General features: G+C 46.1%; 60 protein-coding genes (2 of these 60 cut by a window edge). 1 reads left to right on the top strand and 59 read right to left on the bottom strand.

What is annotated here, in order from left to right; translation table 11 throughout:
- The 39 genes from MKY75_RS09600 to MKY75_RS09410 form a co-directional block, all read right to left on the bottom strand.
- Positions 1-30, bottom strand: partial view of a chemotaxis protein CheD gene (locus tag MKY75_RS09600; protein ID WP_010346358.1) — the 5' end (the start) only. It extends 468 nt beyond the left edge of the window; only the first 30 of its 498 coding nucleotides appear in the window; the start codon lies at positions 28-30; its stop codon lies off the left edge, out of view.
- Positions 23-649: a chemotaxis protein CheC gene (locus tag MKY75_RS09595; protein WP_029517007.1), complete on the bottom strand. Its 627-nt coding sequence runs from the start codon at positions 647-649 to the stop codon at positions 23-25. The genes MKY75_RS09600 and MKY75_RS09595 overlap by 8 nt, the downstream gene beginning before the upstream one ends.
- Positions 650-652: 3 nt before the next feature.
- A complete protein-coding gene (locus tag MKY75_RS09590; RefSeq protein WP_007430046.1) occupies positions 653-1,114 on the bottom strand; it encodes a chemotaxis protein CheW in 462 nt (153 codons plus the stop codon).
- Positions 1,115-1,176: 62 nt separating this feature from the next.
- Positions 1,177-3,273: a chemotaxis protein CheA gene (locus MKY75_RS09585; protein WP_340885088.1), complete on the bottom strand. Its 2,097-nt coding sequence runs from the start codon at positions 3,271-3,273 to the stop codon at positions 1,177-1,179.
- 33 nt (positions 3,274-3,306) lie between these two features.
- On the bottom strand, positions 3,307-4,857 hold the full coding sequence (locus MKY75_RS09580) for a chemotaxis protein CheB (protein WP_340887082.1): 1,551 nt from the start codon (positions 4,855-4,857) through the stop codon (positions 3,307-3,309).
- A 30-nt stretch (positions 4,858-4,887) separates the two neighbouring features.
- Complete coding sequence (locus MKY75_RS09575) at positions 4,888-5,775, bottom strand: MinD/ParA family protein (RefSeq protein WP_069011400.1); 888 nt, start codon at positions 5,773-5,775, stop codon at positions 4,888-4,890.
- Positions 5,772-7,214, bottom strand: coding sequence for a flagellar biosynthesis protein FlhF (gene flhF, locus MKY75_RS09570; RefSeq protein ID WP_340885086.1), 1,443 nt, complete (start codon positions 7,212-7,214; stop codon positions 5,772-5,774). Before flhF ends, MKY75_RS09575 begins: the two co-directional genes overlap by 4 nt.
- Positions 7,211-9,244: a flagellar biosynthesis protein FlhA gene (gene flhA, locus MKY75_RS09565; RefSeq protein WP_016820963.1), complete on the bottom strand. Its 2,034-nt coding sequence runs from the start codon at positions 9,242-9,244 to the stop codon at positions 7,211-7,213. The genes flhF and flhA overlap by 4 nt, the downstream gene beginning before the upstream one ends.
- A gap of 23 nt (positions 9,245-9,267) precedes the next feature.
- The gene (flhB, locus tag MKY75_RS09560) at positions 9,268-10,380 is read right to left on the bottom strand and encodes a flagellar biosynthesis protein FlhB (RefSeq protein ID WP_165147583.1); all 1,113 of its coding nucleotides are present in this window, start codon (positions 10,378-10,380) and stop codon (positions 9,268-9,270) included.
- The gene (fliR, locus tag MKY75_RS09555) at positions 10,380-11,165 is read right to left on the bottom strand and encodes a flagellar biosynthetic protein FliR (protein ID WP_165147586.1); all 786 of its coding nucleotides are present in this window, start codon (positions 11,163-11,165) and stop codon (positions 10,380-10,382) included. The genes flhB and fliR overlap by 1 nt, the downstream gene beginning before the upstream one ends.
- 10 nt (positions 11,166-11,175) lie before the next feature.
- Positions 11,176-11,445, bottom strand: a complete 270-nt coding sequence (gene fliQ / locus MKY75_RS09550; protein ID WP_165147589.1) for a flagellar biosynthesis protein FliQ — start codon at positions 11,443-11,445, stop codon at positions 11,176-11,178.
- A 37-nt stretch (positions 11,446-11,482) separates the two neighbouring features.
- Positions 11,483-12,238, bottom strand: a complete 756-nt coding sequence (gene fliP / locus MKY75_RS09545) for a flagellar type III secretion system pore protein FliP (protein WP_016820959.1) — start codon at positions 12,236-12,238, stop codon at positions 11,483-11,485.
- Positions 12,235-12,768, bottom strand: a complete 534-nt coding sequence (locus MKY75_RS09540; protein WP_029517000.1) for a flagellar biosynthetic protein FliO — start codon at positions 12,766-12,768, stop codon at positions 12,235-12,237. Before MKY75_RS09540 ends, fliP begins: the two co-directional genes overlap by 4 nt.
- A 12-nt stretch (positions 12,769-12,780) precedes the next feature.
- A complete protein-coding gene (locus MKY75_RS09535; RefSeq protein WP_010346372.1) occupies positions 12,781-13,146 on the bottom strand; it encodes a response regulator in 366 nt (121 codons plus the stop codon).
- Between the two features lie 29 nt (positions 13,147-13,175).
- The gene (fliY, locus tag MKY75_RS09530; RefSeq protein WP_165147592.1) at positions 13,176-14,486 is read right to left on the bottom strand and encodes a flagellar motor switch phosphatase FliY; all 1,311 of its coding nucleotides are present in this window, start codon (positions 14,484-14,486) and stop codon (positions 13,176-13,178) included.
- Positions 14,476-15,474, bottom strand: a complete 999-nt coding sequence (gene fliM / locus MKY75_RS09525; RefSeq protein ID WP_029516998.1) for a flagellar motor switch protein FliM — start codon at positions 15,472-15,474, stop codon at positions 14,476-14,478. Before fliM ends, fliY begins: the two co-directional genes overlap by 11 nt.
- A 43-nt stretch (positions 15,475-15,517) precedes the next feature.
- Positions 15,518-15,991, bottom strand: coding sequence for a flagellar basal body-associated FliL family protein (locus MKY75_RS09520; RefSeq protein WP_023988194.1), 474 nt, complete (start codon positions 15,989-15,991; stop codon positions 15,518-15,520).
- Positions 15,988-16,212, bottom strand: coding sequence for a flagellar FlbD family protein (locus MKY75_RS09515; protein WP_013309896.1), 225 nt, complete (start codon positions 16,210-16,212; stop codon positions 15,988-15,990). The genes MKY75_RS09520 and MKY75_RS09515 overlap by 4 nt, the downstream gene beginning before the upstream one ends.
- Positions 16,213-16,272: 60 nt before the next feature.
- Positions 16,273-17,091 carry a flagellar hook-basal body complex protein gene (locus MKY75_RS09510; protein WP_029516997.1) on the bottom strand — a complete coding sequence of 273 codons (819 nt, stop codon included), beginning with the start codon at positions 17,089-17,091 and terminating at the stop codon, positions 16,273-16,275.
- A gap of 103 nt (positions 17,092-17,194) precedes the next feature.
- Positions 17,195-17,575 carry a TIGR02530 family flagellar biosynthesis protein gene (locus tag MKY75_RS09505; protein ID WP_165147595.1) on the bottom strand — a complete coding sequence of 127 codons (381 nt, stop codon included), beginning with the start codon at positions 17,573-17,575 and terminating at the stop codon, positions 17,195-17,197.
- Complete coding sequence (locus tag MKY75_RS09500; RefSeq protein WP_165147598.1) at positions 17,572-18,105, bottom strand: flagellar hook capping FlgD N-terminal domain-containing protein; 534 nt, start codon at positions 18,103-18,105, stop codon at positions 17,572-17,574. The genes MKY75_RS09505 and MKY75_RS09500 overlap by 4 nt, the downstream gene beginning before the upstream one ends.
- Positions 18,106-18,124: 19 nt before the next feature.
- Positions 18,125-19,582, bottom strand: coding sequence for a flagellar hook-length control protein FliK (locus tag MKY75_RS09495; protein ID WP_165147601.1), 1,458 nt, complete (start codon positions 19,580-19,582; stop codon positions 18,125-18,127).
- 26 nt (positions 19,583-19,608) lie between these two features.
- Positions 19,609-20,592 (bottom strand): magnesium transporter MgtE N-terminal domain-containing protein, encoded by a 984-nt coding sequence (locus tag MKY75_RS09490; protein WP_023988189.1) that lies wholly within the window; start codon positions 20,590-20,592, stop codon positions 19,609-19,611.
- Positions 20,593-20,639: 47 nt separating this feature from the next.
- Positions 20,640-21,083 carry a flagellar export protein FliJ gene (fliJ, locus tag MKY75_RS09485; RefSeq protein WP_029516992.1) on the bottom strand — a complete coding sequence of 148 codons (444 nt, stop codon included), beginning with the start codon at positions 21,081-21,083 and terminating at the stop codon, positions 20,640-20,642.
- A 10-nt stretch (positions 21,084-21,093) separates the two neighbouring features.
- Positions 21,094-22,413, bottom strand: a complete 1,320-nt coding sequence (fliI, locus tag MKY75_RS09480; protein WP_029516991.1) for a flagellar protein export ATPase FliI — start codon at positions 22,411-22,413, stop codon at positions 21,094-21,096.
- On the bottom strand, positions 22,400-23,236 hold the full coding sequence (locus MKY75_RS09475) for a FliH/SctL family protein (protein WP_165147604.1): 837 nt from the start codon (positions 23,234-23,236) through the stop codon (positions 22,400-22,402). The genes fliI and MKY75_RS09475 overlap by 14 nt, the downstream gene beginning before the upstream one ends.
- Positions 23,229-24,245: a flagellar motor switch protein FliG gene (gene fliG / locus MKY75_RS09470; RefSeq protein ID WP_013309887.1), complete on the bottom strand. Its 1,017-nt coding sequence runs from the start codon at positions 24,243-24,245 to the stop codon at positions 23,229-23,231. Before fliG ends, MKY75_RS09475 begins: the two co-directional genes overlap by 8 nt.
- 11 nt (positions 24,246-24,256) lie before the next feature.
- The gene (fliF, locus tag MKY75_RS09465) at positions 24,257-25,840 is read right to left on the bottom strand and encodes a flagellar basal-body MS-ring/collar protein FliF (protein ID WP_013309886.1); all 1,584 of its coding nucleotides are present in this window, start codon (positions 25,838-25,840) and stop codon (positions 24,257-24,259) included.
- A gap of 35 nt (positions 25,841-25,875) precedes the next feature.
- Positions 25,876-26,190, bottom strand: coding sequence for a flagellar hook-basal body complex protein FliE (fliE, locus tag MKY75_RS09460; RefSeq protein WP_029516989.1), 315 nt, complete (start codon positions 26,188-26,190; stop codon positions 25,876-25,878).
- A gap of 39 nt (positions 26,191-26,229) precedes the next feature.
- On the bottom strand, positions 26,230-26,682 hold the full coding sequence (flgC, locus tag MKY75_RS09455; RefSeq protein WP_029516988.1) for a flagellar basal body rod protein FlgC: 453 nt from the start codon (positions 26,680-26,682) through the stop codon (positions 26,230-26,232).
- Between the two features lie 6 nt (positions 26,683-26,688).
- Complete coding sequence (flgB, locus tag MKY75_RS09450; RefSeq protein ID WP_013309883.1) at positions 26,689-27,096, bottom strand: flagellar basal body rod protein FlgB; 408 nt, start codon at positions 27,094-27,096, stop codon at positions 26,689-26,691.
- Between the two features lie 409 nt (positions 27,097-27,505).
- Positions 27,506-28,906, bottom strand: coding sequence for an ATP-dependent protease ATPase subunit HslU (gene hslU / locus MKY75_RS09445; RefSeq protein WP_029516987.1), 1,401 nt, complete (start codon positions 28,904-28,906; stop codon positions 27,506-27,508).
- A 36-nt stretch (positions 28,907-28,942) separates the two neighbouring features.
- The gene (gene hslV / locus MKY75_RS09440) at positions 28,943-29,485 is read right to left on the bottom strand and encodes an ATP-dependent protease subunit HslV (protein WP_013309881.1); all 543 of its coding nucleotides are present in this window, start codon (positions 29,483-29,485) and stop codon (positions 28,943-28,945) included.
- A gap of 26 nt (positions 29,486-29,511) precedes the next feature.
- The gene (gene trmFO, locus MKY75_RS09435; protein ID WP_039274718.1) at positions 29,512-30,852 is read right to left on the bottom strand and encodes an FADH(2)-oxidizing methylenetetrahydrofolate--tRNA-(uracil(54)-C(5))-methyltransferase TrmFO; all 1,341 of its coding nucleotides are present in this window, start codon (positions 30,850-30,852) and stop codon (positions 29,512-29,514) included.
- A 27-nt stretch (positions 30,853-30,879) separates the two neighbouring features.
- Positions 30,880-32,982, bottom strand: a complete 2,103-nt coding sequence (topA, locus tag MKY75_RS09430; protein ID WP_029516985.1) for a type I DNA topoisomerase — start codon at positions 32,980-32,982, stop codon at positions 30,880-30,882.
- 352 nt (positions 32,983-33,334) lie between these two features.
- Positions 33,335-34,453 carry a DNA-processing protein DprA gene (gene dprA, locus MKY75_RS09425; protein WP_029516984.1) on the bottom strand — a complete coding sequence of 373 codons (1,119 nt, stop codon included), beginning with the start codon at positions 34,451-34,453 and terminating at the stop codon, positions 33,335-33,337.
- A gap of 226 nt (positions 34,454-34,679) precedes the next feature.
- A complete protein-coding gene (gene sucD, locus MKY75_RS09420) occupies positions 34,680-35,609 on the bottom strand; it encodes a succinate--CoA ligase subunit alpha (protein WP_029516983.1) in 930 nt (309 codons plus the stop codon).
- A 49-nt stretch (positions 35,610-35,658) separates the two neighbouring features.
- Positions 35,659-36,819, bottom strand: coding sequence for an ADP-forming succinate--CoA ligase subunit beta (gene sucC / locus MKY75_RS09415; RefSeq protein ID WP_029516982.1), 1,161 nt, complete (start codon positions 36,817-36,819; stop codon positions 35,659-35,661).
- Positions 36,820-37,154: 335 nt separating this feature from the next.
- Entirely contained in the window at positions 37,155-37,625 is a 471-nt protein-coding gene (locus tag MKY75_RS09410; RefSeq protein WP_029516981.1) for a MarR family winged helix-turn-helix transcriptional regulator, read from the bottom strand.
- Positions 37,626-37,772: 147 nt separating this feature from the next.
- Here MKY75_RS09410 and MKY75_RS09405 point away from each other — a divergent pair, with 147 nt between their 5' ends.
- A complete protein-coding gene (locus tag MKY75_RS09405; RefSeq protein ID WP_013309874.1) occupies positions 37,773-38,201 on the top strand; it encodes an organic hydroperoxide resistance protein in 429 nt (142 codons plus the stop codon).
- Between the two features lie 280 nt (positions 38,202-38,481).
- Here MKY75_RS09405 and MKY75_RS09400 read toward each other — a convergent pair whose 3' ends face one another.
- The 20 genes from MKY75_RS09400 to fabF all read right to left on the bottom strand — a co-directional run.
- Complete coding sequence (locus MKY75_RS09400) at positions 38,482-40,101, bottom strand: YifB family Mg chelatase-like AAA ATPase (RefSeq protein WP_029516980.1); 1,620 nt, start codon at positions 40,099-40,101, stop codon at positions 38,482-38,484.
- A gap of 162 nt (positions 40,102-40,263) precedes the next feature.
- Positions 40,264-40,815, bottom strand: a complete 552-nt coding sequence (locus MKY75_RS09395) for a nitroreductase family protein (protein WP_340885084.1) — start codon at positions 40,813-40,815, stop codon at positions 40,264-40,266.
- Between the two features lie 155 nt (positions 40,816-40,970).
- Positions 40,971-41,354, bottom strand: a complete 384-nt coding sequence (locus MKY75_RS09390; protein ID WP_029516978.1) for a YraN family protein — start codon at positions 41,352-41,354, stop codon at positions 40,971-40,973.
- Positions 41,354-41,653 carry an EscU/YscU/HrcU family type III secretion system export apparatus switch protein gene (locus MKY75_RS09385; RefSeq protein ID WP_023988176.1) on the bottom strand — a complete coding sequence of 100 codons (300 nt, stop codon included), beginning with the start codon at positions 41,651-41,653 and terminating at the stop codon, positions 41,354-41,356. The genes MKY75_RS09390 and MKY75_RS09385 overlap by 1 nt, the downstream gene beginning before the upstream one ends.
- The gene (locus MKY75_RS09380; protein ID WP_340885083.1) at positions 41,650-43,776 is read right to left on the bottom strand and encodes a DNA ligase; all 2,127 of its coding nucleotides are present in this window, start codon (positions 43,774-43,776) and stop codon (positions 41,650-41,652) included. Before MKY75_RS09380 ends, MKY75_RS09385 begins: the two co-directional genes overlap by 4 nt.
- 90 nt (positions 43,777-43,866) lie before the next feature.
- The gene (locus tag MKY75_RS09375) at positions 43,867-44,514 is read right to left on the bottom strand and encodes a ribonuclease HII (protein ID WP_318626675.1); all 648 of its coding nucleotides are present in this window, start codon (positions 44,512-44,514) and stop codon (positions 43,867-43,869) included.
- Positions 44,515-44,724: 210 nt separating this feature from the next.
- The gene (gene ylqF, locus MKY75_RS09370) at positions 44,725-45,585 is read right to left on the bottom strand and encodes a ribosome biogenesis GTPase YlqF (RefSeq protein WP_029514994.1); all 861 of its coding nucleotides are present in this window, start codon (positions 45,583-45,585) and stop codon (positions 44,725-44,727) included.
- 86 nt (positions 45,586-45,671) lie between these two features.
- Positions 45,672-46,298 carry a signal peptidase I gene (gene lepB, locus MKY75_RS09365; RefSeq protein WP_029514995.1) on the bottom strand — a complete coding sequence of 209 codons (627 nt, stop codon included), beginning with the start codon at positions 46,296-46,298 and terminating at the stop codon, positions 45,672-45,674.
- A 101-nt stretch (positions 46,299-46,399) separates the two neighbouring features.
- Positions 46,400-46,744 (bottom strand): 50S ribosomal protein L19, encoded by a 345-nt coding sequence (rplS, locus tag MKY75_RS09360; RefSeq protein WP_010346403.1) that lies wholly within the window; start codon positions 46,742-46,744, stop codon positions 46,400-46,402.
- Positions 46,745-46,968: 224 nt separating this feature from the next.
- A complete protein-coding gene (gene trmD, locus MKY75_RS09355; protein WP_209948026.1) occupies positions 46,969-47,787 on the bottom strand; it encodes a tRNA (guanosine(37)-N1)-methyltransferase TrmD in 819 nt (272 codons plus the stop codon).
- Positions 47,787-48,302 carry a ribosome maturation factor RimM gene (rimM, locus tag MKY75_RS09350; protein WP_013309864.1) on the bottom strand — a complete coding sequence of 172 codons (516 nt, stop codon included), beginning with the start codon at positions 48,300-48,302 and terminating at the stop codon, positions 47,787-47,789. Before rimM ends, trmD begins: the two co-directional genes overlap by 1 nt.
- 97 nt (positions 48,303-48,399) lie before the next feature.
- Positions 48,400-48,630 carry a KH domain-containing protein gene (locus MKY75_RS09345; protein WP_013309863.1) on the bottom strand — a complete coding sequence of 77 codons (231 nt, stop codon included), beginning with the start codon at positions 48,628-48,630 and terminating at the stop codon, positions 48,400-48,402.
- Between the two features lie 23 nt (positions 48,631-48,653).
- Positions 48,654-48,926 (bottom strand): 30S ribosomal protein S16, encoded by a 273-nt coding sequence (rpsP, locus tag MKY75_RS09340; protein WP_013309862.1) that lies wholly within the window; start codon positions 48,924-48,926, stop codon positions 48,654-48,656.
- A gap of 66 nt (positions 48,927-48,992) precedes the next feature.
- Positions 48,993-50,369, bottom strand: a complete 1,377-nt coding sequence (gene ffh / locus MKY75_RS09335) for a signal recognition particle protein (RefSeq protein WP_069011393.1) — start codon at positions 50,367-50,369, stop codon at positions 48,993-48,995.
- Positions 50,370-50,420: 51 nt separating this feature from the next.
- Positions 50,421-50,789 (bottom strand): putative DNA-binding protein, encoded by a 369-nt coding sequence (locus MKY75_RS09330; protein WP_029514999.1) that lies wholly within the window; start codon positions 50,787-50,789, stop codon positions 50,421-50,423.
- A gap of 166 nt (positions 50,790-50,955) precedes the next feature.
- Entirely contained in the window at positions 50,956-51,606 is a 651-nt protein-coding gene (trhA, locus tag MKY75_RS09325; RefSeq protein WP_025721713.1) for a PAQR family membrane homeostasis protein TrhA, read from the bottom strand.
- 165 nt (positions 51,607-51,771) lie between these two features.
- Positions 51,772-52,788 (bottom strand): signal recognition particle-docking protein FtsY, encoded by a 1,017-nt coding sequence (ftsY, locus tag MKY75_RS09320; RefSeq protein WP_025721714.1) that lies wholly within the window; start codon positions 52,786-52,788, stop codon positions 51,772-51,774.
- A gap of 38 nt (positions 52,789-52,826) precedes the next feature.
- A complete protein-coding gene (gene smc, locus MKY75_RS09315; protein ID WP_340885080.1) occupies positions 52,827-56,396 on the bottom strand; it encodes a chromosome segregation protein SMC in 3,570 nt (1,189 codons plus the stop codon).
- Positions 56,397-56,652: 256 nt separating this feature from the next.
- Positions 56,653-57,351: a ribonuclease III gene (gene rnc, locus MKY75_RS09310; RefSeq protein WP_029515003.1), complete on the bottom strand. Its 699-nt coding sequence runs from the start codon at positions 57,349-57,351 to the stop codon at positions 56,653-56,655.
- 12 nt (positions 57,352-57,363) lie between these two features.
- A protein-coding gene (fabF, locus tag MKY75_RS09305) for a beta-ketoacyl-ACP synthase II (RefSeq protein ID WP_029515005.1) crosses the window boundary here: on the bottom strand, positions 57,364-57,671 show its end. Its footprint extends 931 nt past the window's final position; only the last 308 of its 1,239 coding nucleotides appear in the window; the start codon falls outside the window, past its right edge; the stop codon is at positions 57,364-57,366.

Genomic DNA, 57,671 nt, shown 5'->3' with positions numbered 1-57,671 from the left:
GACTTTAATGATGCTTTTATCCTCAATCATCGTTCATCGGGACTCCTAACGACCTAAAGATTTTCCCGAACGATTCTGGATCAGGAATCAGGAAAAATTGACCCTCTATCTGATTCTGCCCTTCCAGAAACGATGTGTCAATCAATAATGCAGCATCTCCCATCTGCCCAAACTGCAGCAGTCCGTAGCTAAGAATTGCTCCTGCCATGTCCAACGCCAGCGCAGGGACTGTTGGATACATGGATAAACGTGTGAAATCGGCCAGCGAAGACAGGTAAGAGCCCGCTAAAATGTTTCCGATCTCCGACAGGGCTGAGTGCTCCATTTCGTTAAAACTGTCCTCGTCATCTGAAGGAATATTTGCCAAACGGGAAAGTAAGCCTTTTGCCGCCTGAGGCTGCAATATGAAGAATAGATTGCCGGGAGCTTCCCCTTCTACCCTAAAAAATATTGCAACAACAAGTTGCTCATTTCCACCGACTTTATCGGCAATTTCCTCAAAAGGCAGCATTTGTACTTTGGGCACACCCATGTCGACCGGTTTATTGAGAAGCCGGGAGAGCGCTGTAGCAGCGTTCCCCGAGCCAATGTTGCCGACTTCTTTCAACACATCCAACTTGAAGTCTTCGAGATTCCCAAGATTCTCCATATATTAATCCTCTAAGCCTTCCAGTTGGTTCATTTCGCTACGATTCAGGACTTCGGACAAGTTCAGCATAATCAACAAGCGCTCTTCACCAATTTTAGCAACTCCGCGAAGATATTTAGCCTTAACTCCGCCAATCACTTCCGGTGGTGTCTCGATATTGTCAGTATTCAGGTCAATAACGTCATTCGCTGAATCAACGATAAAGCCGACTTGCATTTCGCCCACTGCCACGATAATGATGCGGGTTTGATCGGTATATTCAGCTTCAGGCAATCCAAATCGGCCACGAAGATCTATAACCGGAATGACTACGCCTCTCATGTTGAATACGCCTTTTACAAAATCGTAAGTTCTTGGAACCCGTGTAATCGGCACCATGCGTTCAATAGATTGGACTTTTTCTACTTCAACACCGTATTCCTCTTCACCAAGCTTAAATACGATAACTTTAATTTCTTCTCCCATGTCTAAAAACCCTCCTTATTGATGTCAGCAACTTCACATTTCTTTCATTTCTGATGAAGACATTATTTAATGAAAACATTCGGGTCAATGATCAACGCAACCTGACCGTCACCCAGAATCGTGGCACCTGAAATTCCTTGGATGTTTGGAAGGTATTTGCCCAGATTTTTAAGGACAATTTCACTTTGTCCCAAAAAGTCCTGTACAGAAAGAGCTGCCAAACGGTCTCCCTTGCGGATGACCACGACCTCTGTCTCTTCTTCTTCATCTTCATTGAAGTCCGGTACCTCAAACAGCTGACTCAAGGAGATGAGCGGGATATGAGAATCGCGGAAAGCAATCATTTTATTGCCATGTACAGAACGAATTTGTGTCCGTTTGACAATCGCAGTCTCCACAATGGAGGACAATGGGATCGCATATTTTTCAGAACCGATCTGTATCATCATGGCTGCAATAATGGATAGGGTGAGCGGCAATTGCACAGAGAAATTAGTGCCTTGGCCCAGTGTAGAGTGAACCGTAACATTGCCACCCAAAGCAGTGATTTTGGATTTAACAACGTCCAAACCGACACCGCGTCCTGATACGTCTGAAATGACTGCAGCTGTGCTAAAGCCTGGAGCAAACAATACCTGATAAGCTTCCTCGTCGGTCATGACCGCTGCTTGCTCTGCTGTCAAAATCCCTTTAGAAATAGCACTGTTTAGTACCTTATCGCGATTAATACCATTTCCGTCATCTTCAATCTCGATGAATACGTTATTTCCGCTATGAAAAGCACGCAAGTTAACCGTTCCTGTCTCAGGTTTACCAGCTGCAATCCGATCGGCTACCGACTCAATGCCATGATCCACGGAGTTACGAAGCAAATGCACCAGAGGATCGCCAATTTCGTCGATAACAGTGCGGTCCATTTCAGTCTCTGCTCCAGTAATAACCAAATCAAGTTTTTTATCCAGCGATTTGGCCAGATCGCGCACCATACGCGGAAAACGATTGAAAACAGTGTCTACTGGTACCATCCGCAATTTAAGAACGACGTTTTGTAAATCGCTGCTCACACGACTCATGTGCTCTACCGTTTCTGTCAGTGCTGGATTGGAAGCTTCACTTGCCAACTGCTCTAACCGCACGCGGTCAATGAGCAACTCGCTAAATAAGTTCATAAGTACATCCAGACGTTCAATATCTACACGAATCGTACGGTTATGCGTAGGGGCAGCTGCCTTAGCTGCTGGCGTCTTACCTGCAGCTGGCTTAGCCACAGAGGCCGCAGCTGAAGACTGCGGCTGGGATGGAGCAGGTGATTGCACGGCAACAGGAGCTTCCTGTACCGCAGCAGTCTCAGCCAGTCCAGCAGTAACTTCGCTCATTTGTTTAAGCGATTCCTGATCTAGTTGTACCACTGAGACAGTGTCAATTTCAGAAATGCCCGCGATTTCCTTTTCCAGCTCCCTAACTTCTTTCTGCGTTATGTAATATAACGAGAAGCTTTGCTCGAATTTCTCCTGCTCAATATCCTGTACCGACGGATAGGCCTTGACGATTTCACCAGAGTTTTCCAGTGTATTAAACACCATAAAAGCACGCGCCGCCTTTAACTGGCTCTCTGAGCTGATTGTTACCTGTATATAGTGAACACGATGTCCTTCAGAAATAGATTGCTCCAGTACAGAATACTGGAACTGATCCAAAACAAGCCCAGCACTATCGTTTTTGCCCACTTTTTTAGATGGAGACTCCTCAGTCGCGGCATTTGCGCCGGTCTTTTGGAAATCCCCGCTCACGATGGATTGTAGTGAAGATACAATAGAGGAGACATCCGCTTTTCCGTCGCCTCCCTCTGTAATGTGCTGCACCATGGACTCCAGAGCATCCAATCCCTTAAATAAGGTATCGAATATAAATTCATGCATCGCCAGCTTGTTGTTACGTACAAGATCAAGAACGTTTTCCATTTGGTGAGTAAGCGATGCTAGGTCTTCAAACCCCATCGTAGCAGCCATTCCCTTGAGGGTATGGGCAGAACGGAAAATCACCTGAACGATGCCTAGATCAGTTGGATTGCTTTCCAGTTGAAGCATTTTTTCGTTAAGAGATTGCAGATGATCATTCGACTCATCAATAAACATGTTTAAATATTGGTTCATGTCCATTGTGAGACACCTCCTCCATGAGTTACACTCCGATTATTTCACAACTTGTACAAGCTTGGGGGCGATCTCCTGCATTGGCAGAAGGTGACGCACACATTTTAACTCTACTGCTGAGCGGGGCATTCCGTACACTACACAAGTTTCCTCATTTTCAGCAAATGTGGATTGTACCCCAGCATCATAAAGCTTCTTCATCATTTTGGCCCCGTCGCTCCCCATTCCAGTGAGCAATACTAGATGCCGCTCCAACGAGGTTAACGAGAGCAACGATTCAAACATCGTATCTACGGAAGGACGGTGACCATTGCGAGCTTCCTCCGTCTTCAGTGACACAGTGTATTTACCACCAGCTCCTGGTACAATTCTTAGTTGATATCCCCCTGGGGCAATGTAGGCCGTTCCAGTCTCCAACGTCATTCCCTGCTCAGCCTCCACAACTCGGAGTGGACTTAACGTGTTTAAGCGTTGTGCCAGCGAACGAGTGAAGTTTGGCGGCATATGCTGAACGATAACGATTGGAGCAGGAAAATCACCAGGAATGCGTTCCAACAGCGTCTTAAGCGCCCGCGGACCGCCCGTAGAACATCCCACCGCCACTAGTTTGCGAAAGTTGGACGTGTGCACACCTTTTTTAAGTGACAATCCCTTAGGTGCGGCAGGAACTGTAGGTGCCGTTACTTGAGGCGTAGCAGCCGCAGGAATAGGAGTAGCTGATGAAATCACCGTCTTACGGGGCTCCGGTTTTACCAGCCCTGCTTTATCCTTACCATGCAGCGATTTGCCAGCGGCCGTAGTAGTACTGGTTAGTTGCCCTGGTGTTCGTCCTACCCCCTTGGACAAATCTTCCTTCTTCTGAACAGTAGGTGCTTGGACTGACTTATTGCTTGGCTGAGCAGCTGGCTGCTGTTCTATGCGCCCCGCTGTAACAGATGTTCCAGACTGTTGTCGTTTAGTTTCCTGCTTGGCTACTGCCGGGGCGGACTTGCCAACATCACGCTTCGGCTGAGCTGATACAGCAGGTGAAGGAGCAAGCGGAACAACAGGAGACTTGTCTGTCGAAGCTTGACTGCCTGATCGCTTCTCAGTCACAGCCTGTCCTGGAGGCTTTTGCTGTGGCGTTTTTTTCGCTTGTTCCAATGCAGCTTTGCGCTCATTAGCTTCCTTGCGCTCCAGACGACTCCGCACTGCTTGCATAGCAGTGTGCATCTGTTCCAGCAGCGCCTTGCTCACTTGCTCAATATCTTGCGCATGAGCGATGGAAGGCTTTCTTATAAAATCGAAAGCTCCTGCCTCCAGAGCCATGATGGTCTCCTTCATGCCTTGTTCATTAATGCCTGACAGCATAATTACAGGTAGCGGATGCGCTGCCATAATCAATGGCAATGCTTCAAGACCATTCATTTCAGGCATCTCGACATCCATGGTGACCAAATCGGGCTGCAATTCCTTCACTTTCTCTACAGCCTCTTTGCCATTGGCGGCTGTACCTACGATGTTGAACGACTCATCTCTTACAATTAAATCTGTAATAATTTTGCGCATAAAGGCCGAATCATCTACAACCAGCACCCGGTAAGCACACATGTTAAACACCTCTGTTTCCTCTCATCAAAATCAATGTACAGAACGCCGCAACCATTTTTGCATAAACCCTTTAATTCCACTCAATGCACCTGATTGCGGAATCTGTGGCATTGCTGCAAAACGGTGTGCCAGATTCAATACATCTCTTGAAGCCGCACATCCCGGAAAAGCAACCATAAATGGTACTTGCCTTTTGACTGCTTGCATGACATGAGTATCATCACTGATATGTCCAAGCAACGGGATATCGATCTCCAAAAAGCGTTTCGCAACCAGTGCGATCTTATCGGCAACTTGACGGGCCTCATTATCGTTATCGGCACGATTGACTATAATTTTGAATACCGTATCCTTTTGCAAACCGCTGACGACTTTAATTAGCGCATACGCATCTGTTAAGGACGTCGGTTCCGGTGTAGTTACAACCAGGCATTCGTCAGCTGAAGTGATGAATTTAAGGTTTTCTTTGGATAAACCTGCACCTGTATCAAATAGAATATAATCCATATCTGCCGCCATTTTCTCTACTTCTTCGGCAAAATAATTCAGATCGTCATCCGATAACGTAAACAATTCGCTCAAACCCGATCCTCCAGCAATATAAGGCAAACCACCTACACCCGTTTGAATAATTTCATCAATTGATTTCTCACGTTTTAGCAGGTGAAAAAGATTGTATTGTGAATTGGCTCCCATTAATACATCAATATTGGCCATACCTATATCAGCATCAAACACAAGTACCCTTCGACCAAGGGATTGCAGAGCAAGAGCAAAGTTCAGCGTGAAATTGGATTTGCCCACCCCGCCTTTACCACTGGTGATCGTTATAATTTTTGCTTGACGATTACGTGGGGGCAATCGATATTTATCCAAGGAAGAAGCCATTTGTCTAAGTGATTGGGCTTGGTCACTCATATGGAATCTCCGTTAACTCCTGTTGATGTTTTGGGTCCAAGCAGCATGCTTGTCACCATTTCTGTATCGGGATGAAGCAGGTCATCAGGAACATTTTGTCCATTGGTAATATAGGCCAGCTGCATCGGAAATTGATGCAAAAGATTAAACATTCCACCGCAGCTACCTGTCTCGTCCATCTTAGTAAACACAACCTTACCGAGACCAAACTTGCTGAAATGTCCAGTTATATTGAGCATATCTTTGCTTTTGGATGTTAGGCTGAGTACCAGATACGTCTCACTTTCATTAATAGGCGAAAGCAGACTTTGCAGTTCCGAAACAAGTAATTCATTTCGATAATTTCGTCCTGCCGTATCCATGAGGATCAGGTCACAATGTTCCAGACGTTGAATGGCTCTGTGAACGTCACCGGGAGATTGCACAACTTCAAGCGGTACATTCAAAATCGTAGCATATGTACGCAGTTGCTCGACGGCAGAAATCCGGTACGTGTCAGAAGTAATAAATCCAACTTTGCGATGATGCTTAAACAACTGTTCTGCTGCTAACTTGGCAATGGTTGTTGTTTTCCCTACTCCGGTAGGACCTGCCACATACACAATTTTGGTATCTTTGGAGATCCCTTTGTCCAGTCTTGTCTGAATAAAACTGGCCACTTCCTCACGAAAGGCTTGTTCCCAATCGAAAGTTTCAGGCGCAAAAGGGTGCTCGCTCCGACGCACATATACCTGTTCGAGCCAATACTCCAGTAAATCACGTTCCACTTCCTGTTCCAGCACACGCTCACAAATCTCTTGCAGCGGCTCCGGCCAAGTACTTTCCATTGAAGAGTTTCGGGAAAACCGAGTCATCATAGCTTTCATTTCCCGCAATTCATTAAGCAGAGCCTGATTTTCCTCCGCTCCGCTCTTGTCTGAAACGCTTGCTTCAATGGGCTGTTTAAACAGTTCACTGGATGATTTCATGTTCGAAAGTAATGCTTCATGATCAAGTGCTTGAGACGTAGTCTCCAGATTATTAGCAGACCTAGATGACAAATGCTCAGTTGCTGAAGCTGCTTGTTCTGCATCGATCATTAATTCAGCTTGTTCTTCTTTGGAACCACCCGTCATCTGCGTTACCCGCCGGTAAGCTTCTGGAGCAGCTTGTCTGGGAACCACAGGCATAAATGATTTTTCTGGCTGTTCAGGAGCGTTCATTTGAGGTGAAGCCGCCCGGGCAAGCTCTTGTGAAGATGGTCCAAACCGTCGTGGCTTTTGAGGTTGCTTCTCCTCTACCGCTGCAACCACTTCGATTTTCTTTTTACTGAACATTCCCATGAAACCGCCGACCTTCATTTCCTTTGTACTTAAAATGACGGCGTCTGTTCCTAAGTCACCCCTGATTTGCAGCATGGCTTCTGGCATGGTATCCACTACATATCGTTTTACTCTCATAAGTTCACCACCCCGACACTTTGAATTTCAACGTTCGGCTCCAGCTCACTGTACGACAGCACCGGGACATCCTGCATCGTCCGCTCCATCACTTGCCGCAAATACATACGAATTGTCGGTGACGTTAATACAATAGGCTGCTGTCCAGATTGAATAAGGCGGTTGATTTGCTCCATCATCCTTTGATACACCGTTTGCGTAGACACCGGGTCAAGAGCCAAATAGCTACCTTGCTCCGACTGTTGCACGCTTTCAGCAATTTTCTTTTCCAATCCTGGTCCCACTGTAATAACGCGTAACGTCTCCCCTTGTTGGGCAAATTGCTGCGTAATCTGGCGGGACAACGCCTGACGGACATATTCAGTCAGCACGTCGGGATCTTTTGTATAAGTACCGTAGTCAGCTAGTGTTTCGAAAATAGTCACCATATCGCGAATGGAGATTTTTTCTTTCAACAGCTTGGCTAACACTTTTTGTACATCCCCAATCGCAAGCACAGAAGGAATAAGGTCGTCCACCAGCACTGGATAATTCTCTTTGAGATTGTCGACCAGCGAACGTGTCTCCTGTCTACCAAGCAACTCATGAGCATGTTTCTTGATCGTCTCCGTAAGATGAGTAGCTACAACTGAAGGTGGATCAACTACGGTATAACCAGATAATTCCGCAACATCCTTGGTGTTCTCATCAATCCAGAGCGCAGGCAATCCGAAGGCTGGTTCCGTCGTTTCGATTCCTGTAATAGAATCATCGTCGTATCCTGGACTCATAGCCAGGTAATGATTTAACAGAAGCTCTCCGCCGCCCACGGTATTACCTTTAATTTTAATTACATACTCGTTAGGTTTGAGCTGAATGTTGTCTCGAATACGAATGACCGGTACAACCAAACCCAGTTCCAAAGCACATTGACGACGGATCATAATAATCCGATCTAATAAATCCCCGCCCTGCTGTGTATCCGCCAGCGGAATTAACCCGTATCCAAATTCAAATTCAATTGGATCTACCTGAAGCAAATTAATGACACTTTCCGGACTACGGACTTCTTCAATTTGTTGCTCCTCTTCCAGCTGTTCATCGGCTATTTGCTTGCGCTCCATATTGCCCTGCATTCTTCGAGCCGCAAAAAACAGCAGAATCGCCAGTGGAAGAGTTGTAATGATATGAATAGGTGTGAAAAGCCCTAATAATGCAATTGTGGCAGCCACAATGTAGATCAGTTTTGGATAAGAAAAGAGTTGTCCAGTTAAATCCTCTGCCAAGTTGCCATCTGACGTAGCCCGCGTAACAATCAAGCCTGACGCCGTGGATATGAGCAGTGCGGGAATCTGACTGACCAGTCCGTCACCGATGGTCAGGACAGAATAAGTCGACAGCGCCTCTTGAAATCCTTTTCCCTGAACGGCCATACCGATAATAAAGCCACCGACCAAGTTAATGATCAAAATGATAATACTAGCAATGGCATCACCTTTAACGAATTTACTCGCACCATCCATCGCTCCGTAAAAATCCGCTTCCCGTTCGATTTTACTGCGTCGTTCACGGGCTTGCTGCTCATTGATCAAACCTGCATTCAGATCCGCATCAATACTCATTTGTTTACCCGGCATTGCATCCAATGTAAACCGTGCGCCTACCTCAGCAACCCGCTCAGATCCCTTGGTGATAACAATGAACTGTACGACCACGAGAATGAGAAAGACAACAAAACCGACGGCAATTTGCCCTCCTGCAATCCAACTACCAAACGTAGCAACTACTTCCCCTGCATGGCCCTCACCTAAAATAAGTTTGGTTGTAGAGATATTAAGTGCCAAACGAAATAACGTTGTAATGAGCAGCAATGAAGGGAAAATAGAGAACTGTAAAGCTTCCTTCGTATTCATAGAAACGAGTAGAATCATTAAAGCAATAGAAATATTAATGACGAGTAGGATATCCAGCAGCCATGATGGGATCGGGAGAATCATCATAAGAACGATACCGATGACGCCTGCAAGGACAGTTATTTCTTTTATTTTCACGGGTCTCTAGCCCTCCGATCCCTTTATTTCACTTTACCTTTTAATTTATATACATACGCCAGCACTTCGGCAACGGCCTGAAACAGATCAGCTGGTATCGCATCCCCGATTTCGGCTCTTTGAAACAGCGCCCGCGCCAGCGGCTTGTTTTCCATCGTTATAACGCCGTTTTGCTTGGCAATTTCTTTAATTCGGAGCGCAACGTAATCTTGCCCTTTCGCAATAATCTGCGGCGCTTCCATCTCCGAACCGTCATATTTCAAAGCCACAGCAAAGTGCGTAGGGTTGGTAATGATGACATCTGCATTAGGAACCTCCTGCATCATACGCTGCATAGCCATACGGCGTTGACGCTCGCGAATTTTCCCTTTGATCAGCGGGTCACCCTCCATTTTCTTGTATTCATCCTTGATGTCCTGTTTGGACATTTTCAGGTTTTTCTCATGCTCATAACGTTGATACATATAGTCCAATACCGCTAAAACGAACAGCACCACACCAATTTTGAGCCCCAGTTCCATCGTTAATGAAGCTGTAAAGCTCAACATCTGATCGCCGGACATTTCAGCCAGTTTGGGTAGGTCAGCCTTTGTTTTCCAGAGTACGCTGTACACCAGATAACCAATTACGGTCATCTTTAAAACAGATTTCAGGAATTCAACCAATGACCTCATGGAAAAAATATTTTTGAATCCTTTAATCGGATCAAGCTTGCTAAACTTGGGCGTAATGCCCTCTCCAACTAATAAAAAGCCGATCTGCATGTAATTCGCTGCTATCCCGATGACAATGGCCCCAATAAAAATAGGTGCCAGCATAATCATGATTTGCACGCCATACTCACCCATCATTAGCAGCGTTGTGTTCGGCGTTACCTCCATAGAAAGCCGATTCACAAAAATATCCCGAAACAAGCGGACCGCATGATCCTTAAAATACCCGCCGAAAATCATGAGGCAAAAAAAAGTAACCAGCAGGACACCAGCGGCGGGCAATTCCATGCTTTTGGCAACCTGCCCTTTTTGTCTTGCATCCTGTTTCTTTTTGGGTGTAGCTTTTTCCGTTTTTTCCCCTGAGAACAACTGCAGGTTCATAGCATATTTAAATGACAAACTACGTTCCTCCAGACCAGACATTAAGGACGATTACCCATAATATCCAACAAATTGCGCATGGATTCGAACATCACAGAAAACAATTTCTCGAATATAAAAGCAAAACTTGGCATGAGAAGTAGTAACATGAACAGTCCCACAAAAATTTTGAGCGGTACACCAATGACAAAAATATTAAACTGGGGAGCCGTTTTAGCAAGAAATCCGAGTCCCACATCCGTTAAAAAGGTAGCCACTACAATGGGAGCAGCAATTTGAAAGGCCAGCATAAATGATTCCGCAAAAGAACGTACCAGGAATTCAGTTACACTGCCACCATACAGCTTTACAAAAAAATCATTTGTTAGCGGTACCCAATCATAGCTGTATAAGATAGCATTTAGCAGATGGTGATGCCCGTTTATGCTCAAAAAGAGCAATACAGCTAAAGCAAACTTGAAATTTCCTGTTAAAGGCGATGAAGCTCCTGTCATAGGGTCAAGCACATTGGCCATTCCGAAGCCTACCTGTAGGTCAATAAATGAACCAGCGGTTTGGATCGCAGTCATGAACAAATATGCAGTAAACCCCAATAACAACCCAATTAGCACTTCACGACCCACTAACAGCACATACGCTACATCAGTCGGTACCTGTTGATGCGTACCATACGTAAGATACACGACCAAAGCTAGAAATCCTGAAATTCCAACCTTAAAGATATTAGGTACCCCTCGGGTTGAAAAAATAGGTGCTACTACAAAAAATGAGGTAATCCGACAAAAAATCAGCAAAAAAACAGGAAAACTCTGTAACAATATGCTCATAACATTCAGCCTAACCTATATATTTGTACAAATTGTCCAGAATGTTATACGTAAAGTCCACTAATGTGGTCAATATCCAGGGCCCGAACAAAAGCAATGCCAGCAATACGGCAACAATCTTCGGAACAAAGGCCAGTGTCTGCTCCTGAATCTGGGTTGTCGCCTGAAAAATGCTGATAATCAAACCCACGACTAGCCCCAAAATCAGCATCGGAGCGCTCACCTTGAGTACAATATACACCGCTTGCCCAGCTAGGGAAAAAATAAACTCCGAAGTCATTGCCGTCCTCCTTGATTGCTGTCCCTGCATGAAATATTCATGTGTTAAAACTCAGAAGCAATGATTTGACTACCAAATACCAACCATCTACAAGTACAAATAGCAGTATTTTAAAAGGAAGTGAAATCATTACCGGTGGTAGCATCATCATCCCCATAGCCATGAGTGTACTCGCTACTACAATGTCTATAACTAAAAATGGTATGAAAATCATAAAGCCCATCTGAAAGGCCGTTTTCAACTCACTGATTGCATAAGCCGGAACCATCACCGTTAGTGGAATATCCTGATAATTCTTTGGTTTTTCCATCTTGGTGTATTTCATAAAGAGCAGTAGATCCTTCTCACGTGTATGAGAGAACATAAAGGTCTTGATCGGTACCGATGCCTTGTCCAGCGCCTGAGACTGTGTTATATCCCCCTTGAGATACGGCTGAAGCGCAGTTTCATTCATAGCTGAGAACGTCGGTGCCATAATGAATAAAGTGAGAAACAAAGCCAGTCCAACAAGCACCTGATTAGGCGGCATCTGCTGGGTTCCCAGCGAAGTTCGCACAAAGCCAAGCACAATCACAATTCGCGTAAAACTTGTCATAAGTACAAGCAACGCGGGCGCTACACTAATGACAGTAATAAGTAAAATAATAGACAGCGAGGTGGCACCGGGCTGTCCTTTGTCCGAATTGCCGACTTGAATATCAATGTTCGGAATCGGTTCCGCAGAGGCCGCCGTCACCGAAATGAAGCTGAACAAGACAAGCAGCAAACATGCAAGTATAATCTTTTTTCTCATGAATCTCCCGACCGATCTGTAGTATTCTCCTCATTGCGCAGCTTTTCAAGTTTATCCTTGCGATTCGGCATTTGCCGAAGCTTGGATTCAAACATCTCGTGAAAAGATGTCTCCTCTTCAGGCTGCTGCTGTGCCGCGTTGTTCCGGCGAAGCTTATCCGCAATTTTAGCGAATAGCGGGGCAATCGGGCCGCGCTGCAGAGAAGCTTCCTGCTCCAGTGCGGCCAAAATTTGCTCCACTTCTTCAGGATCGGATACTTTGTCAACAAGCTGGATATCTTCTCCCACACCAATGAGGTACACACTGCTACCTACTTCAACAAGCTGAAGGGATTTATTGGGACCCAGTCCCACGCCTCCCAGTATGCGAACGGAGCGGTTGCTGAACCAGCTCTGATTTCTTTTACTCAAAAACCGTATCAAGTACACGATCAGTACGATGATAAAGATTAGCACGAAAAGGACCCAGGCAATGTTGCCTATATTGCTGGATGTACTCAATGCGTCAGAGGCACCCTGTTGTGTATCCATACTGGGTGCGCCTTACACACCCAGTGTTTTGTTGATGGCTTCGATAACCCGATCCGATTGGAAAGGCTTAACGATAAAATCTTTTGCGCCAGCTTGAATGGCATCAATAACCATTGCTTGCTGACCCATCGCGGAACACATGATAACCTTTGCATTCGCGTCAATTTGTTTGATTTCCTTCAGAGCGGCAATGCCGTCCATTTCAGGCATCGTGATATCCATCGTAATCAGGTCCGGACGAAGCTCCTTGAATTTTTCAATGGCCTGTGATCCATCTTGGGCCTCTCCTACTACCTCAAATCCATTTTTGGACAGGATGTCCCGAATCATCATTCTCATAAATGCAGCATCGTCCACGATCAAAATACGGTTTGCCATCTGAAATAAATCCTCCCTAAATTATGCTTTTATTGTAATTTTTGAATACGGTCCCATTGACTTACAATATCTGTTACGCGCACACCAAAGTTCTCGTCGATTACGACAACCTCGCCCTTGGCAATCAGTTTGTTGTTAACCAAAATGTCCACCGGCTCCCCAGCAAGCTTGTCTAGTTCAATAATTGAACCTTGTGAGAGCTCCAGAATATCTTTAATTTGCTTTTGGGTCCTTCCTAATTCTACGGTGACTCTAAGGGGAATGTCCATCAATAAATTTAAATTGTTTTCATCCACTTGCGCAAATGCACCGGACTGCAAGTTAGAAAATTGTACAGGTTGTACATTTACATTACGTCCCGGTACTGCGCCGTAATGATGAGGCGTTCCGTAAGGAGCTTGCGGCGGTACACCAGCTGGCATTCCATAACCCGGTGTTCCATAGCCTGGAGCGCCCTGCTGCCCATATCCCGGGTCTTGAGGATACATTGGCGGTTGTTGACCATAGCCTGCGTCTTGCGGCGCCTGCGCGGCTGCAGGTGGCTGTTGATAGGCTGGTGCAGGCGGTTGCTGCGGAACGCTAGCTTGTTGCGGCGCTTCGGGAGCAGCTGTTGCAGCTACCTGCTGTGCGGACGCTTGCGGTTGTTCCTCATCCTCTCCGCCATTCATTAGGATGCTCACCATTTTTTTGGCGAAATTAACAGGTAACAGTTGCATCAGCGTAGAGTCAATAAGATCCCCGATCAATAACCGGAAGGAGACTGTGATGAGCGTCTCTTCATCCGGCAGACTGGATACTCCATCACCGTGCATAGGATCCAAAATATCAATCCCCGGTGGAGAGATATTAACAAAACGATTAAACATAGTAGACATTGAGGTCGCCGACGATCCCATCATCTGGTTCATCGCTTCCTGCACAGCACTAATGTGGATTTCATTCAATTCTTCATCTGCTGGGTTTCCTTCACCACCAAGCATTAAGTCCGCTATCACTTGTGCATCACGCTTTTTGATTACGAGTGAGTTAATACCCTCGAATCCATCGACATAATTTACATGTACAGCTACGTGTGGCTTTGGAAATGCAGTTTCAAATTCAGAACGGGTAATAATTGAAACTTTAGGTGTCGTAATATCCACCTTTTGACCGAGCAGTGTGGAAAGAGCCGTAGCTGCGCTGCCGAACGTTATATTACCGATTTCCCCGAGAGCATCCTGCTCCAGAGGAGTCAGAAAATCGTCAACGGTCTTGCCTGCGGGAGTAGAATCCGTCCCCGCTTCAGACTGTTTCAGCAAGGCATCGATTTCCTCCTGGGACAAATAGTCTTTACTCGTCAATTTCTTCAACTCCTTCGTTGACAATTTCATCAATTTGTACGGCAACACGATCTCTTACCATGCCGGGACTTCCCATAAACTTCAATTTCTCGCCTACCCGGATGGATAGTCCTTCTTTGACAGGTTTGTTCAATGAAATGACATCCCCGACCGAAAGACCCAGAAACTCGGCTACATTTATCCGGGATTCACCCAACTCCGCAATAATAGGGAGCTCTGCTTTGGTGACCCGTAATCTCAAGGCGTCAATCTCTTCGGGCGCCCTTGATTTCTTTTCGGATGTAAACCACTGGTGCGTGGACAGTCTAGCCATAATGGGTTCCAATACCACATGCGGGATACAGAGGTTAATCATCCCTGTGGTATCACCAATTTTGGTACTAAGCGAAATCAGAGCAATCGTTTCATTCGGCGAGACAATCTGCATGAACTGCGGATTTGTTTCCATCGCCTCTAGACGCGGTTCAATGTCCAGTACCGTTTTCCAAGCCTCTTGCAGGCTATCAAAGGTACGACTGAAAATTCGCTCCATAATCGTCGTCTCGATTTCGGTCAACGCAGTAACCTTTGACGGTGCCGAACCTGTTCCTCCGAGAAGCCTGTCCAACATGGCATAAGCAACGTTCGGGTGAACCTCAAGCACCATACGGCCTTCCAGCGGTTCAGCTTCAAAAATGTTTAGAATGGTCATTTTCGGAATGGAGCGAATGAATTCATCATAAGGAAGTTGCTCCACCTGAACGACATTAATTTGGACAAAAGTACGAAGCTGCGCTGAAAAATATGTGGTCAGATACCGAGCAAAGTTCTCGTGTATCCGCGTCAGACTCCGTATATGATCCTTGGAAAACCTAAGCGCTCTTTTGAAATCATAAGCGCGAACTTTCTTTTGGGTATCTTCCTTTTTAAGTTCTTCCGCATCCATTTCACCGGACGAAAGAGCTGCTAAAAGGGCATCAATTTCCCCTTGTGACAGTACATCCACCAATGTTATTCACCCCCTTACGTGTTCCTGACAAGTTCACCTGGAATCAAATGGCTGCCAGCAAAAAGTCTGTAATTTTGGCGTTCCCCAGGTGACCTTCAGGGAGCGACTTGTTGATGAGATCCGTCAGCTTGTCACTGAACTGGTCCCGGCCTTTAGCCGTTCTGAGCTCATCAGGTTTGGTGTCTGCAAGTAATTGAATAACGATGGGCTTAATACTGATGTCTTTGATTTTTTCAAAAGATTCTTTTGCTTTGGCATCGTTCAATTGAAAAGATAGGTTCATCTGAACAATGTAATCTGCGTCTGCCAGATTTGTTTTGATACCGGTAATTTCAGAACTCACTTCCACCAATTCATCTGCTGACAATCTTGGGAGTTGTTCTGCCTGAGCAGCTTGCGCATTCGGTATGACTTCCGACTTCTTCCCGCTAAGCGCTGGTATAAGTACAAAGGCCGCGCCTGCAATCAAAGTAATCGCGAGTAAAATTGTAATGAGCCATGGCAGCATCTTCTTCATTCGTCTTCCTCCATTTGTTGCACTTTTATCGTGGCGGCATGCATGCCGATTTCACGGCTGTAACCCTTGATCAAGGAGACGACATCTGCCGCTTTTTCCAATACAATCAACCGTTTCCCCGTCACCAAAGTGACGTATGTATCCGGTGTTTCCTCCACAGTCTCAATGAGCAGCGCATTAAGCCACATAGGCGAGCCGTTCAGCCGCGTTAACGGGATCATCGTAATACCAACCTCCTGATAGGTGCGGAGGAGCCTCTACTCCTCCGCGTTTAAATAAGATTATCGTTTCAAGTTTACAACTTCCTGAAGCACTTCATCCGAGGTCGTAATGATACGCGAGTTCGCTTGGAACCCGCGCTGAGCTACGATCATTTCGGTAAATTCGCCTGTCAGATCAACGTTAGACATTTCCAGCTGACCTGAGATAATAGCACCGGTGCCATCATCAGTGCTGTTTGCTTCCATAGCAGTGATTTCACCCTCGTTTCCAGAGTTAACTGTAGCACGATACAGACTACCCCCGATTTTTTCTAATCCTTCTGGATTGATTACTTTAGTTACTCCAATTTTGGTAGCATTATCTGTTCCACCAGATGCCAAAGTTTGTACAATGGTTCCATCCTGAGAGATTGAGAAAGCAGTAACATCGTCTGCTAACGTAATGGGAACTCCACCACCTGAATCAGCAACAAAAAAACCGTCCGAAGTTACCAAATGCCTATTTCCGTCAATGTGAAAATCTCCTGCTCTAGTCAAGTATGGAGCTTCTTGATCCGCATTCATTTTAACCAAAAAGAAACCATCACCATTAAGGCGTAAATCTGTTGGATTATTCGTCGTCATGGCACTTCCTGGTAAATGAAGCGTGTCAATGGAAGCCACAGTCGAACCCAATCCAATTTGCTTTGCGTTACTTCCTGCCGTTTCTTCTCCAGACGCACTTGCACCTGAACTCGTTTGGCTCAAGATATCCTTGAACATCACTCGGCTGGACTTGAAGCCTGTAGTATTTACGTTTGCAATGTTGTTACCGATAACGTCCAGCTTCGTTTGAAAGCCCTTCATGCCCGATACACCTGAATACATTGATCTCAACATTGAGTATAAATCCTCCTCTGATTGGTTGCTTAGTTGACCGCATCAGTCGATCCGCGGCTTTTTCATGGCTTTCCTATTCGGGCCAGCCACTTCGTATACATTTTTATGAAATAATTACAGCACTATCTATCTGCGTAAATACGTTATCCTCCATGGATTTCTTATCCATCGCGGTAACAACTGTTCGATTAGGTACACTTACAATCAAAGCCATATCCTGCATTAAGATCAGTGATTCTTTGGCGCCTTTGGCAGCTGCTTTATCCACAGCAGAGTTGATTTTCGCCATTTGGTCACTTCTCAACTCTATTCCCCGCTGCTCCAGACGCTTGGCTGCATGGTTGCTCAGCTTGAGCACCTGATCCTGCAACACCTGACCGAACGGTCTGGCACTCTTCGATACCGAATTTACTCGGTTTTGTGAGATTGCTGCTGGGGGCACATTGGCGGGAAAAAGGCGTCCGACCGTTATTCTGTCATTCATGAGTTCTCACCGCTTCCAGTAGAGGAAGAAGATGAAGTATCCGATGTATCTGTAGCGGGAGTCGTTTTGTTAGCCTGGCTCACTGATGTTACATCTTTTAATGCCACCTCAGCCGCTCCCATTTTGGCATACTGCACACCGTCACGAATAACGATGGAATCCACGATTCCACTTTTCACTGTACCCGCACCTGTTTCACCTGTAATGGAGTCTTTTTTACCTGCCTCAATCCAGCTGACTTCTTTTCCTATCAAACCGGAGGCTGTACCTAAAGACTGTCCCAATGCATTCAACTGCGTAGAAATGTTCATCAGTTGTTCCACCGAGGAAAACTGGGCCATTTGAGCGATAAATTCTTTATCCTCCAAAGGCTGCATCGGATCCTGATTTTGTAGCTGGGTGATCAAAATTTTCAAAAACTGATCTTTACCCATCGTTTTAGTATCCTTGGCACTTGCTGTTTTGACATTATTCACATTGTAATTCGGCCAGACGTTACTGGTGGATACATTGTTGTCTGTAGTCGTCATTGTGTTCTCACCTCCATCATTACGCTTGTGCTGTAAAGGAGCCTGTCCGATTCATATCATCTGCGCGTTGTTCAGCTGTCCAGTTACGAAGCTCTTCTGCCATTTCAGCTACCTTCAAAGCATCCTCGCTCTCTTCTCTACCTCGAGCTTTGGAACGTTGATTGGATTGCTGCTGCTGATTAGCTCCAGATCCGCGTCCATCCTGATACATATGGGAGGAAAGCGACTCATTGTGCGTTACTTCTACCTTATCTACCTGGATACCTTGGCTCTGGAGACTCGAACGCAGCTGCGACATTTGCTGTTCCAGCAAATCCTTCGCTCCGCTATGCTCAGTCATGAACTGGGCAACCAGATGACCATTTTGCATTGTCAGCTTAACCTCCAGCTGGCCCAGATGATCTGGACGAAGCATGATAGTCGCTTCCGTCAAGCCAGTGTGTTTTACAATGTCAAGTTTCTGCACTACAAATTCGGTCATCTCCTTGGCAAATTGCCGCACATGTACGACTGGTTGGGCCGGAGCCGAAGGCGTTGTTCCTTGCGTTTGTACCGAAAGCTGTCCCGCAGTCGTGATCACTGGAGTCTGATTGTCAGTTGCTGTCGAATCCGCTTGCTCAGTTGCATCTACGAATGCACTCGCTTCATCCGTTGCAGTCGTCTTAACTGCAGACTGAACGAGAATATTAGTTGATGAACGTTGCCCTTCTGAACCTTGTTGATTAGTTTCGCCTTGACTAGCTTGCTGCTGAGAAGCAACAACCTGTTTGTCTGTAGTGGCTGTAGCTACGGTCTGAGTACCATTTGTTCGATTTGCAGAAGGCTGAACTGCTTGTGAATCCCCACCATCAGCAAGTTCCACAGCTTTCATTACACCATTCCACTGCTCATCGGAAATTGCTCCCGTACCTGCCGTTGCGCTTTGGAGCGATTGTAGCAACTGTGTCACCTGGGACTTTTGGTCTCCAGAAGCCTGCTCTGCTACATTGGCAAGTTGTGACAAAGCGTCCTGCAATGCAAATCGAAGAGTAGCCGGGTTGGCTGCCAAGGCTGTTAAGCCTGTCGCCTCTGTCGTTTCTCCACCGTTTAACTGTTGATTTGTTCCGTCGCCTTGCAAAAACTGTTGTACTTGCTGAATCCAAGCTTGCAGAGTTGCAAGCAGAGCAGGATCGGCAGCTACTTGATCATCCAACTTTTCGAGATTCTGCAGCAAAGGAGCCAGTGTTTCGACCAGCGACTCGGTTGGAGCTTCCGTGGATTCTCCAGTCGCAATAAGCGGGAGTACCATAACTAATGGAGAACCGTTCGCATCTGTGCCTGCTGAGCCCGTTTGCCCGCCTGTCATCATTTGCGTAAGTGTTTGATTAAAAGCACCCGTGGTTGCTCCAGCAGCTGTGGCTGTAGTCGTTGTTGAGGCCGTTGTACTGCTAGCTGTCTGACTGGAGCCGAGCGATACACTTTGAGAAATAAGGGTCATTTATTTTTCACCTCCCTTCATTTAAATTACTTACTGCCCATCAATTTGTTTAAAATTTTTGCGGTCTGAGCCGCATCCTTGGCAGACATATTTTGTAGTAAAGAACCACGTGTCGAATCATCTACTGTATTTAATATGTTTAATGCCTTGTCTGGACTGATTTTGTAAGTTTGCAAAATAAGTTCGGCACCGCTCTTCTTGTCCATGGAAGCAAATGTGCTACTGATTTGAGTGCTTTGCAAACTCTTACTCGTCGTGCCAGCTGTGGTACCTTGATCCTTTTTCAGACGAGACTGCAACGCTGCAACTGACAAATCCGTAGATGGCGTTACGTTTTTCAGAGCCATAGTAATATCGGCTGCTTTTTTAGCGTCCATCTTTTGCAAAATCTTCGCACTGTTGGCAGGGTCCATGTAGCTTAACAGCTGCACAGTCTCTTCCGTAGTCAGATTCTCCATAATCGGTGCCGCTTTACTAGCTGTCATTCCTTCATACATGCTAGCAAGATCTCTGGCCTGTTTTACATAAGGATCTTCATTTGTTGTTCCACCTGTAGTTTGCGTACCAGCCTGTCCCTGCTGACTGGCCTGTGGCTGCTGTTCCTGTTGCGTTTGGAGCGTATTGACCTGATTCTGCAGTTCAGTAACCTTTTTATCTTGTGTCGTCTTAGCAGCGGTAGCCTTTTTAAGCTCCTCCGTCTGCTTGGCTAGATCTGCCTTTAACTGCTGAATGGTTGCTTCAGAACTTTCGGACTGAGCCTTTTGATCTGCCTCTTTCGTCTGTGTAGCCTTATCTTTCGGTTCAGGTACCCAATTTTTAACAACTGGTATTTTGTTCCCTAATGAAATCATTTCGCTTCTGAAGTCCATATTGAACAATGTAAGCAGGACCCCGACCAGAACGATTGTGAACACAATCGGAATCAGGAAAAACATAAACCGTTCAAATCCCCCGCCTGATTCTTTTCCTAAATCCATATCCAGTTCATTTTCTGCTAACTTCTGTGCCATCGTCTTCCTCCTCAGGCAGCTGATATGCGTATCCTATGACTTTCCGCTTACCGGGCTTTCATGGCAAATCGCACGGAAGCCATTTCATCCAGCTCGTTCTGCTCGCGCAGGAGCACTTCCTGTTGGAATTTCACGTTGGCCTTCTCTCTCGCTTTCAGCCAAACCTGTTCATCCAGCATTTTATCGGTCAAAACGGTTTGTTTGCTTTGCACATTTTGCTGCGCATATTGAACATCCCTATGCTTGCGTGTAATACATTGGTCCAGATGATTAACATAAGCCTGTAATTCCTGAATGGTAGAGAGTGGTGCGCAATCCTCGGCAGCCTTTTGGATGGCTGATATGACTCGATTCCTTTCGCCTACAAGCTGTGTTAATGTCTGCTCCTCAGCCTGCAATTGTCCAACAGCACTGGAAAGCAACCATTCGGCCTGTGACTTTTCGTTGGTTTTCAAGTCTACAACTTTCTGAAAGGAATACTGAAATCTCATCGTTCAACCTTCATCTCCTCGTAAATTCAGAAATCAAACGCTCTCTTACCTCGTCCAGCTCAGCCTTTTCATCTGTTCTTTGTCTTGTAAAATCCCATATATCCCGTATACGCTCCATGGATTCGTCAATTTCTGCATTTGAACCCTGCTGATAGGCCCCAATATTAATCAGGTCCTCCGAATCTTTGTAAATGGCCATCAAGCGCTTAATGTTCTCGGCAGCGTCTATCTGATCTCGTGGTGCGATATCCTTCATAACCCGGCTAATACTCGCTAACACATCGATTGCCGGAAAATGTCCTTTGTTCGCAATTCCACGATTCAAGACAATGTGTCCATCCAAAATCCCGCGCACCGCATCCGCGATGGGCTCGTTCATATCATCACCATCGACCAGTACCGTATAGAAAGCGGTTATGGAGCCAGTAGGGCCTGTCCCTGCACGTTCTAGAAGCTTAGGTAGACTAGCAAACACGGAAGGTGTGTACCCTCTCATTGCCGGTGGCTCCCCTACGGCTAGGCCGACTTCACGTTGGGCCATCGCATACCGGGTAACTGAATCCATCATCAGCATGACATTCAACCCGCGGTCCCGAAAATATTCCGCGATCGTCGTTGCAATAAGTGCACCCTTAATACGGATTAACGCAGGTTGGTCGGAAGTTGCCACAATGACCACGGAACGTTCTAGTCCCTCCGGACCTAAATCCCGTTCAATAAAGTCCAGCACCTCGCGTCCACGTTCCCCGATCAAGGCGATTACATTCACATCAGCTTCCGTATTACGGGCAATCATTCCCATCAAGGTACTTTTACCTACACCCGAACCTGCAAAAATACCAACCCGTTGTCCTTTACCGATAGTAAGCAACCCGTCAATAGCGCGCACCCCGATACTGATTGGTTCCTGCACACGCGGACGATTCAGCGGATTGGACGGAATATTGAAGGTTGAATATCTCGCCATTCGCGAGGGAATCAATGAGCCATCCAGAGGCTGACCCAAGCCGTCCAGCACCTTGCCTAACAGTTCCGACCCGACCTGCACATTCAACGGCTTCCCTGTTCCTACTACATCACAACCGGGACCAATGGATTGCAGTTCTCCAAGTGGCATTAGAAGCACTTTATTGTCCCTGAAGCCTACAACCTCCGCTTGCAACGGCTTTGCCGTTTTACCCGGATAAATGTAACAAACATCCCCGATACTGGCATCTGGACCTTCCGATTCAACCATCAGGCCGATAACCTGCGTAACCTTGCCATTTACCCGAACCGGGTCCAGCTGGCGCAAATGATCCATGTAGCGCTGCGTATTAAGCCCCTTCATGTCTTCGCTCCTCATTCTCATGTGCCAGACGCAGTAGTTCCTTTTTGATCTCAGCTAATTGCGTATCAATCCGCGCATCCACGCTCCCAAAAGAAGAACGGATAACACAACCGCGATCTTTCACGGTACCATCAGGAATAATTTGCAGTTCTGCCTGCGAATCGACAGTTAATGACAATTCTTCTCGTGCACCTTGCACAAATGCGAAATGCTGAGGCGACACACACAATGTAATGGTTCCTTTTTCCCGCTTACGAGCCAAATTTTTACGAATTAATTCAATTGTGTAGTCCGGCTCAAGGCTAAGCTGTTTCTCAATGACCTTCTCAGCAATAGCACTACTCAGTTCAACCAGAAAAGGCTCAGCTTCCTGAATTAGTTGTTCCTTTATCTCATAGGCCTGACGTAGAATATCCTGTGCTTCTTCCATCATCTGCTCTGATTTCGTCTGAAGCTCGGCCTCAGCCAGCTTCTGACCTTCTTCATATCCTTGCTGAAACCCATCAGCCTTTAACGACTGAGTCAGCTGATCGTCATGCTCGCGTCGCTCCTGCCACCAGGCTTCAATCTGCTGCTGCGCCTCCTGAAGCATCCGTTCCGCTTCTTCAGCTGCCTCGCGAACCTGACGTTCGGCAAAATCCTTAGCATCTTTCAGCATTTCATCCCGTAGCCGTTCAGCCTCATGATCTCGCTGAGGCTCCGGCTCCGTATATTCAGTTGTGATTTCTTCGTCCGTCGTTTCTGGCGCATACGTATGTGCCACATCAATTGTTTTCAAAGCCTCTACAGGAATATATTGGAAAGATTTGATCAAGTTAGACAATGATGTCATCTCCTCCGCCGCGTGCGATTATAATCTCACCGGCCTCTTCCAATCTGCGGATCGTCGATACGATACGTGTCTGTGCTTCTTCCACATCACGCAACCGCACCGGTCCCATGTACTCCATTTCCTCTTTGAAGGTTTCTGCCATACGTTTCGACATATTTCGGAAAATCACATCACGTACTTCTTCACTGGATACTTTAAGCGCCAATTGCAAATCTGCATTGTCGATATCGCGGACAATGCGCTGAATGGAACGGTTGTCCACATTGACGATATCCTCGAACACGAACATTCTTTTCTTAATTTCCTCAGCCAGTTCTGGATCTTGAATTTCAAGCGAGTCGAGAATCGTACGTTCGGTTCCGCGGTCTACGCCATTCAAAATCTGAACAATGGACTCAATACCACCTGCATTCGTATAATCCTGCGTCGCGGTTGCAGACAGCTTTTGCTCCAACACTCGTTCCACCTGGGAAATAACTTCCGGAGATGTACTGTCCATGACAGCGACACGCCGGGCCACATCTGCCTGCTTTTCCTGTGGCAGAGACGACAGAATTGCAGCCGCCTGCTCGAATTGCAAGTACGAAAGCACGAGAGCAATCGTTTGCGGATTCTCATTCTGTATAAAATTCAATATCTGGTTTGGATCAGCTTTGCGGGCAAAATCGAAGGGTCTTACCTGTAACGTCGCTGTTAGACGGTTAATGACCTCAACTGCTTTTTGCGATCCGAGTGCTTTTTCCAATATTTCTTTAGCGTAATTAATACCGCCTTGGGAAATGTACTCCTGAGCCAAACAAATTTGATGAAACTCGGCCATGATGGAGTCCTTCTCAATGGCATCGACCTTCCGCACATTGGCAATTTCCAATGTAAGTTGCTCGATCTCCTCATCACGCAAATGCTTGAATATTTGAGCAGATACCTCTGGTCCCATTGTGATCAGAAGTATAGCTGCTTTCTGTCTTCCCGTTAAACCTTGACTGCTTGCCTTTGCCAATGAACTCACCTCTATTCGTCAGCCAGCCATGTACGAAGCAGATTGACGAATTCGTCGGGTTTCTTTTTCGCCAGACTTTCAAGCTGTTTACGCACTTGACTTTCATTTGTCACACTTTCCATGGTAATAGACGGGAACTCCGTCGGCGTTGGCATAAGTTGCAATTCTTCATCCAACTCTTCTTCCTGCTTACGACGACCGCGTACGATGAGGAAGATTACACCCGCCAGCAGTGCCAGAACAGCAGCTCCGATGCCCCATAGCCAAGGGTTGGAAGCTGAGAAGAATGTATTTGTGCTCGCAGGCGCCGGAACTGCTTGTGAGAACACCGAAACCTTCTTAGCCAAATCAGCGTCTGTAATTGTAGTACCAGAATTCGCCAACGACGCTCTTACGATATTAACCAAAATATTTTGAATTGCTGTCTGAGTTGCAGTATCCAACGTTTGCTGACCTGTTGGTGGTTCAACTGCTACATTAATGGTTAAATCTTTTACAGTATACGGACTTTGGATAATATCCCTTGCAATTCGGTTAACTTCGTAGTTAATCGTACTTGAGCTCTTATCTGAGCTGGTATTGCCGGAATTAGCTCCTCCGGGGTAGCCCGGAACATCCTGTGTTCCTGTTCCTGCAACTCCTCCGGTTTGTCCACTACTACCTGTATAGCTTTCCTGAATTTGTTGGGCGCTAATTTCAATACCCTTCATTTTCGTTTGGTCAACAGGTGTGACCATTTGTTCCTTTGATGTTACTTTGTCGAAATTTAGCTGGGACATCACAAGTACATTTACCTTGTCGTCTCCAACAATTTTCGACAAAAATTGTTGAACATTATTCCTTACATCGCTCTCAAACTTCTTCTGTAGAGCCATGTTTTCTTGAACACCACTAGTGAGCCCACCTTGGCCGCCCTTGGCCGTTGGAATCAACTCATATTCCTTATTAGTGATCGTAATGTTTTCCACTGGAAGATTCGGTACTGCCGTTTTTACCAGATTAAAGTATCCATCGATCGCCTGCTGATTTGGAGTAAAGCCAGGCTCGAATTCCATTTGAATCGAAGCGGAGGCTTTGTCCTTTTCCTCAAGTCCGGCAAAAATGTTTTCCTTTGGCATATTAATGACAGCTTTGGAGCTTTGGACACCATCCATCCGTTCCAACAGTTGCTGTATTTCGCCGTTCAATGCATTATTGTACTTCACATTGAACTCGTTCTCCGTCATGCCAATGGCAGAGGAGGACTGGTCAAAAGCGCTCATGCCGATTGAACCCTTCTGAATCAGGCCTTGAGACCCAACATCTACCTTCGCCTTATCCGCATTAGCGGTTGGGACTGAGATTTGTGTCCCACCAGCATTAAGTTGATACGGTATACCCGCAGAATCGAGATATTTAATGACTCCGGCAGCATCGTTAGCATTTAAATCTCGGAAAGCCACTTCATACTCGGTTTTGGTAAACTGCATCGTTAGCACTACAACAGCGATAATGATGAATGCTAATGTCGAAACAAGTAATATCTTCTGTTTTTTGCTAAAATTATTCCAATACCCGGAAATCTTATCCCGATATTGGGCGATTCTCTCGTTCACTCCGTCACCCCATCCGAAACTTTGCTAAACCCTCTTTACATCTGTGTACGCATGATCTCCTGATAGGCTTCGATCGCTTTGTTTCGGACCTGTGTAGTAAGCTGCAGGGAAAGCAGCGCTTGTTGGGAAGTGATCATGACCTGATCTACATCAACTTTGCCTGCCATGAATTGGTCGGACATCTGGTGCGTAGCGGCTTCCTGCTGCCCTACTTCATTGAGAGCATCCTTTAGGAAGGAACCAAAGTCCTTCAAGGATTCGGAAGGCGTCGCTTTCGCCAACTCATTGTTAGGCGATTGAATCTGCTGTATTACCGGTGTCTGTACATTAAACATGGCGTTCTGAATCATGTTTTACTCTCCCTATTAAGTAATTAGTAGTCCTAGAGCTTAGCGACCGATTTCAAGCGCTTTGGAAACCATAGCCTTTGATGCATTCAGAGCTGTTACATTGGCTTCGTATGAGCGTGTTGCGGAAATCATGTCGACCATTTCTTTCATAATGTCTACATTAGGCATATATACATAGCCATCTTTATCAGCGTCCGGGTGACCCGGATTGTACACAGGCTTCAAAGGTGACTGATCTTCCTGAATTTGCGAAACCTTAACGCCAGCAGCGCTAGTTCTACTTCCTTCCATTTGAGCCTTCAAAACATCGGCAAAGCCAGATTGGTTCGGCTCCAAAACAACCGTTTTTCTCCGATATGGAACTGCTTGTCCATTCTCTACTTTCGCCCGAGTTGTCTCTGCGTTGGCAATGTTGCTAGATATAACGTCCATCCGCAACCGTTGGGCCGTAAGAGCAGACGCACTAATATCAAAGCCGTTGTTAATCTTCACCTATTCCTATCTCCCTTCTACCGCTGTTCTCATCATCTTGATGCGCTCATTAATTTCCTGGATGTAGGTATTATATCTTAGTTGATTTTCAGCCATAAGACTCATTTCTCTGTCGATATCTACGTTGTTCATATTGTTATTCATGACTGAGTACCCATCTTTGGTGACCGTGGCATCTGGAATGGAGTTCACAGGTCCTATTTGAAAATGTCTTGAATTGGTTACTTTTCCACGTAGTGGTGTGACGTCCCCGTCCATTTGCTGCTGAAGCAGTTCTTCAAATGAAACCTCCGAACGCTTAAAATACGGGGTATCCGCATTGGAAATATTGTCAGCCATCACACGTTGTCTCGTATTTGCCGCCTGTACACCTGCCTGAAGCTTTTGAAAGCTCATATCACCCAGCAGATTCATTTAGCTCCTCCCTCCCAGCGTCTACTCCAAAGTAAGATTCAATAAAACAAGATTTTTCACTTTTTTTCGACAATAAAATTTCATAATTATACATTTCTTTTAGGTCTTAAGTAGAAAATAATAACTTTCTGTCATATATTCTAAGTTTCGTAGAGTTGGGACCTAATTACAATAAGAAAAAAGCCCTATCTTTTTAAAAAAAGAGGGCTTTAGATGCATAAATTGTTAAATTTTTCAGGTTTTTTTCAAGAAAATGAATGTTTTCTTAGCACTTTACACCTGTAAAAGATTATACGTCCTACTTTTGGAATAGACAGAAAAATCATCAACTTGACCATTATCTAGGTCTAAATGACGGTGCAAGATAGTGTTATTCTGGACCACACACCCTATTTTTAGAAAACCCTATTCATAAAATATACTGACTAAGGTCCCTGTTTTGGGCAATATCTCCCAGCTTCTCACGTACATATTCCGGGGTAATGATCATACGATCCAATGTAAGCTCTGGTGCTTCAAACGACAGATCCTCCAGCAGCTTTTCTAGAATGGTATGCAAACGACGTGCGCCAATATTTTCGGTGTTGCGATTTACAGACTCAGCAATACTGGCAATCTCACGAATCGCTTCCGCAGAAAATTCGACTTCAATCTCCTCGGTACGGAGTAGATCAGTGTATTGCTTGGTCAGCGCATTTTTAGGCTCCGTCAGTATCGACACAAACTCATCCAAAGTCAGGCTACTTAATTCCACACGGATTGGAAAACGGCCCTGAAGCTCAGGGATCAGGTCAGATGGTTTTGCAACATGAAAAGCTCCTGCAGCAATAAACAGAATGTAATCTGTTCTTACCGGACCGTATTTGGTCATGATGGTAGATCCCTCGACAATAGGTAAAATATCGCGCTGGACGCCTTCTCTCGACACATCGGGGCCACTCCCCTTACCCTGGCTGGCAATCTTATCTATTTCATCGATAAAAATAATACCCGATTGCTCAGCACGCTTCACAGACTCCTGAATCACATCGTCCATATCGATCAATTTGGCGGCTTCATCTTGAATCAACACCTTGCGAGCTTCCTTGACTGGCAGCTTGCGCTTCTTCGTCCGCTTGGGCAGAAAACTTCCGAACATCTCCTGCATATTCATACCCATTTGTTCATTCCCTTGCCCAGCAAACATATCGAGCATATTGGGTGCAGTATCCTCCACATCAATCTCTATGACATCATCCTCAAGCTTACCGGACAACAGATCGAATTTAACCTTACGGCGCTTTTCTGCCAAAGATCCATCCTGTTGTGGTGGTTCTTCTTCTACCGAAGTTCCCGTGTTATTGCCAAACAGCATTTCAAAGGGATTACGTTGCGATTTGTTTGACTTTTCTGCAGGTACAAGGATGCTGACAATCCGTTCATTTGCCATGTCCTCCGCTTTGTCCTTCACATTCTCTGTTCGTTCCGACTTGACGATGCGAATGGAGGTTTCCATCAGATCACGCACCATGGATTCCACATCACGACCGACGTAACCTACTTCTGTAAATTTGGTCGCCTCTACCTTGACAAAAGGAGCCCCCACGAGCCGTGCAAGTCTACGTGCAATTTCAGTTTTACCCACACCAGTCGGTCCGATCATCAAAATATTTTTAGGCACAATTTCATCCCGTATGTCATCCGGCAGCTTGCTACGCCGATAGCGGTTGCGCAAGGCAACAGCAACAGATTTTTTTGCTTCCTTTTGTCCGACAATATACTTATCCAGCTCGGATACCACTTGTCTGGGCGTCAACGATTGATTATTCATTTTGCACTCCTCCACCCTTGAATACTCAGAGCCGATTTACAGTTCTTCCACGATAATCTGATTGTTCGTATACACACATATTTCCGAAGCAACCTCTAGCGCTTCCCGTGCCATGTCCTTTGCTTCCATGCCAGAGCCATGGCGTTTGAAAGCACGGGCAGCAGCCAATGCAAAATTGCCACCTGAGCCAATGGCAAGCACATCATCATCCGGCTCGATAATTTCGCCGCCTCCAGAAATGAGCAGCATCCCGGAAGAGTCCATCACAATCATAAGCGCTTCCAGTTTACGCAGGATACGATCCTGACGCCAGTCCTTGGCCAGTTCCACGGCTGCTCTTTGAAGATTTCCGTGGTGTTCCTCTAGCTTATTTTCAAACTTTTCAAATAACGTGATAGCATCGGCCACCGAACCCGCAAATCCTGCAACGACCTGACCACGATACAATCTGCGTACTTTTTTTGCCGTCTGCTTCATTACAACACTGTTACCGAACGTTACCTGTCCATCACCCGCAATAGCTCCTTTGCCATTGTGGCGTACAGCGCAGATGGTGGTAGCATGAAAGGACATATCCATAACGCGCTCCTCCTTTTCCTTCATCCCTATGCCTGTACTTCAGCTGATATAACTCCCGTTTCATTGATATAACCGCGCAAACTTTCCAACGCGCGACTAGCGAGAGCTTCATTCTTTTCCTTTTTGTTACGAATCCGTTTTTCCAACTTTGGAAGCAAACCAAAGTTTGCATTCATCGGTTGAAAATGTTTAAAATCAGCGGTCGTAATATACCGCGCCATGCTGCCTAATGTCGTTTCTGCAGGAAATACAAACATTTCCTGTCCACGTGCTGCTCGTGCCGCATTCATCCCGGCCAGCAGACCAGAAGCTGCCGACTCCACATATCCCTCTACACCGGTCATTTGTCCGGCGAAGAATAGATTACTTCTTCCCTTGAACTGATAGGTTGGATGAAGTTGCTGCGGAGAATTAATAAAGGTATTGCGATGCATCACACCATAACGTACAAACTCCGCCTCTTCGAGACCCGGAATCATTGAAAATACACGCTTTTGCTCCCCCCATTTGAGGTGAGTCTGGAAACCAACCAGATTATACAGCGTTCCTGCAGCATTGTCCTGCCGAAGCTGAACAACTGCGTGGGGCAGTTCACCTGTATGCGGATTTACGAGACCCACAGGTTTCATAGGTCCGAACAATGCCGTTTGTTTCCCACGTTGCATCATCACTTCGATGGGCATACAGCCTTCAAAATAAATTTCTTTTTCGAATTCCTTGACTTGCGCTACCTCAGCCGTAATCAGAGCCTCATAAAAAGCATCAAATTCCGCTTCGTTCATCGGACAATTCAAGTACGCTGCTTCTCCCTTATCATAACGGGAAGCCAGATAAACCTTGCTCATGTCGATAGAGTCCTTTTCTACAATCGGGGCTGCCGCATCGTAAAAATAAAAATACTCCTCTCCCATCAGTGATTTAATCTGTTCCGACAAAGCTGGAGAAGTTAAAGGCCCCGTCGCAATAACCACAATACCGTCCTGTGGGATTTCCTGAAGCTCTTCATTAACAACCTCGATCAAAGGATGTTGATGAAGCGTATCAGTAATATGACCGGAAAATCCGTCACGATCTACTGCCAATGCACCGCCAGCCGGAACAGCATGACGATCTGCTGCGCTCAGAATCAAGGAGTTCAGTATTCTCATCTCTTCCTTCAGTACGCCTACTGCATTCGTTAGGCCGTTTGCCCTCAAGGAATTACTGCATACCAGTTCGGCAAATTTATCTGTATGATGTGCTGGTGTTTTTACAACCGGCCTCATTTCATATAACTTGACTGGCACTCCACGGCTTGCAATTTGCCAGGCAGCTTCGCTGCCCGCCAAGCCTGCTCCGATGACCGTTACCTTTTGTAGTTCACTCACGTTTAAATCCCCCTGCTAATGTTGTTCTTAAGAAGTCTCTACACTCTCATCGCTCTCTTCCAGCATTTCGCTGTGATCGCAGACAGTACAGTTGAGCTTCGTTCCTTGTTTCGTACGTTTTTCAACCATTAGGCTACTGCAACTTGGGCAAGGCTTAATGGACGGTTTATCCCAGGATACAAAATCACATTCCGGGTAGCGGTCACATCCGTAAAAGATACGTCCCTTTTTACTTCGTCGTTCGACAACATGTCCCTCACCGCATGTAGGACAATCAATCCCGATATCCTTAACAATTGGCTTTGTGTTACGGCAATCTGGAAAAGCAGAACAGGCCAGGAATTTACCAAATCGGCCAAGCTTATAGACCATTTGGCTGCCACACTTATCACAAATAACATCGGATACTTCATCTTTTATTTCAATTTCTTTCATTTCTTCTTCAGCCACTTCAAGTCGCTTCTCGAATGACTCGTAAAAGTCACTCAACACTTTGACCCAATTACCTTCGCCTTCTTCGACGTGGTCAAGATCACCTTCCATATGAGCTGTAAACTCCACATTCAAAATCTCTGGAAAGAACTCCTCCATCTGTTCGATGACCAATTCGCCCAGCTCTGTAGGGAAAAACTTCTTCTCTTCAATAGCAACGTACCCACGTTTCTGAATGGTTTCCAGCGTCGGCGCATACGTACTTGGACGTCCTATACCCAGTTCTTCCAGCGTCTTAACAAGTCGCGCTTCCGTATAACGGGGAGGCGGTTGTGTAAAATGCTGCTTCGGCTCAACTGCTTCTTTTTTTAATTTATCGCCTGGTTGAAGTGGTGGCAGCAGTTTATCTTCTTCGGTTTTACCGTCGTCATTTCCCTCTACATACACTTTCATGAAACCTGGAAAACGAACCTTCGAACCTGCTGCCCGGAATATCGTCTCACCCGCTTCAATATCTACGGACAAAGTATCCATAATAGCAGAAGCCATCTGGCTGGCCATGAAACGTTCCCATACCAATTTGTACAAACGGAACTGATCCCGACTCATAAACGGTTTAACTGTTTCCGGTTCGCGTAACGCAGAGGTTGGGCGAATCGCTTCATGCGCATCTTGGGCGTTGGCCGCTTTTTTTGAATATTGACGAGGAGTTTCAGGTACAAAAGCTTCGCCATATTTTTGAATAATTAATTCTTTCGCTTCCTCTTGAGCTGAAGCGGCGATCCGTGTGGAATCCGTACGCATATACGTAATTAGACCCACGGTCCCTTCTTTACCTAAATCCACACCCTCATATAGCTGCTGAGCTACAGACATCGTTTTAGAAGCACGGAAGTTGAGCTTCCGAGCCGCCTCCTGCTGCAAGGAACTTGTTGTGAATGGAGGAGAAGGATTGCGTAAACGCTCTTTCTCTTTCACATCGCGCACCTTGTAAGACGATTTTCCGATAGCTTCCAACACTTCTTGTACATCCGCTTCGCTGGAGAGTTCTTTCTTTTCACCGCGCAGCTTATGAAATTTCGCTTCAAAGGTGCTGTCTTTAATAGCTAGTTTAGCTGTAATCGTCCAGTATTCTTCTGGTACAAACTCACTGATCTCGTTTTCCCGGTCCAGAATAATTTTCACCGCAACCGACTGCACACGCCCAGCGGATAGGCCCTTTTTCACCTTTTTCCAGAGCAACGGGCTGATTTTGTAGCCTACAAGTCGATCCAGTATCCGTCGTGCCTGTTGAGCATTGACCAAATCCATATTGATTTTACGGGGTGTTTTAAAAGCATCTTTGACAGCCTGCTTTGTAATTTCATTAAATACCACACGGCAATCTGCCGTATCGTCCAGTTCCAGCGCATGCGCTAGATGCCAGGCAATAGCCTCACCTTCGCGATCCGGGTCAGCCGCCAGATATACTTTTTTCACTTTTTTTCGGGCATCCTTTAATTCTTTTAGAATTGAGCCTTTACCTCGAATGGTAATGTATTTGGGATTAAAATCATTTTCGACCTCTACGCCGATCTGACTCTTCGGTAAATCCCTGATATGACCCATGGAAGCCTTGACGATATATTTGCTGCCTAAGTATTTGCCGATCGTCTTCGCCTTGGAAGGCGATTCCACGATGACGAGTGAATCCGCCATAGGCTCTTCCTCCTCTCAATTACACACATGAGTATGATAGACTTCCTGAAATGTGGTGAGCTATAGTTCGTAGAGAAGCTACACGATGGAATTGATCTTACAATTGCTGTTTGTAACGGAATTCTTAGATTTTATAAACCTTCGATAAAGTTAGAATTCCATTACAAAGGCGAACGCTGTCGCTTTTCCAAGTTCAAATCCAACGCTTCACTAGTACGAGCTATAAATTCAACACATTTCAGGAAGTGGGGAAGGAGTAGGAATCCGCGGCGCGGATAAATGCCATACTGCCCTCCACCTGATGTTTAAAATTAAATTTGTGCATTTACTAAGGACTTTGCAAAAACAACTACTAAATAAGCTTGTATTTTGTGCCCGCTAGCTGGGCGATCCTTTTTTTTATGATTAACGATAACAGAACTGCGTGTAAAAGTCCAAAATCCCATGCCGTAGCATCGAGCAGTTCATCCAGAGTCATGGTTCCCTGTTCGAGCAACAGTATGACACGGTTTTCCTCAGAAGTCTCACTTTCTGGCAATTTGGAGACCTCCTTCAGATTAGGACTCTGCTCTCTATTGTATGAAGAAACCTCCCTTGTACGCAAATCCGCTTCATACTCCTCAATAATATCCGAAGCTTCAGTGACTGTTTTGGCTCCTTGCTTAATCAAGCTCAGCGTGCCTCTACTCTTCGGTGACGTAATGGGTCCGGGAACAGCAAACACATCTCGATTTGCCTCTAGCGCAGCATCAGCTGTAATCAAAGAACCGCTTCTTGCATCTGCTTCGACGACAAGCGTTCCCTTCGTTAGGCCGGCTATAATCCGATTACGTTGTGGAAACATTCCCGGATGCGACCTTGTGCCTGGAGGATACTCTGATACGATCAAGCCTTTGCTAGCCAGCTCTGCAAATAAAGACGCATTTTGGGGAGGATAAATTTGATCGATCGCTGTTCCCAGTACACCAATCGTGTTTCCTCCCCGGCGCAGGGCTGTTTCGTGACAAATACTGTCAATGCCTCTCGCCAATCCGCTAACTATTGTAATCCCTGCATTACATAATCCCTCTGTTAGTATCTCCGCTGCTCTACGTCCATAAGCGGTGGGAACGCGAGTTCCTACCATGGCTACAGAACATGTATGCAAAAGTGATTTATCCCCTATTGTATACATTACCCAGGGTGGATCAACTGTTTCCTTCATTAATAGGGGATAATCCTCGTCCACATAAGTTACCGTTCCAATATCACCGGATTGGACTCGCTGATATCGTTCATGCACCCATTCTTCATCGTAACACTGGGCCGCAATGCGTGCCTGAGCAGGGCTTAACCCTATCTCAATCCATTTTTGTTCGCTAAAATGCAGTAGCTCATGCAATTGATAGTCACTCGACCAAATACGCTGGATTGTTTTTCTTCCGATTCCCTCTAACTCATGTAAGCCTAACAAAAGCCATCTTTCTTCCAAACTATGGTTCCCCCATTCACGGAAGAGTGAACCCTCCCTTATTTTGTGGCACAATGAGTCATTTTGCAAGCGTTTCCCTGATAAGCCTGTCTTAACGCAAAAAAAGCAACCTTTTCATCCCCTGTTTCAGAAGATAAAAAGGTTGCTTACCTTTCTTTCATTATACACTAGCCTGCGGCAAATTTCGATGCGTTTTATGGCCTGTATATTAATGAAGGAACACGATTTAATGTGTCGTGCACAAATTCAAAATACCACGTGCTTCCAGCACACTTACCAGTGTCGAGCCCATTTCGGAAGGAGTCGGTGCCACCTGGATCCCGCAGGCTTCAAGCGTGGCGATTTTCTCTTTAGCCGTTCCTTTTCCGCCAGAAATAATGGCACCAGCATGCCCCATCCGTTTACCCGGAGGCGCAGTCACACCGCCGATAAAACCAACCACCGGCTTCGTCATATTGTCCTTGATCCACTCAGCAGCCTCTTCCTCGGCTGTACCCCCAATTTCTCCAATCATAATGACAGCGTGAGTGTTGGGGTCCTCATTGAAACGTTGCAAAATATCAATGAATTCCGAACCTTTAACGGGGTCACCGCCAATACCAACAGCGGAAGATTGTCCTATACCCCGGGTCGTTAACTGATGCACTGCTTCATAGGTCAAAGTGCCACTACGTGACACAACGCCTACATGACCTGGTAGATGAATGTAACCTGGCATAATACCGATTTTACATTCTCCTGGTGTAATAACACCTGGACAGTTAGGGCCAATCAGAACGGTCTTTTTACCTTCCATAAAACGTTTGACCCTAATCATATCAAGCACCGGAATGCCCTCCGTGATACAAATCACGAGATCTAAATCCGCATCTACAGCCTCCAAAATGGAATCTGCTGCAAAAGCCGGTGGCACGTAAATCACGCTCGCTGTTGCGCCAGTAGCTTCCTTGGCTTCGCTCACTGTGTTAAACACTGGCAATTTGACCTGTTGTCCGTTCTCCAGTGTAATTTCTACCTCGGTGCCCCCCTTACCTGGAGAGGTGCCACCTACCATTTGTGTACCGTAATCAAGTGCACCCTTGGCATGAAACAACGCCGTTTTTCCCGTAATCCCCTGTGTAATCACCTTTGTATGCTTATCGACCAAAATACTCACGATCTTCACATCCCCTATCGTTTATTCGGCATATCGGAATGCAAACAGGCTATTGAACAAGTTCGACGATTTTTTGGGCGCCATCCGCCATAGAATCGGCTGCCACGATATTCAAACCGGATTCCGCTAAAATCTGTTTACCGAGCCCAACATTCGTCCCTTCAAGACGGACAACAAGCGGACGAGTCAGCCCCAACTGTTTGGCAGCCTCCACGACGCCGTTCGCAATGATGTCACACTGCATAATTCCGCCGAAAATGTTCACGAAAATACCTTCTACCTTCGGATCGGACAAAATGATTTTGAACGCTTCGGTTACCTTTTCCGTCGTCGCACCGCCCCCCACGTCTAGGAAGTTGGCCGGATCGCCACCGTAATATTTGATAATATCCATGGTTGCCATCGCCAAACCCGCACCATTGACCATACAGCCAATATTTCCATCCAGAGCAATATAGCTTAGATCGTATTTAGATGCCTCAATTTCCTTCTCATCCTCTTCATCCAAATCACGCAATTCCAAAATATCCTTGTGACGGAACAACGCATTAGAATCAAAATTCAGTTTGGCATCCAACGCCAGTACATTCCCATCACCCGTAACGACTAAGGGATTGATTTCTGCAATCGAACAGTCCTTGTCCACAAAAGCTTCGTATAGCGCCAGCATAAACTTGACTGCTTTGTTTACCAGTTCATTAGGAATATTAATGTCATACGCCAACTTACGGGCCTGATACACCTGAAGCCCAATCGCTGGATCAACAACCGCTTTAAAAATCTTCTCCGGAGTGGCTGCAGCCACCTCTTCGATTTCCGTACCGCCTTCTTCTGAGGCCATCATTACGATACGTCCAGTCGCACGATCTACGACAACACCGACGTAATATTCTTTACGAATATCGCAGCCTTCCTCAACCAAAAGGCGTTTGACCTCTTTACCTTCAGGTCCGGTCTGATGCGTCACCAGCACCTTACCCAAAATTTCAGCAGCAAAAGTCCGCACCTCATCCAAACCTTTGGCAACTTTCACGCCACCCGCTTTACCGCGTCCACCAGCATGAATTTGTGCTTTTACCACCGTAACAGCGCTCCCAAGCGATTCTGCCGCAGCAACGGCTTCCTCCACCGTATAGGCAACCTTACCGTTCGGTACAGCCACTCCGTACTGTTTCAATACTTCTTTACCCTGATATTCATGGATATTCATTCTGGAATCCTCCTATCAACATGACTGCAACAAGGGCGGTTCACAAGGAAATCTATACTAAACCTACATCATTGTAACATGTTTTTAAAACGCTTTCCTTATAATTTAACCTTATGAATTACAGTATTTTGATATCATTATCATTCCCAAAATCGAATGTTTGGATATTATTGGATATTATACATAATACAAATTCACACAAAAAAAGCACCTCTACAACATGGGATTACCTAATCCGCATTAAGAGGCACTTTTTTCTTCAAACATGATTAAGTATTTTTTTTCAGTGAAGATTAACTCATGCCGTAAGATTCGCAAGAGCAACTGAAATTACCTTATGATTTTTCGATTTGTACATTCGCTTGATGAACACGATCGAGCAGATCATTGAACTGGAGCAGAAGCGACCCAAATTGATCACGGGTCATACTTGTTTTTTCCTGGATGCATCCAGGTACAGACAGAGCTTTGTCCCGTAATGCGCTTCCCTCTGTCGTCAAAGAAATCAGCACCTTACGCTCATCCTGAGTGGAACGCTTTCGATCGATAAGCCCGGCGTTCTGCAATCTCTTCAATAGCGGAGTTAATGTGCCGGAGTCCAAATATAGTGCCTCACCTAATTCCTTCACTGTACACTCTTCACGCTCCCAGAGCACGATAAGTACCAAATATTGCGAGTACGTCACACCGAGCTTTTCCAGATAAGGCTGGTATAGCTTCGTAATCTCTCTGGAGCATGCATATATGGCAAAGCATAACTGATTATCAAGTTTCAACGCTGTACCTTCAATAGGATTGTTTTCCATGCTGTCTGATCACCTACTTTCGTCATTATTTTAGCACATTATATAATAAAATACATGCTAATTGCACAAAATACTTTACAAACAATAATTATTTTGATAAATTAAATTGTGTAAAATATAAATTGAGCGAGAGGCCGTGATTAGATTATGATGACCATTCAACAAAAAATGTATGAAACAACAGTAAAAGCGGTTGGTGGACGTAACGGTTATATCGAGTCTTCTTCCCCCGAACTTCGTTTAGATATTGATACTCCAAAAGAAATGGGCGGTGCAGGTGGTGCAGGTACGAACCCAGAACAATTGTTCGCAGCAGGCTATTCCGCTTGCTTTGACAGTGCCTTAAATATGGTTGCTCGCATGCAACGTGTTAAACATGAAGGTACCGAAGTCACAGCTACGGTCCATTTTGGCAAAGTCGAAGACGGCGGCTTCGGAATCGGAGTAAACCTCGACGTTCTGGTCAAAGGCGTTGATCATGAAACTGCGGTAAAACTGGTGGAAGGCGCACATGAACAATGTCCATACTCCCGCGCTACCCGCGGTAATATTGAAGTGAAGCTGAACGTTTTGTAACATAGAGTTAGAATGAATTTCACAACAAGCCCCTGAACCGTATTGGTCGAGGGGCTTGTTGTTTTTCCATCAAGTAACATGGGATATGATGCATAATCGTATATACGAAATTGATATACTCATAGTATAATCACTATTGTCATAATCTTTTTTGCTTCTCTAGGTCTTTTTGCCTGGAGCTTTTTTTTGTCCTTATTTCCGTTTTCTCTCGTATACATATCCTTTGGAAAAACTTTTTCATAAAAATGATCGTGCTGTATCTGCTAATTTTATCGCCTTTTTACATTTCGGGAAAATTGGAATTTGCTCTATCCATCTGGCGGTATTGAATAGCTTCAGCCACATGTGAAGTCGTAATTTTCTCTGACTCATGTAAGTCTGCAATGGTGCGGGACAGCTTGAGAATTCGATCATACGCACGCATGCTTAAACCAAGTGCATCCATCGTCTGGTCAAGCAACTCCGCTGCATTTTGTTCTAATACCGCATATTTACGCAGCAGCTGACCGGACAGCTCACTATTCCATGAAAAAGGAAGCTTGCTGTATCTGCGGATTTGTATTGCTCGAGCAGCCAACACCTGCTTTCTCATATCAGCAGACGACAGTGATTCTTTTTCCTCCCGCCAATCCTTCGGTTGTGATACCTCAAGCTGAAGATCAATTCGATCCAGCAATGGACCGGAAATACGTGAGCGGTATCGAGCGACTGCTGCAGGTGAACAGGTACAGCGTTGATGTTCCGTGTTATTGCCGAAAAAGCCACAGTGACACGGATTCAAAGAAGCTGCAAGTAAAAAATGCGCCGGATACTTAAACACTGCACGTGAACGACTGATTGTAACATGGTGGTCTTCCAGAGGCTGCCGCAGCACTTCTAGCACATGACGGCTAAACTCAGGCAGTTCATCCAGAAATAAAATCCCTCGGTGTGCAAGACTGATTTCTCCTGGTTTGGGTATGCCTCCTCCGCCTACCAATCCAGCAGCAGAGATCGTATGATGAGGCGAACGGAAGGGACGAACATGCATGAGATGGGGCGATGACTCCTTCCATTTTCCTGCTGCGCTGTATACCTTGGTCACTTCTAGCGACTCCTTTTCAGTCAAAGGCGGCAGGATAGAGGACAATCTGCGGATGAGCATCGTTTTTCCAGCACCCGGCGGCCCCATAAGCAAAATATTATGCATTCCTGCTGCAGCAATAACTAACGCACGTTTGGCGTGTAGCTGACCCAGCACATCGCTGTAATCCTCCATATTACTGGCTAGTTCCTCTTGCTCGCACAACGCTATATGCTCTGCTTGGGATAAATGGTCATAGGAATGGATTATAACTTGTTTACTGGCAGTACAATTTTGATTGGTCACTTGGCCGTCCGGGGTGCCTTGTGCATGCTCATTAACCGGGATAAGATCCACCAGATGGCGTATAGCGTAAATACGTATATCCGCAATTAGACGAGCCTCGCTTGCGTTTTCTTGAGGAAGCAGCACGGAATCGAATCCTTCTCGCTTGGCCAGATCAACCATAGACAACACCCCATTTACAGGACGAATGCTGCCATCCAGTGCCAGCTCGCCAATAAACAGCGTTCGTTCCCCTACTGGTAAAACAACCTGTCCGCTGGTTGTCAGCAAGCCTAAAGCGATAGCAAGATCAAAAGATGAGCCTTCCTTACGCAAATCTGCAGGAGCTAAGTTAATCGTGACACGCTGGGACGGATATTTGAAACCGCAGTTTTTGATTGCTGCTCTCACACGCTCTACTGCCTCTCGAATCGCTGAATCCGGCAATCCGATAATTGCGGTCTGAGGCAAGCCATTGGACAAATCAGTCTCAACTTCGATCAGAACGCCATCTATCCCATATAGACAAGCTCCATGTAATTTTCCATACATATCAAAAAAGCACCTCTCCTCATATTGAAATGTCCCTCTCGGGAATCATTGCCTATATGAAAAAAGGTGCTTCCAAATTTTCATTTATTGCAAATATAATGTTCGTAATTTTAGCTCTGAACATGCTTTCAAAATTCTTGACTAAGTTTATCTAACGAAAGATTATTTGTCAAACAAGGTCAGCTTATCGGCTGCCGGAGTACGTGGCCTTGATTCTGGGATAACGTCAGGATAGCCTGCATATATCATTCCTATTACCTTCTCACCCGGTTGAATTCCCAAGTGCTCACGGAACTTAGGCGAATACAAAAATGGCTTTGTCACCCAAAACGTTCCAATTTCTTTGCTCCATGCAGCAAGAATAAAGTTTTGAACAAGCGCGCTGACTGCTGCAAAATCCTCATCCCAAACCGCTTGACGCGGATCTTCTTCCATCACCACTAAAAGCTGAATCGGGTTGTGCAGAATTCCACTCTCAAACTTGTTGTCTTTACCAATATCGGCTGCAATGGCTTTTGCAAGCTTTTTCCGTCCTTCGCCAGCAAACAACAAAAAACGCCACGGTTCACGCATTTTATGATTAGGAGCCCACACAGCGACGTCCAACAGTTCTTTAATTGTATCTACCGGAATGGAGTCGGATTTAAATCGTTTAATCGTTCGACGTTCCTGAATTACATCTATGACATGTTCACTAAAGGTATGCTTTGTCACGTAAATCCTCCTTCACAGGTACAACTTCTCGATATTCATTTTAAGATGAAAATGATAACTATTCTCAATAAAATATACCTGTAGCTTTCCTTCATGTCAACCTGCACATTTGAATTCAGTCCCGCACTCTTACCTTCGCGAAAGCTCTTACTCTTTTAAAATGCACCTATTAAATGGTCCGTAACAACTGCCTTTTCGTCAGTTAATTGTACAGAAATCATGTCAAAGCGGATCGGAGCATCTCCAATCCCATTCATATGCAAATATACAGCAGCTGTTTGGCGAACTTGGGCTATTTTACGCGTAGTAACTGATTCTGCTGGCGTTCCATATTTGGAGCTACTACGACTACGTACCTCAATAAACACGAATGTATGCTCCTGCTTGGCAATCAGATCTATTTCACCACTGCGGCATCGCCAATTACGCTCTATGATACGGTAACTCAAGTTTTCTAAAAACAAAGCCGCTGCCTCTTCGCCCATCGCTCCTTTGGCTTTCCGTTGATCCTTGCCTCCAGCCTTCATCTCATTCCTCATCACCAGTCATCCCTTGATGCAAGTCGATCCATTTGATAAATATAGGTAAGCACCTCTGCCACCAACTGATAGAGCTCAGCAGGGATTTGTTCGTCCAAATCAAGTTTGGATAGTACTTCAACCAGCGCAGCGTCCTCCTGTACCGGAACACCATGTTCTTTAGCTTTTTCTAAAATGCTATCCGCAATACGGCCGCTCCCTTTGGCAACGACAATCGGTGCTTCGCTCTCACCAGGCGTATATTTAAGGGCGACCGCCTTCTTTATGGAAGGAGAAGGAGGCTCCAACGGCTCTTTCATATTTTAAGATCGACTCCTTTATACGGCTGAGGTACATAGCTTTGTACTTCAGAAGAGACGAGGCTGTTCTGTTCAGTCCTTATAGGCATGGGCTCGGTACGAAGCGATAGAAGTTGGTATCCTAGTGACTCCAATGCTGTGTGAATGGACTCACGCCCACTGGTTAACAACGATGCCGCCCATTCATGATCATTATGGAGCTTGACACTTACAATCCGATCTACAACCTGGACATCTACCAGGGTCCGTCCAAGCCCCTTCATGTCCAAATCAAACCAAAGACGACAGTTGGAGGCGTCCAGTTCTCCCCGTTTGCCGCGGCGAGACTGAATCTGGATCGTAGCTGTTTCACGACCGTCCGGTCCAACGAACGGTATAAACATGTGTACTTGTGCAAAAGGCGCCGTTCGGTCTGTATTGAGCAGCAACTGCTGACCTGTCAGGTGCTGTACAACCTGCTGAGCCGCCTCTTTCAAAGCGGGGGGCAGGTCGTTACTGCTCATCAGCTGGAGCAGCGCACCTTTTACGGTGGCTGCGTCTGCTGACACTGTGTCGCCTGACGTAGCCGCTAATCCCGGCAGTGTCTGGGGCATTCCCTCTGGCGACTCCATACGTGCCGTCGCCCCTTGCGCGACCTGTGTAGTCGCGCGGTGCACTTGCTGCTCATGCTCTGCACCGAGCAGCTTCAGTACGCGGCCCACCCACGGATCCTCCGTGGGGGTGAGCTGCGGGCTGGATGCCGCAGGCTGTGAAGCAGCGGCATCCGCAGTCCGCGAGGCGCCAGCCGCCGGCTGCGCTACCTCTCCCGTGGACTGGTCTGGTGCAGCCGTGCTCAGTTCGGGTGGCACGGCTGCACGCAGCTCTTGCAGCAGGAGGCGTAGCCGCTGGAGCGGCGCCTCTGGCGCAGTAACGTTGTTCGCCGCGGATGGTAGCGTAGAGCCAGCGGCTTGCTGTGCGGAAGGACGGTCTGCCATGACTGCGTTTAAGGCAGACTTCGTCCCCGTAGGCTCTGCCGTGGCCGGAGTTGGAGCACCATCGGCATCCTTAAGCTGCGTACCTGCCGCAGTAGCTTGCTGTTGTTGCTCCGCTTTGACGCGGGAGCCGTTTAATGCATCAGCAGCGCCCGATTCAGCCGCATTGGCACCAGCATCCAATACCACTGTCGCTCCTCGCCCGCTAACTGCTTGCGGTTCTTCTGAAGCAGTCCCGTTGGATGCAAATGCAGTAGATCCCGCCGAAGTATCCGAATCTGTAGCCAAAACACTCGCTTCGCTTACTGTAGCAGCGAGATTGGCTGCCTGAGTCCCTTTTAACAATTCCTTGCCACCTGTGGCTTGTTGTCCTGTTTCTGCCTGTTTTGTAGCAGCAGAGGCAGAAGCATCCTTGGACAATGTTAAAGCTTGGCCTTCCTGTCCATCTGCAATCACCACAGAAGAAGTGCCTGTTGGACTAACTGACGTTCGGTCAGTGCTTTTTATTGTGCTTGCTTCCCCTACTGAACGGTCAGTAGGCGTTCCCTGTCCTTGCTGCTTTAACACCGCTTCAAGTTCTTGCTCCAGCGAAGACAACAGATCATTTAAAGGGGGCCCAAACATCGCTTGACGCAATCCGTTTATGCTTTCTGCCGTCAATGGAAGTCCCCGCTGAAAAGCAACTGCCGCCGCCTGCACAAACGTTCCCAACTGTACATTGCCACTTTGCTTCGCCATAGCTTCTCGCAAAGAAGCCGCATTTTCAGATGTCAACGGCACACCATTCTTTTGCATTGCCTGTATAAGCTCCCTGTTCTGAGCTGTATCCGGCAGTCCCACCGATTCCAATACATCTGTCAGCGCTACGGTTTGCTGTGGTGTATTGGCCACATCGTTCAAAGGTTTAAGCACCGTCATTCCGCTGGGGGAAGCCGGTTGAACCTGAAACGTTGTAGTCTGCCCAGGTTGAAGAGGGGTCTCCAGCTTTGCCCTGACCTGAGAACCTTGTATTTGCAACACAGCCTCGCCGCCGTCCTCAGACACCTTTAGCACGACTCCTCGTACGACCTGACCTGGCTGCATATCAAGCTTTTTAGCCTCTCCAGCCTTCACATCTCCAAGTAATCCACGAAATACAGATCCGATGTTCATATCGCCCCTCCTCTCACTCTCCCCCATTCAAAGGGGCTTATGGTATTAGTTATCCTTTATATCGGCATTGTCCCGATTCATAATAAGTAATCACAGATCAAACAGCGTCGGTTGCTCCGTCAACAGATTGCCCAGAAAGCTGCGTCTATGCATCTTTGTAGGTCCTAGCGCCAAAATTTGTTCCCTATGCAACTTGGTAGCGTAACCTTTATGTATACCGATCCCATATTCCGGATACTTCGCATCCCATTCACCTTTGCACAGCCGATCACGGGTTACCTTGGCGATGATAGAGGCCGCCGCAATAGACTGACTATTCGCATCTCCTTTAATAATAGCGAGCTGAGGAATAGGCACATCTACCTTTTCTGCATCCACCAGTAAATAATCAGGAGACACATGTAAAGCCTCAATAGCCTGCTTCATAGCCAAACGAGCTGCTTGCTTAATATTGATATCATCAATCGTCTGCGCATCTACATAGCCAACTCCTACAGCAATGGCCTTCTCCATAATCAGCTCGTAGTACGCTTCTCTCTTCTTATCCGTCAATTTTTTGGAATCATCCACACCTTCCAGTAACTCACCCACTGGTAAAATGACTGCTGCGGCCACAACATCACCAAACAGGCATCCACGACCTACTTCATCAATACCTGCAATCCGCTCACAAGACTGCTCCCAGCATTTTTTTTCATAATGTAGCATGTCCTTCACTACAATCTCTTTATCTTCCATATTCAATACCTTCCCATCTATATATAGTTTAACGCGTCATTCATGCCGTAGCTCTAGCGATTGAATTCAGCTTACCACAGACCTTCACCGTCCAAAACCCTTTTCTAACTGCCTTCAAATACCAAAAAAAACCTTCCTCCTCTCCGGAGAGATGGGGAAGGTTCTTCCTTGCTACAAAATGCTGTGTTCTGTATCGGTGTACCTGTAGAATCAGTAAGGAGCTTCCAGACTGAACCGTCCCAGCTTCCCTGCACGCAGCTCACGCAAAATGATTTTTGACGCCTTTTCAAGATCCACACGTCCGCCGCTAACAATACAGCCGCGTTTACGTCCGATCGCTTCCATGACGTTGACAATTTCATCAGGATTTTCTGTATCTTCAGGACGTTTGGTGAGCTCAAAGCGCTCTGCCATTACATCCCAATAGTACTGGACCAAATATTTAGTCGCAAAAAAAGCAATATCCTCGACATTCAGAATTTCTTCCTTGATCGCACCTGTAACAGCCAGACGATAGCCTACATTCTGATCCTCGAATTTAGGCCATAGAATACCTGGTGTATCCAGCAATTCAATTTCACCGATCTTGATCCACTGCTGTGCCTTCGTTACCCCTGGACGGTCACCCGTAGCTGCAATATTACGTCCCGCCATTCGGTTGATCAATGTCGATTTACCGACATTCGGAATACCAACAATCAACCCACGCATAGGACGCGGGTTCATTCCCTTCCGAATCTGCCGATCTATCTTTTCCTTAAGCAACAGCTTAGCCTGAATCGGGATTTCTTTTAGCCCCGTTCCAGTTGTGGCATCTACTGGTAAGGCCACATGCCCCTGCTCCTTAAAGTAGGCAATCCATTGCTGTGATACTACGGGGTCCGCCAAATCTGCTTTATTCAATATAATCATTCGCGGCTTGCCTTGCAAAATATCATCAATCATTGGATTTCGGCTGGAGAGCGGCAATCGAGCATCAATCAGCTCAATAACCAAATCAATCAGCTTTAATTTTGCTTCAATTTGGCGGCGCGCTCTGGTCATGTGACCAGGAAACCATTGAATCGTCACCGTCATCACCCCATTGTGCGTAACTCCAACTTTTACTCTTAGGCTCTTAGTTAGGATTACGGCAGCTATGCTGCTTATTAGTTATTCTAGTGGTTAATCCACTGCATATCTTTCGCCGGCCAGAAAATAACGTCAGCCCGACCCACGACTTCTTTCAAATCAATATATCCGATCATCCGACTGTCTGTACTATTGGAACGGTTATCTCCCATTACAAAAATATGCCCAGCCGGAACTTTTCCATCCTTAAACTTCTCATTTGGAAAATTTGTAAACTTGTTGTAAAGCTCGCCATTTTGATGCGCTTCTTCCAAAGGAGCTTTCAGGTAAGATTCCTGAATCGGCTTGCCATTTACTGTAATTGTGTCACCTTCTACCTTGACCGTATCTCCTTCAACGGCAATGACGCGTTTGATAAAGTCTCTTCCTTCCTCCGGCACATGAAACACGATCACTTCGCCTGGTCTAGGGGCACGGAAATCATACAAAATCTCATTCACAATGACGCGTTCTCCGGTATGAAAGTTAGGCTGCATCGACGGGCCATCCACAATAAACGGCTTAAAGAGAAGCCAGCGGATTAAAAAGACAAGCACTAACGCAATAATGATGGCCTTGAGCCACTCAAAAATCTCATTTTTTGGTTTACGCTTGGGCGTACCATCCTGATCAGTTGGCTGCTGTACAGCTCCTTGTCCTACTTCTTGCTCCATAGCTCACTGTCCTCTCTTTACGGTCAATAATCCACAGTTCCCTATGTACGTAGAAAAAACGAAAGGAGCTTGTAACCAAGCCCCTTTCGTTATTCGTTGTATTAACGACGAATTTCTTTAATTCTCGCTGCTTTACCGCGCAGTTCACGAAGATAATAAAGCTTCGCACGACGCACTTTACCACGGCGAGCCACGTCGATTTTATCGATTTTCGGGGAATGAAGCGGGAAAGTTCTTTCCACACCTACACCGTAAGAAATTTTACGAACTGTAAAAGTCTCACTGATTCCACCACCACGGCGTTTAATTACAACACCTTCAAACAACTGGATACGCTCACGAGTTCCCTCAATAACTTTCACGTGCACTTTCAAAGTGTCACCAGGACGAAAGTTAGGCAAATCTTTACGCAGTTGTTCTTCAGTGATCGCTTGGACGATATTCATCTATGACTCCCTCCTTCCGTACAGGTGTTCATGCTTCTTCTGGAAACACAACCGTTTCCTTCATCATCCACAGAGGACCACCGTATTACACACAACAGATGTATTGTATCATGGAGGATACCGCATTGCAACAACAAAAAGGGATTTGACCAAACATTATTTAATTGACTTTATTATAGAACAGGTCACTGCCTGCTTTCAAATCCACTCATGTTTAAAGCGTTTTAATGCTTGTCTTCCAAAAATTCAGCTTTGCGTTGCTCCTCAATCCACACACGCTCCTTGCCTGTCAGTTCAGCTTGTTCCAATAGATCCGGTCGGCGTTCCATCGTGCGACGTAACGCCTCTTGTCGTCTCCAAGAATCAATATTGACGTGATGCCCTGACAGGAGTACATCGGGTACTTTCCAGCCCCGAAACTCCGCAGGCCGGGTATAATGGGGGTATTCCAGCAGCCCCGTACTAAACGAGTCCGTTACCGCACTCGTTTCGTTCCCCAGAACTCCTGGAAGCAACCGTGTCACACTGTCAATGACGGTCATGGCTGGAAGCTCACCACCAGTCAATACATAATCTCCGATAGAAAGCTCATCCGTCACCAAATGCTCTCGAATACGCTCATCATAACCCTCGTAATGCCCACATATAAAAATAAGATGGTCCTCTTTAGCCAGCTCTTCCGCTTTCTTTTGCGTAAAAGTCTCGCCTTGTGGACACATCAAAATGATACGCGGAGATTTTATGTCTGTGTTACGTTCTACCCCTTCAAGTTGGTTAACTTCATCGGCAGTCTCTAATGTTGGTTGCTCTGATTTATCCAACAGCGCTTCCACAGCAGCAAAAATAGGGTCAGGCTTCAAAACCATGCCGCCCCCACCGCCATAGGGCGTATCATCCACTTGTCCGTGTTTGTTGCCGGCATACTGACGAAAATTAACCGCTTGCAGTGATACAATTCCCTTATCCCTTGCTTTTCCCAGAATGCTTGCATTAAATACTCCATCAAACATCTCTGGAAACAGGGTCAGCACATCCACCCGCATTACAGCAGACCTTCCATTAACCGTACCGTAACTCGTTTTTCACGCACGTTTACATCCAAAATAACATCTTCTATATACGGCAATAGCAGTTCCTTGCCTTTAGGCATTTTGACTACCCATACGTCATTGGCTCCCGGAGTCAAAATTTCCTTGACCACGCCGAGCTCATTTCCGTCCTCGGTCACCACTTCCATGCCGACTACTTCATGAAAATAGAATTCATTTTCTTCCAATTCGCCTAACCGCTCAGCAGATACCTTCAACAATGTACCTTTATATTTTTCAACTTCATTAATATTGTGATATTCCTTAAATTTAGCGACAACCATATTTTTTTGAAAACGCGCTGTTTCAACAGTTACGGGGATCGGTGCTTTACCTTCAGCCGGAACAATCAAAAGCTCACTGCCTTTTGCAAAGCGATCCTCTGGAAAATCTGTCGTCGTTAATATTTTTAGCTCCCCACGGATTCCATGGGTGTTCACAATTTTTCCGACATTAAACAATTGTTGCATCGTGTTCCTCCTGCTTGTAATCGGTCCCGCTCCATATCATCTTCATCATGTACGAAAAAGGGTTAGGACATACATCCTAACCCACTTTCGTATATCTTTAAGATATGATGTCTACGGTAACCCGTTTATCCATCTTAACGGCTGCTGATGCAACCACAGTGCGAAGCGCCTTGGCGATACGACCCTGCTTACCAATGATCTTGCCTACATCCTCAGGATGTACACTAAGCTCATATACAACAAGCCGATCCTTCTCCAAGGTCTTCACGGTTACATCTTCCGGATGATCGACTAAAGCCTTAGCAATGATTATCACTAATTCTTCCATGGTTGACCCTCCGTATCAGCACCTTATTTCTGTAGTTTAGACTCATGAAACTTTTTCATTACGCCCGCTTTGCTAAGCAAGTTACGGACTGTGTCGGATGCTTGTGCACCATCTTGCAACCATTTCAGCGCTTTATCTTCATCAATTTTTACAACCGCTGGTACTGTGATTGGGTTGTAGTAACCGATTTCTTCGATAAAACGACCGTCACGCGGGGAACGAGAATCAGATACCACGACGCGATAGAAAGGAGCTTTATGTGCACCCATACGTTTCAGACGAATACGAACTGCCACGAAAATTCACCTCCTTCAAAAAGTAGACTGTATATTGTTATCCATAATTCCAAGGGCCTATTGGCCTTAGCGGAAAGGAAACTTCATACCTTTACCCATACTCTTCAACTGCTTCATAGCCTTGTTTTTGCCACCCTTAGGTCCCATCATATCTGAGAACTGCTTCATCATGCGACGCATTTCGTCAAATTGCTTTATCAGACGATTTACCTCAGCCAGTGATGTTCCACTGCCTACAGAAATACGTTTGCGACGGCTATGATTAATCATGTCTGGGTTTTGCTTCTCCTGTGTGGTCATAGAATGAACGATAGCCTCAATTCGGCCCATCTGTTTGTCATCCACTTTGATATCTTTCATTTGCTTCATGTTGCCCATACCGGGAATCATATCAAGAATCTGGTCGATTGGGCCAAGCTTCTTAACTTGATCCATTTGCTCCAGAAAATCTTCGAAAGTAAACTCGGCATTACGCATTTTCCGTTCCATTTCCTTCGCCTTATCGGCGTCGATATTGGACTGCGCTTTTTCAATCAGGGACAACATGTCACCCATACCTAAAATCCGTGAAGCCATCCGTTCAGGATGAAACGGCTCCATCGCATCCAGCTTTTCACCCAATGTAGCAAACTTGATCGGACATCCCGTTACAGCTTTAACCGATAAAGCTGCACCACCACGAGTGTCGCCATCCAGCTTTGTCAGTACAACTCCCGTTAACTCTAGGCTAGTATTAAAGTGCTCCGCAACGTTAACCGCGTCCTGCCCCGTCATGCTATCTACAACCAGTAAAACTTCATCCGGGTTGACGTTGGTATGAATCTGGCGCAACTCTTCCATGAGCTCTTCATCAACATGAAGACGACCGGCAGTATCTATAATAACGTAGTCATTTCCATTATCCTTAGCATGCTGCAAACCCTGTTTTGCGATTTCCACTGGGCTTGTCTGATCTCCCAGAGTAAATACAGGAGTATTAATCTGCTCCCCAAGAACCTGAAGCTGCTTGATCGCGGCTGGTCTATAAATATCACCAGCTACAAGCAATGGGCGATGATTTTGCTTTTGCAGCAATTTCGCCAGTTTACCAGATGTCGTCGTTTTACCTGCGCCCTGGAGACCCACCATCATAATGACCGTAGGCGGTTTGTTTGCTTTGGCAAGCTTGGCCTGACTGCCACCCATCAACTCGGTCAGTTCCTTGTTCACGATGTCGATGATGACCATGCCTGGCGTAAAGCTGTCCATCACTTCCTTACCAACGGATTTCTCCTTTACCTTGGCAATAAAGTCCTTTACAACCTTGAAGTTAACGTCCGCCTCAAGCAAAGCTAATCGTACTTCGCGCATCGCCTGAGCTACATCATCCTCAGACACTTTTCCTTTACCGCGCAGTTTACTGAATACATTTTGCAAGCGAGTCGATAATCCTTCAAATGCCATACTTTCGCACCTCCTTGTCTACCAGGGTTGTTTGTTCTTAATCTATATGTCCTACAGTTCCTGCAGGCGATTTACAATTTGATGGACATGTTGCAGAGTGCCTTCATCGGACTCACTGATTTTACCGAATGCCTCATACAACGTCTTATTTAATTCATCGAGATCTTGGATTCTGCGCTCATACTTACTTAGCAAACCAAGCTTTTCCTCGTACATTTCCAATACCTGTTCAGCACGTTTAATATGTTCATATACTGCCTGACGGCTAATTTGAAATTCCGATGCAATTTCCCCTAAAGAAAAATCATCATGGAAGTAATATTTTAAAAACATCTGTTGCTTCTCTGTAAGCAGAGGTTCATAGAAGTCAAACAGTCGGTTAATCCGGTTTGTCTTTTCCAGCCGATTCTCCTGACTCATCTTGTATACCTCCATCGTCAAGGAAAAACACTTTACAGTTCTTTTCAACGTTCCTTATGATACCTAAAAGAAAAGAAGATGTCAAGCGTTATCCCTTGTCATACAAAAAAAAGCCGATCCACTGTCCTTAAACGGAAGTACGGATCGACTTTTTACCCATTGTTACTTAAACCCTTACCGGAGTAAGATACAGCAGAACAGCCAGAAAATGAAGTATGCTGCCTGCCAGAACAAACAGATGCCAGATCGCATGGTGATATGGAAATGCCCGCCACACATAGAAAATCGTGCCCAACGTATACATAAGGCCACCTACGAACAATAACGTCATCCCTCCGGCGGGAACAGTCGCAACCAGAGGATTCCAGGCAATGGTGATGAGCCAGCCCATCACAATGTAAAACACGGTAGACATAAACAGGAAGCGCTTGGTGAAGAACGCCTTGAACAACACACCGAACAGTGCAATCCCCCAAATCACTCCAAACAGTGTCCATCCCAGAGTACCTCGCAGTGCAACGAGCATAAACGGGGTGTAGCTACCTGCAATAAACAGGTAAATGCAAGAATGATCGAATATTTCGAACAAATCCTTCATTTTTCCTTCACGCAGGCTATGAAGCAACGTTGAATTGGTGTACAACAGCAGCATCGTAATCCCGTAAATCGTAAAGCTGACGACATGCCAAGTGGTTCCTTTCATGCTAGCAAAAACAATAAGCAACACAAGCGCTGCCACGCTTAAAACGGCTCCAATTCCATGTGTAATGGCGTTGGCTACTTCTTCCCGTCGGGAGTAGGTATAGGTGTTTGCCATCGGTTTTTCACCCGGCTTCCTGATTTATATTTTACATACAAGATACATTACATATACGACATCGACAGACCTCTTGCTTTCATTATACATCTGGGCAAACTTGAACAGCAACAGGATGGCTACTTAGTTATCCCAAACGTAGCATGAAAGCCCACTTTAAACGTATCAGTTCTGTTCTTCCTCGCCTGTAGCAGTTGCTTCGACCGTCTCTTCCTGAATCAATCCCGCGAACAACGCATGAACGAATTGCTCGGAATCAAACGGTTGAAGATCATTCACTTTTTCACCTAAGCCCACCAGCTTAACAGGCAAATTCAGCTCCTGACGGATGGCCACAACAATCCCGCCCTTCGCTGTACCATCCAACTTCGTCAGTACCAGTCCGGTTACACCGCTTTTCTCACCAAACAGCTTGGCTTGGTTAAGTGCATTTTGTCCAGTCGTCGCATCAAGTACCAACAACACTTCATGAGGAGCATCTGGAATTTCGCGTTGAATCACACGGAAAATTTTGTTCAGCTCCTCCATTAGATTGCTTTTATTCTGAAGACGTCCTGCGGTATCACACAACAAAACATCCACTTGACGCTGCTTGGCAGCCTGTACGGCATCAAACATAACCGCAGCCGGATCGGAACCGGATTGCTGCTTAATAACCTCTACACCTGCCCGTTCGCCCCATACCTCCAACTGTTCGATCGCACCCGCCCGGAACGTATCTCCGGCAGCCAACAATACTTTTTTGCCCTCTTGTTTAAAACGATGAGCTAACTTGCCAATGGTTGTCGTTTTGCCGACGCCATTGACTCCCACGAATAGAATAACTGTAATCCCGTCAGGACTCATCTTGAGCTGACTATTGTCATTACCCCGCAGCAACTCGGACAGCTTTTCCGACAATACAGGCTGTAATTCGGATGCATCTTCAATTTTGCGCTTTTTCACTTCTTCTCGCAGGTCTTCAATGAGGTTCATAACCGTGTTGACGCCTACGTCCGCTCCGATCAGAATTTCTTCCAGTTCCTCATAAAATTCCTCATCAATCTTTTTACGGCGAATCATCAAGTCCGTTACTTTTTCAACAAAACCTTTACGTGTTTTTTCCAATCCATCTTTGAACTGTTTTGTGACCGATTCAGTTTTGTTTGCAATGCTTTCCTTCAATTTCCTAAAGAAACTCATGGATTCCCTCCGTTGGTCTGAAAGTATGTTGTTTAATGTCAGGCAATCTCAGCTTCATCGTTGTCCAGCTTGACAGATACGAGTTTGGAAACCCCGCCTTCCTCCATCGTAACCCCGTACAGCACATCAGATTCTTCCATTGTGCCCTTGCGGTGTGTGACTACAATGAACTGTGTCTGCTCCGAGAATTCTCGTAAATACTGGGCAAAACGCACCACGTTTGCTTCGTCCAATGCAGCCTCTACTTCATCGAGTACACAGAATGGAACAGGTTTAACGTGTAAAATGGCAAATAGTAACGCCATCGCTGTTAACGCACGCTCACCGCCCGACAGTAGCTGCAAGTTTTGCAGTTTTTTGCCCGGTGGCTGAGCTACGATGTCAATTCCCGTCTCCAATAAGCGTTCCGGGTCAAGTAACACGAGATCGGCACGTCCGCCTCCGAACAGCTTGGAGAATACCGTTCCAAATTCGCGCCGAATAGCATCGAACGTAGTCTTAAAGCGTTTGGACATTTCTTCATCCATTTCACGAATAACCTGATAAAGTGTTGTCTTGGCCTCCACCAAATCAGACTTTTGCTCATCAAGAAACGTATAACGCTCATGCACACGCTGGTATTCATCAATGGCGCCCAGGTTCACCTCACCCAACGCGGAAATACCACGTTTGAGCCTTTCCACCTCGCTCTGCGTACCTTCAATATCTTCCGGTATAGGGTAACGCTGCTTGGCTAACTCATAGCTGAGTTCATAATCATCACTTAATTTTTTCAGAACGTTTTCCAGTTCCACATCAAGTCGATTTACTCCAATTTCCGTTTGACGAAGCAACTCCTCCACTGACTTGAGCTGAATTCGCTGTTCTTTTGTATCGTTTTCAGCCACTTCAAGCTTTTTGGACAAGCTGCTGCGTGCAGCCCGCTTGAATTCCAGTTGCTGTGCGGCTTCTTCCTTTTTCAAACGGTATTGATTGAGATTTTCAATCTGTTTCACAGTCTCCTGCTCATTGGTCAGCAAATCTGCTTCAATGGAAGCAAGTAAGGTCTTGTTTTGTCTCGAATCCTTACCAAGAGTATCATAATCCCCACGCAATCTGCGCAACTGCTCTTCCAATGAAAAACGCTCCTGGTCCAGCTTTCCTTCTCTTACCTTGAGATTCGTGAGTTCCCCCTGCAGCTGCTCTTTGGCAGATTCGTTGGCTTTACGGGCAAATTCGGCAGCGTGAATAGCTTGATGCGTTTTCTTTTCTTCTTCCTCCAGCGCAGCCAACTTTACCAACGCTTCTTCACGGGAAGTTTCCAGCTCCTTGATTTCCTGATCAAAGCCCTTTTTCTCCTGACCAGACGCAGCGACCTGTTCCAGAACATGACGAAGTTCATGCTCCAGTTGTTTGAGCTCCATAGCCATCTGCTGCTCTTCACCACGCTTCACATCACCGCCCTGACGTAGCTCGTCCAGACGGATCTGTGTCTCTTCCAACTGGCGTTTGGTATCTATTGCACTCTGGCGCAACCTTGCAATTTGCTGCTCCGTATCTACAATGTCTTGATCCAACTGATCCAACTGACGTTTGCGTCCAAGCAGATTAGCATTTTTCTTGAACTGGCTTCCCCCAGTCATGGAACCCCCTGCATTGACAACATCGCCTTCCAAAGTGACAACGCGGTATCTATATTGGCAACGAGCCGCAATACGGTTTGCGTCTTCCAACGTACGAGCAATGACCACATTCCCCAAAAGACTGCCTACAATTCCGGCATATCGATCATCATACTGAACAAGATCTGCACCGATCCCGACAAAGCCTTCGGCTCCTTCTGCAATTTGGCGTTCTCCCGCGCCGATTTGACGCGGGCGGATAACATCCATAGGCAAAAATGTTGCTCTGCCCAGTTGACGTTGCTTTAGAAAACTAATTGCCTGTCTGGATACGGATTCATTTTCCATCACAATATGCTGAACTGAAGCACCCAAAGCGGTTTCCATCGCCTGCTCTAAATGCTCAGGCACCCGAATCAGCTCTGCTACCGCTCCATGCACACCGTGCAAGGTTTCTTTTCGTGCAGCCTTCAATACCTCTTTAACTCCAAGCATGAAGCCGTCAAAGTCATCCTGCATTTCCTTCATTGTATCTCGCCGTGAAATTTGAGCCTCACGTTTTTGTTCCCATTTACGAACTGTACCCTGGTTTTCTTCCAAAAGTTTTTGTAGGGCCTGGTACTTTTCACTTCCCTGAATATAGCCACTACGCAAACTACTGATTTCCTGCCCCAGCTTCTGAACCGCAGCTTCCAATCCCTTTTTGCGCTGTTCAAGTTGTACTTTCTGGGCTTCCCATTTGCCGGATTCGTCACTTACACGAGTCACACGCCGTTCCAATGCTTCCTTCTGTTGGTCTGTATAACGGATTTCGTTACGCGCCTGCGCCATCTGATTCATCAGCTCCAGCAGACCACCCTTTAGGCTTTCTTCCTGCTCCTGGCTGATTCCGCCTGTAACTCCAATCAGTTTGGCCTCTTCGTCAGACAGCCGTGCACGCAACTCGTCAAGCTCTACATTCAGTGCAGACAGCTTTTCGTTCAGCTGATCCAGTTCACTCTTGCGCTCGGAATGCCGTGATTCGCTTGTGCTAAGTGATAAGATCAGCTGTTCCCGATTAGCCGCCAGATTGCGTGTGCGCTCTTTGAGCAATTCGCCGTAGCCTTCACTTTTCTCCGTCGCTTCACTGTATTGCAGCAGATCCCTTTGCAACTGTTCTACCTGCTCTTCCAGCTGGCGTAATTCGTTGCGGTCGCTTTCCAGCATCGCATCATGGCGGGAGACCACCGTAGACAACTGAAGTTGCTCCTGCTGCAGCAAAGCTAATTTGGAAGTCGCATCGCTCCACGAAGTATGAATTTGTTCAATTTGATGGACGTACATAGAGATTTCTTTTGATTTCAATTCACCGCGTAGCTCTTTAAAATGAATCGCCTTTTCAGACTGCTCCTTAAGCGGTCCAATCTGATCTTCCAGTTCACTAACTAAATCGTGAATACGCAGCAAATTTTGCTCCGTCTCATCCAGCTTGCGAACCGCATCTTTTTTACGGGATTTATATTTTACGATACCCGAGGCTTCCTCAAAAATACCTCGACGATCCTCAGATCGAGTACTTAGGATTTCTTCAATGCGTCCCTGCCCAATAATGGAATAAGCTTCTTTACCAATCCCTGTATCCATAAACAGCTCTGTAATATCTCGGAGTCTGCATGATTGCCGATTAATGAAATATTCACTATCCCCACTTCGATGTACACGTCGCGTTACCGTGACTTCACCAAAATCCAGAGGCAACGCCTGATCTTCATTATCCAACGTAAGCGATACTTCACCGTAATTAACAGCCTTACGAGCATCACTACCTGCAAAAATAATGTCCTCCATTTTGCCGCCACGCAGTGATTTGGCACTCTGTTCGCCCAGCACCCAACGAATCCCGTCGGAAATATTACTTTTTCCGCTTCCGTTAGGTCCGACGACTGCCGTAATGCCGCGGACAAATTCCATTTCCGTTTTATCTGCAAACGATTTGAAGCCCGCCAGCTCAATGCGCTTTAAAAACATGCTCAATCTCACCTCTAACATTTCAAATATGCTTGTACAACACCGTTTACCTGATTGATATGAATTATCCCTATTGTAGCATAAACTAGCTTGTTTAAAGCACAGTACCAACACTCACATTACACCAGCAAAGCCACGAAAAAAGAGCAAAACGCAGTCCATTCGCCATTACGGGCCGGGACTCCCCGCGGACTGCCCTTTGCTCTTACTTTGTGCCCCCTGCTTGCGTAACCCGTCCGGGCTGCTCAGGTACCGATTACGATTCTGCCAGCTTCAAACGGTTTAAAGCTACTGCCGCCGCTTGCTGCTCTGCTTCTTTTTTGGAGCGCCCCGTACCTGCCCCTAGCCGTTCGCTGTCCATATATACCTCGGCTACAAACTCGCGCTCATGGGCTGGTCCGCGCTCCTCTACAATCTTGTATTCAAGCATCCCCATGTTATGATGCTGTGTCAGTTCCTGAAGCTCTGTTTTGAAATCACTCATCTGAAGTTTACCATTTAATACAATTTGAGGAAAAATATAATGTTCCAGAAACGAACGGACGGCCTCCAGACCCTGATCCAAATAAAGCGCACCTACGAACGCTTCGAATACATCAGCCAACAGAGCCGGACGAGTACGTCCACCTGTCAACTCTTCACCTTTTCCAAGCAGCACATATTGCCCGAACTCAAGCCCGACAGCAAACTTCACCAGAGAAGGCTCACAGACAATAGCTGCACGCAGCTTGGTGAGTTCGCCTTCGGGTCGGTTAGGGTACTGATTGTACAATTGCTCGGACACCGTCAATTCCAGAACAGCGTCACCTAAAAATTCAAGACGCTCATTGTCTGCATGCTGACTGAACCGATGTTCGTTTACGTAGGAAGCGTGCGTAAAGGCCTGCTTCAGAAGCTGCCGATTGTTGAATTGAATATGAAGTTTCTGCTGTAATTGCTTCAAGTCTCCACTCAACGAACTGACCCCTTATGCTTCATATTTTTTTAGAATAACCGTAGCATTGTGACCGCCAAAACCAAAGGAATTGGACATAACCACATTCAGTTCCGCTTTTCTCGGCTTATTAGGTACATAATCAAGATCGCATGCCGGGTCTTGATTATCCAAATTAATCGTTGGCGGAATCGTCTGATGCTGAAGGGCGAGACCACAGATCACGGCTTCAACGCCGCCCGCTGCACCCAATAAATGCCCTGTCATCGACTTAGTTGAGCTGATCGCTACCTTATAGGCATGATCTCCAAGCGTTTTCTTAACTGCTTCCGTTTCGGATT

Source organism: Paenibacillus sp. FSL L8-0663 (assembly GCF_038008125.1).
Taxonomy (GTDB): Bacteria; Bacillota; Bacilli; order Paenibacillales; family Paenibacillaceae; genus Paenibacillus; species Paenibacillus polymyxa_D.
This window is presented reverse-complemented; position numbering and strand designations above follow the sequence as displayed.

What these genes read in the sequence shown, in the direction of transcription:
- MKY75_RS09595 (WP_029517007.1), bottom strand. Translation starts at nt 649, where the DNA reads ATGGAGAATCTTGGGAATCTCGAAGACTTCAAGTTGGATGTGTTGAAA.
- MKY75_RS09590 (WP_007430046.1), bottom strand. Translation starts at nt 1,114, where the DNA reads ATGGGAGAAGAAATTAAAGTTATCGTATTTAAGCTTGGTGAAGAGGAA.
- MKY75_RS09585 (WP_340885088.1), bottom strand. Translation starts at nt 3,273, where the DNA reads ATGGACATGAACCAATATTTAAACATGTTTATTGATGAGTCGAATGAT.
- MKY75_RS09580 (WP_340887082.1), bottom strand. Translation starts at nt 4,857, where the DNA reads ATGTGTGCTTACCGGGTGCTGGTTGTAGATGATTCGGCCTTTATGCGC.
- MKY75_RS09575 (WP_069011400.1), bottom strand. Translation starts at nt 5,775, where the DNA reads ATGAGTGACCAAGCCCAATCACTTAGACAAATGGCTTCTTCCTTGGAT.
- flhF (WP_340885086.1), bottom strand. Translation starts at nt 7,214, where the DNA reads ATGAGAGTAAAACGATATGTAGTGGATACCATGCCAGAAGCCATGCTG.
- flhB (WP_165147583.1), bottom strand. Translation starts at nt 10,380, where the DNA reads ATGTCTGGTCTGGAGGAACGTAGTTTGTCATTTAAATATGCTATGAAC.
- fliR (WP_165147586.1), bottom strand. Translation starts at nt 11,165, where the DNA reads ATGAGCATATTGTTACAGAGTTTTCCTGTTTTTTTGCTGATTTTTTGT.
- fliQ (WP_165147589.1), bottom strand. Translation starts at nt 11,445, where the DNA reads ATGACTTCGGAGTTTATTTTTTCCCTAGCTGGGCAAGCGGTGTATATT.
- fliP (WP_016820959.1), bottom strand. Translation starts at nt 12,238, where the DNA reads ATGAGAAAAAAGATTATACTTGCATGTTTGCTGCTTGTCTTGTTCAGC.
- MKY75_RS09540 (WP_029517000.1), bottom strand. Translation starts at nt 12,768, where the DNA reads ATGGATACACAACAGGGTGCCTCTGACGCATTGAGTACATCCAGCAAT.
- MKY75_RS09535 (WP_010346372.1), bottom strand. Translation starts at nt 13,146, where the DNA reads ATGGCAAACCGTATTTTGATCGTGGACGATGCTGCATTTATGAGAATG.
- MKY75_RS09520 (WP_023988194.1), bottom strand. Translation starts at nt 15,991, where the DNA reads ATGAAGAAGATGCTGCCATGGCTCATTACAATTTTACTCGCGATTACT.
- MKY75_RS09515 (WP_013309896.1), bottom strand. Translation starts at nt 16,212, where the DNA reads ATGATCCCGTTAACGCGGCTGAACGGCTCGCCTATGTGGCTTAATGCG.
- MKY75_RS09510 (WP_029516997.1), bottom strand. Translation starts at nt 17,091, where the DNA reads ATGTTGAGATCAATGTATTCAGGTGTATCGGGCATGAAGGGCTTTCAA.
- MKY75_RS09505 (WP_165147595.1), bottom strand. Translation starts at nt 17,575, where the DNA reads ATGAATGACAGAATAACGGTCGGACGCCTTTTTCCCGCCAATGTGCCC.
- MKY75_RS09500 (WP_165147598.1), bottom strand. Translation starts at nt 18,105, where the DNA reads ATGACGACTACAGACAACAATGTATCCACCAGTAACGTCTGGCCGAAT.
- MKY75_RS09495 (WP_165147601.1), bottom strand. Translation starts at nt 19,582, where the DNA reads ATGACCCTTATTTCTCAAAGTGTATCGCTCGGCTCCAGTCAGACAGCT.
- MKY75_RS09490 (WP_023988189.1), bottom strand. Translation starts at nt 20,592, where the DNA reads ATGGCACAGAAGTTAGCAGAAAATGAACTGGATATGGATTTAGGAAAA.
- fliJ (WP_029516992.1), bottom strand. Translation starts at nt 21,083, where the DNA reads ATGAGATTTCAGTATTCCTTTCAGAAAGTTGTAGACTTGAAAACCAAC.
- fliI (WP_029516991.1), bottom strand. Translation starts at nt 22,413, where the DNA reads ATGAAGGGGCTTAATACGCAGCGCTACATGGATCATTTGCGCCAGCTG.
- fliE (WP_029516989.1), bottom strand. Translation starts at nt 26,190, where the DNA reads ATGATTCAGAACGCCATGTTTAATGTACAGACACCGGTAATACAGCAG.
- flgB (WP_013309883.1), bottom strand. Translation starts at nt 27,096, where the DNA reads ATGAATCTGCTGGGTGATATGAGCTTTCAAAAGCTTCAGGCAGGTGTA.
- hslU (WP_029516987.1), bottom strand. Translation starts at nt 28,906, where the DNA reads ATGAATAATCAATCGTTGACGCCCAGACAAGTGGTATCCGAGCTGGAT.
- hslV (WP_013309881.1), bottom strand. Translation starts at nt 29,485, where the DNA reads ATGGATATGTCCTTTCATGCTACCACCATCTGCGCTGTACGCCACAAT.
- topA (WP_029516985.1), bottom strand. Translation starts at nt 32,982, where the DNA reads ATGGCGGATTCACTCGTCATCGTGGAATCGCCTTCCAAGGCGAAGACG.
- sucC (WP_029516982.1), bottom strand. Translation starts at nt 36,819, where the DNA reads ATGAATATCCATGAATATCAGGGTAAAGAAGTATTGAAACAGTACGGA.
- MKY75_RS09410 (WP_029516981.1), bottom strand. Translation starts at nt 37,625, where the DNA reads ATGGAAAACAATCCTATTGAAGGTACAGCGTTGAAACTTGATAATCAG.
- MKY75_RS09405 (WP_013309874.1), top strand. Translation starts at nt 37,773, where the DNA reads ATGATGACCATTCAACAAAAAATGTATGAAACAACAGTAAAAGCGGTT.
- MKY75_RS09400 (WP_029516980.1), bottom strand. Translation starts at nt 40,101, where the DNA reads ATGTATGGAAAATTACATGGAGCTTGTCTATATGGGATAGATGGCGTT.
- MKY75_RS09390 (WP_029516978.1), bottom strand. Translation starts at nt 41,354, where the DNA reads ATGAGGAATGAGATGAAGGCTGGAGGCAAGGATCAACGGAAAGCCAAA.
- MKY75_RS09385 (WP_023988176.1), bottom strand. Translation starts at nt 41,653, where the DNA reads ATGAAAGAGCCGTTGGAGCCTCCTTCTCCTTCCATAAAGAAGGCGGTC.
- MKY75_RS09380 (WP_340885083.1), bottom strand. Translation starts at nt 43,776, where the DNA reads ATGAACATCGGATCTGTATTTCGTGGATTACTTGGAGATGTGAAGGCT.
- MKY75_RS09375 (WP_318626675.1), bottom strand. Translation starts at nt 44,514, where the DNA reads ATGGAAGATAAAGAGATTGTAGTGAAGGACATGCTACATTATGAAAAA.
- lepB (WP_029514995.1), bottom strand. Translation starts at nt 46,298, where the DNA reads ATGGAGCAAGAAGTAGGACAAGGAGCTGTACAGCAGCCAACTGATCAG.
- rplS (WP_010346403.1), bottom strand. Translation starts at nt 46,744, where the DNA reads ATGAATATCGTCCAAGCGATCACTGAAGAACAACTGCGTAAAGATTTG.
- trmD (WP_209948026.1), bottom strand. Translation starts at nt 47,787, where the DNA reads ATGCGGGTGGATGTGCTGACCCTGTTTCCAGAGATGTTTGATGGAGTA.
- rimM (WP_013309864.1), bottom strand. Translation starts at nt 48,302, where the DNA reads ATGCAACAATTGTTTAATGTCGGAAAAATTGTGAACACCCATGGAATC.
- MKY75_RS09345 (WP_013309863.1), bottom strand. Translation starts at nt 48,630, where the DNA reads ATGGAAGAATTAGTGATAATCATTGCTAAGGCTTTAGTCGATCATCCG.
- ffh (WP_069011393.1), bottom strand. Translation starts at nt 50,369, where the DNA reads ATGGCATTTGAAGGATTATCGACTCGCTTGCAAAATGTATTCAGTAAA.
- MKY75_RS09330 (WP_029514999.1), bottom strand. Translation starts at nt 50,789, where the DNA reads ATGAGTCAGGAGAATCGGCTGGAAAAGACAAACCGGATTAACCGACTG.
- trhA (WP_025721713.1), bottom strand. Translation starts at nt 51,606, where the DNA reads ATGGCAAACACCTATACCTACTCCCGACGGGAAGAAGTAGCCAACGCC.
- ftsY (WP_025721714.1), bottom strand. Translation starts at nt 52,788, where the DNA reads ATGAGTTTCTTTAGGAAATTGAAGGAAAGCATTGCAAACAAAACTGAA.
- smc (WP_340885080.1), bottom strand. Translation starts at nt 56,396, where the DNA reads ATGTTTTTAAAGCGCATTGAGCTGGCGGGCTTCAAATCGTTTGCAGAT.